Raw genomic sequence first — 56,161 nt, 5'->3', positions numbered from 1 at the left:
ACGGGGATGGTGGGGACGAGGATGACCAGGCCCAGCGTCCAGTCCTGGAGCAGCATGATGACCACGCCGACGAGGATGGTGACCCCGTTGACCAGGAGGAAGGTCAGCGGAAAGGCGAGGAACATGCGGAGCAGCATCAGGTCGGTGGTGGCGCGGGAGAGCAGCTGACCGGAGGCCCAGCGGTCGTGGAAGGCGACCGGCAGACGCTGCAGATGGCCGTAGAGGTCCGCCCGCATGCCCGCCTCGACGCGCGAGAGAGGTCTGGCCACCAGCCAGCGCCGCAGCCCGAAGAGCAGCGCTTCGGCGATCCCGAGCAGCAGGAGGTACAGCGCGCCGAGCCAGACCCCGCCGGGGTCCCGGTCGGCCACCGGGCCGTCCACCATCCACTTGAGGACGAGCGGGATGACGAGTCCCGTACAGGAGGCGATCACGGCCACGAAGGCGGCGACGGACAGTCGCGCCCGTACCGGCCGTACGTACGGCCACAGGCGCAGCAGGGTACGGACGGCGGACCGGTCCTTGGTGGTTGCACGTGTCGGAGGCATCAGGATCGAGCCTACGGATCGGCACTGACAACGCCTACCGAGTTTTGGCCGGACCGGAATCCGCCGCTGGTCCTACGACCTGGGGGTCCCCGGTTCGAGCCAGGCCGGGAGCCGGGGGAGCGTTGGAGGATTCGAGGGTCGTACGACCGGATCCGCCGCATCAGCCGATCGGTTGATGCCGCTTCCAGCGGAGCGGGCGATGTGGCGGACCGGGCCCGGACGGGACCCTCGGAGCATGCCATCCGTCATCGAAGTGACAGACCTGCGCAAGTCGTACGGCGGCCGGGCCGTCGTGGACGGGGTGAGTCTCGCCGTCGAGGAAGGGGAGATCTTCGGGATCCTCGGTCCGAACGGCGCCGGCAAGACCACCACCGTGGAGTGTGTGGAGGGACTGCGGGTGCCCGACGGCGGGCGCGTCCGGGTCACCGGGCTCGATCCCGTCGCCGAGCACGAGAAGGTCGCCCGCGTCCTCGGCGCCCAGCTCCAGCAGAGCGAACTGCAGCCCAAGCTCACCGTCCGCGAGGCCCTCGAGCTGTACGCCTCCTTCTATCCGGCCCCGCTCGACTGGGCCCCGCTCGCCGAGCGGCTCGCGCTCACCGACAAGCTCACCACCCGGTTCGGCAAGCTCTCCGGCGGGCAGCGGCAACGCCTGTTCATCGCGCTGGCGTTGATCGGGAACCCCCGGGTCGTGGTCCTCGACGAGCTGACCACCGGGCTCGATCCGCGGGCCCGGCGGGACACCTGGGAGCTGATCGAGGACGTGCGGGACCGTGGCGTCACCGTCCTCCTCGTCACACATTTCATGGAGGAGGCACAGCGGCTGTGCGACCGGATCGCGGTGATCGACAAGGGGCGGGTGGCCGCCCTGGACACCCCGGCCGGGCTGATCCGCCGTTCCGCCGGGGCCACCGTCATCAGCTTCACCCCGTCCGCTCCGCTGGACGACCACGACCTGGCCGCGCTCCCGGACCTCGCCTCGATCGCCCACAAGGACGGCCGGGTCACCCTCTCCGGCACCGACGAGACCGTGAACGCGGTCATCAGCCTGCTCGCCCGGCACCGCGTCACCGCCCACCAGCTCCGGGTCGTGGACGCGACCCTCGACGACGCGTTCCTGGACCTGACGAAGGAGGAAGCGGTATGAACACCGCCGTCCTGCGCACCGAGTTCCGGTTGTTCCGCCGCGAACCCGGCGCCGTCTTCTGGATCTTCCTGTTCCCGACACTGCTCCTGGTGATCCTCGGCTCGATCCCCTCGTTCCGGGACGCCGACAACTCCCTGGGCGGGCTGCGGCCGGTCGACGCCTATGTACCCGTCGCCGTACTGATCGCCCTGATCATGTCCGGGGTGCAGTCGCTGCCCCAGGTCCTGACCGGCCACCGGGAGCGGGGCATCCTGCGCCGGATGCGGCTCACCCCCGTACAGCCCTCCGCGCTGCTGTCCGCGCAGATGGTCGTGCAGGGCGCCGTCGCGCTGGGCTCGGCACTGCTCGCGCTCGTCGTCGGCCGGCTCGCCTTCGACGTACGGCTGCCGAAGCAGCCGGGCGGGTACCTGCTGGCGCTGCTGCTCACGACCGTGGCCGCCCTCGCCCTCGGCTCCGTCGTCTCCGCGCTGTCCCGCACCACGAAGATCGCGGGCGCGATCGGCTCGGCGGTGTTCTTCCCGATGATGTTCTGCGCGGGCGTGTGGCTCCCGGTGCGGGAGATGCCGCACGCACTGGCCCGGGTGGTCCAGCTGACCCCGTTCGGTGCGGCGGCCCGCGCCCTGGACCAGGCCGCCGCCGGACACTGGCCGGGCTGGGACCACCTGGGCGTGCTCGCCGTCTGGGCGGTGCTGCTGACGGCCGCGGCGGCGCGCTGGTTCCGCTGGGAGTAGGTGGCCGGCCGTGCAGACTGGGGAGATGACCGCGGAGGACAGCCAGATCGACCGGCGCTGGGAGCAACTGCACACCTGGGGGCCCTACGGACTGCTCGGCATCAGTGTCGTCCTAGGCGTCGCCTCCGCCGACCCGCACACCGGCGCGGCCAGGTGGTGGTCCGCCTGGTCCCTGATCGGCGCCGCGGTCGCGCTCCAGCTGTGCCGGCACGGCACCCGGTTCCGCCGCGCCGACCGGGGCCGTACGCCGTCCCCGGCCGGCAGCGCGTACTACGTCGTCCGCTGGGCTCTCGCCTTCGCGCTGACCTGGCTCAGCCCGTTCTTCGCGTTCTACGCCGCCGCCGGCTACATGGACGCCGACGAACTGCTGCCGCGCCGGTGGCGGCGGCTCGGACTGCTGGCGAGCGCGGTCACCGTGGCGGGTGCGCAGGCGGGCGGGATGCCGTTCGAGAGCGTGCTCCAGTGGGTTCTCTTCGCCGTGCTGGTGCCCGTCAACTCCGGCCTCCAGATGGCGATCGCCCACCTCACCGAGCAGGAGGCGGAGCGGTCCCGCGAGCGCACCGAGACCATCGCCGCCCTGCGCCAGGCCCTGGACGAGAACGCGGCGCTGCACGCCCAGCTCCTCGTCCAGGCACGCGAGGCCGGGGTCGCCGACGAGCGGCGCCGGCTCGCCGCCGAGATCCACGACACCATCGCCCAGGGCCTGACCGGGATCATCGCCCAGCTCCAGGTCGTCACCAACACCCCCGATCCGAAGACGGCCGAGGAGCACGTGAACCGCGCCCTGGCGCTGGCCCGGCACAGCCTGGGCGAGGCCCGCCGCTCCGTGCACAACCTGGCCCCGGTGGCCCTGGAGAACGACGGACTGCCCGAGGCGCTGAAGAAGACGGTCGTCGAATGGGGGGAACGGACGTCCATACGAGCCGAGTTCACCCTCACCGGCACCGCCGAGCAGCTTCACGAAGAGGTCGCGGCCACCCTGCTGCGCATCGTCCAGGAGGCTCTGTCCAACGCCGCCCGGCACGCGCACGCCTCCCGGGTCGGCGTCACCCTCTCCTACCTGGGCGAGGAGGTCATCCTCGACATCCGCGACGACGGCACCGGCTTCGACCTGCTCGCCGTGCCCGCCCGTAGCCGGGCCGGCGGCTTCGGCCTCGACGGCATGCGCGCCCGCGCCGAACGCATCGCCGGCTCCCTGACCGTGGAGTCCGAACCGGGGCTCGGCACCGCGCTGTCGGCGCGCGTACCGTTGGTCCGCCATGACAACTGAGCCCCCGATCTCGCTCCTCGTCGTCGACGACCACCCCGTCGTCCGCGACGGCCTGCGCGGCATGTTCGAGTCCGCCCCCGGCTTCACTGTGCTCGGCGAGGCCGGGAACGCAGCGGAGGCGGTCGACCGGGCGGCCGCCCTGGACCCGGACGTGATCCTCATGGACCTGCGGATGCCCGGCGGCTCCGGCGTGGACGCCATCCGCGAACTGACCCGGCGGGGCGCCCGCGCCAGGGTCCTGGTCCTCACCACCTACGACACCGACTCCGACACCCTCCCCGCGATCGAGGCGGGCGCCACCGGCTATCTGCTGAAGGACGCCCCGCGCGAGGAGCTCTTCACCGCCGTCCGCGCCGCCGCCCAGGGCCGTACCGTGCTCTCCCCGGCCGTCGCCTCCCGCCTGGTCTCCGCCGTACGCACCCCAGGCGCCCCCGGCAACGAACCGCTCTCCGCCCGCGAACGCGAGGTCCTGGCCCTGGTCGCCAGGGGCACCTCGAACCGTGAGATAGCCCGCGAACTCTTCATTAGCGAGGCCACGGTGAAGACCCATCTCACCCACCTCTACGCCAAGCTGGGCGTCAACGACCGCGCGGCGGCGGTCGCGACGGCCTACCAGCGGGGGATCCTCGGCTAGCCAGGCCCCGGACGTGCCGCACCCGGACCCGTCGCCCGCCCGCGTCAGCCGACCACCCTCAGCAGCAGCACCGTCCGCGCGGGCACCGTGATGACCGTGCCGGCCTCGTGCACCACGCCCGGTGCCGCACTCTGCTCCTCCCGCGAGGTGTCGACGAGCACCTCGTAGCGTTCCGCCCACGGCGGGCCCGGCAGCAGGAACTCCGCCGGTCGGTCGCCGGCGTGCAGGACGGTCAGGAAACTGTCGTCCAGGACCGGCGCCCCGCGTTCGTCGCGGCCGGGGATGTCCCGCCCGGAGAGATACATGCCGAGGGTGGCGGCGGGCGCGTACCAGTCGCCCTCGGTCATCTCCTCGCCGTGCGCCGTGAACCACGCCAGGTCGCGCAGCCCGTCCGCGGAGTGGGCGCGGCCCGAGAAGAAGGAGCGGCGGCGCAGCACCGGGTGGCGGTGGCGCAGCCGGATCAGCCGGGAGGTGAGGTCGAACAGCGGCCGCCAGGCCGGGTCGTCCAGCAACCCCCAGTCCAGCCAGCTGATTTCGTTGTCCTGGCAGTAGGCGTTGTTGTTGCCGCGCTGGGTGCGGCCCAGTTCGTCGCCGGCGACCAGCATCGGAACCCCCGTCGACAGCAGCAGCGTCGTCAGCAGGTTCCGCAACTGCCGCCTGCGCAGCGCCCGTACGCCCTCGTCGGCCGTCTCGCCCTCCGCCCCGCAGTTCCAGGAGCGGTTGTCGCCGGTGCCGTCGCGGTTGTTCTCGCCGTTGGCCTCGTTGTGCTTCGACTGGTACGACACCAGGTCGCGCAGGGTGTACCCGTCGTGCGCGGTGATGAAGTTGACCGAGGCGTAGGGGCGCCGGCCGCCCCAGGCGTAGAGGTCGCTGGAGCCGGAGAGGCGGTAGCCGAGGTCGCGGACGTCCGGGAGGGCACCGCGCCAGAAGTCCCGGACGGCGTCCCGGTAGCGGTCGTTCCACTCCGTCCACAGCGGCGGGAAGGCGCCCACCTGGTAGCCGCCGGAGCCCACGTCCCAGGGTTCGGCGATCAGCTTCACCCGGCGCAGCACCGGATCCTGGGCGATCACCGCGAGAAAGGGGGAGAGCATGTCGACGTCGTGCATCGAGCGGGCCAGCGCGGCGGCGAGGTCGAAACGGAAGCCGTCCACCCCCATCTCGGTCACCCAGTACCGCAGCGAGTCCGTGATCAGCCGCAGCACGTGCGGCCGGACCACGTGCAGGGTGTTGCCGCAGCCGGTGTAGTCGGCGAAGTGCCGGGCGTCGTCCTGGAGCCGGTAGTAGCCCCGGTTGTCGATGCCCTTCAGGGACAGCGTCGGGCCCAGCTCCCCGGCCTCGGCCGTGTGGTTGTAGACGACGTCGAGGATGACCTCGATCCCGGCCGCGTGCAGCGCGCGCACCATCCGCTTGAACTCGCCGACCTGCTGTCCCGTCCTGCCGGAGGCGGCATAGGCGGCGTGCGGGGCGAAGTAGCCGATGGAGTTGTAGCCCCAGTAGTTCCTGAGGCCCCGCTTCAACAGGTGGTCCTCGTGTGCGAACTGGTGCACGGGGAGCAGCTCCACGGCCGTCACACCGAGGTTCACGAGGTGCTCGACGGCGGCCGGGTGGGCCAGCCCCGCGTAGGTGCCGCGGAGTTCCTCGGGTATCCCGGGGTGCAGTCTGGTGAAGCCGCGCACATGCAGCTCGTAGATGACGGAGTCCGCCCACGGGGTCTTCGGGCGGTGGTCGTCGGACCAGTCGTCGTCATCGTGGACGACCACGCCCTTAGGGACGTACGGCGCCGAGTCCCGGTCGTCCCGGACGGTGTCGGCGACCTGTTGGTCGGGCCAGTCCCGGACATGCCCGTACACCTCGGGCGGCAGGCCGAACTCGCCGTCCACCGCACGCGCGTACGGGTCGAGCAGCAGCTTCGCCGGGTTCCAGCGGGCGCCGGTCCACGGGTCCCAGCGGCCGTCGACCCGGTAGCCGTACCGCTGCCCCGGCAGCACGCCCGGCACGAACCCGTGCCAGATCTCGTGCGTCAGTTCGGTCAGCGGGATCCTCGTCTCCCGGCCCTGCTCGTCGAAGAGGCAGAGCCGGACCGCCTCGGCCCCGGCCGCCCACAGGGCGAAGTTGGTGCCGGCCACCCCGTCCGGGCCGACCCGGAACCGGGCGCCCAGCGGAGTCGACGACCCCGGCCAGGCGGCCGGGACGGGCAGGGCCGTCCCGTTCACCACGGGGGCCTCCGCCTTCGGGGCCCGCGCCCGTGCCCCCTGCTGCTCGGCTGCGCTCGTCACCTGTCGGCCCCTTTGTCGTCCCGCGGCTCGCCGACCCCCGGGGCGCACCCCACCCGCGTCCGGGCAGCCGACCGCGCCCGGACTCCCGGTCCCGGGCACGGTCGGCGGCTCGCTACGGACACGCCCGCGGCGGCTCTCCCGCGGGCGCGGCGGCTCCCCAGCTCGTCGTCCTTCCCTCTGTTCTGCCCAGTGCCGGCGTCGCACTCACGTTTCCCCGGGGCGGGCCCGGTCGTTGAGTCCCACGTGAGGCATCCACAACGGCGCGCACGGCGCGCGGGGGCCGCGTTGGCCGCGGCACTGACATGGGCGGGGCTGCTGGCGGGAGCCGCCGGCTGCTCCTCGGACGACACGGAGGGGCTCGGCATCGACCACGTCCTCGGCGGCGCACCCGCGGCCCCCGAGGACGTCATCCGCATCTCCCCGGACGACGGCACCAAGGCCGTACGCCCCGGCGAACGGCTGACGGTACGGGTGCCCGGCGGCCGCCTGGAATCCGTCAGCGTCGTCAAGTCCCAGGACGCCCAGGACTCCCCGGTCCCCGGGCACATCGCCGCGGACGGCACGACCTGGCGGCCCGACGACCCGAAACTCGCGCTCGCCGCCAAGTACACGGTCGACGCGGTCGCCCTGGACGGCCACGGCCGCCGCTCGGCCCGCCACACCACCTTCACCACGCTGGTCCCCGACGAACGCTTCATCGGATACGTCACCCCCGAGAACCGTGCCACCGTCGGCACCGGCATGATCGTCTCTCTCGCCTTCAGCCGCGACATCGAGAACCGGGCCGCAGTCGAGCGCGCCGTCCGGGTCAGCGCCAGGCCCGCGGTCGAGATCCGCCCGCACTGGTTCGGCAAGAACCGTCTCGACTTCCGTCCCGCGCACTACTGGCAGCCCGGCACGGTCGTCACCGTCGGCCTCGAACTCCGCGACGTCGAAGGGGCCCGTGGGGTCTACGGCCTCCAGTACAAGACGTTCACCTTCACGGTCGGCCGCAGCCAGGTCTCCCTCGTCGACGCGGCCAAGCACACGATGGAGGTCCGCCGCGACGGCGACCTGCTGGCCACCGTCCCGATCACCGCGGGCGCACCCGACCACACCACCTACAACGGGAAGATGGTGGTGATGGAGATGCACGAGGTGACCCGCATGAACAGCCGCACGGTCGGCTTCGGCGGCGAGTACGACATCCCCGACGTCCCGCACGCCCTCAAACTCACCGACTCCGGCACCTTCCTGCACGGCAACTACTGGGCGCCGGACGCCCCCGGACACGTCAACGTCAGCCACGGCTGCGTGGGCCTGCGCGACGTGAAGGGCGGCAGCTCGGACACGCCCGCCGGCTGGTTCTACGACCGCACCCTGATCGGGGACGTGGTCGAAGTGGTCCACAGCAACGACAAAATGGTCACTCCCGACAATGGCCTCGGAGGGTGGAACATGGGCTGGAAGGAGTGGAAGGCGGGCGGCGCGGTCAAGTAACCGGGTGGGGGGAGCGGTTCGGTGCGGGCGGAGGCCGCCGTGCGAGGCGACAGAAGTTGCGACGCAACGGTGACATTCGCCCAACACCAAGCTCAAAACCGTCCGGTTAATATGCGCCAATGCGCGGGCGGAACGCGCTGGGGTGGGCCTGACCAGGCCCTGGGAGGGGAGAACGACTTTGAACGTACGGCCGATATCGGGGGCGGCGGTCCAGGCCCGGAAGAAGGGTCTGGCCGTCGCGGCCGGTGTTCTGCTCATGGCAGTCACCGCGTGCGGGGGCGGCGGCTCCGCCGACCAGGGCAGCGGGGACGGCAAGGCGAAGGACTCCACGACGCAGGCGAGCAAGCAGTCCGTCGCCACCGTCAGCATCAGCCCCAAGTCCGGGGCGACCGACGTGGACACCAGCGGGCAGCTCAAGGTCAGCGCGGCCAAGGGCAAGCTGACCGACGTGGAGGTCAAGGACTCCAGGGGCAACAAGGTCGACGGCACGATCGCGGCGGGCGGCGCCAGCTGGACCCCGGCCGGCCACCTCGCCAACTCCACCAAGTACACGGTGCACGCGGTCGCGAAGGACACCGAGGGGCGTGAGTCGGCCGAGGACTCCACGTTCACCACGCTCACCCCGAAGAACACGTTCACCGGCTACTTCACGCCGGAGGACGGCTCGACGGTCGGCGTCGGGATGCCGTTCTCCATACGGTTCACCCGGGGCATCACCGACCCGGCCGCCGTCGAGAAGGCGATCACCGTCAAGACCGAGCCGGCGGTCGACGTCCAGGGCCACTGGTTCGGCAACGACCGCCTCGACTTCCGTCCCGAGAACTACTGGAAGTCCGGCACGAAGGTCTCCGTCACCCTCGACCTCAACGGCGTCGAGGGCCGCGACGGGGTCTACGGGCAGCAGGCCAAGACCGTGAAGTTCACGATAGGCCGCAACCAGGTGTCCGTCGTCGACGCCAAGAAGCACACGATGAAGGTCATGCAGGACGGCAAGGTCGTGAAGACCCTCGCCGTCACGACCGGCAAGCCCGGCTACGACACGTGGAACGGCCAGATGGTCATCAGCGAGAAGCTGCGGGTGACCCGGATGAACGGCGAGACGGTCGGCTACGGCGGCGAGTACGACATCAAGGACGTGCCGGACGCGATGCGGCTGACCACGTCCGGCACGTTCATCCACGGCAACTACTGGGGCGGGGACGCCTTCGGCAACTACAACGCCAGCCACGGGTGCGTGGGGCTGCGCGACATCCGGGGCGGGGGTGACCGGGGGGTGCCGGCCGCCTGGTTCTTCGACCACTCGATCATCGGCGACGTGGTGACGGTGAAGAACTCGCACGACGAGACCGTGTCTCCCGACAACGGCCTCAACGGCTGGAACATGTCCTGGAAGCAGTGGACCGCGTAGTTCGTCGGCCGCGGGGCGGTGAGGGCTGGTCGAGCCCACGCGGCGGAGCCGCGTATCGATCCGGCCCCGCGCCCCTGGACCAGGGACAGTGAACGCCCGCTAACCTGCGGGACATGACTGTAACCCTCGAAGTCGCCGCAGGTGTCGGCACTCTGCGTCTGGACCGGCCCCCGATGAACGCCCTGGACGTCGCCACCCAGGACCGGCTCAAGGAACTGGCGGCAGAGGCCACCCGCCGCGAGGACGTTCGTGCCGTGGTGATCTACGGCGGTGAGAAGGTCTTCGCGGCCGGGGCCGACATCAAGGAAATGCAGAACATGGACCACGCGGCCATGATTCTGCGCTCCCGGGATCTTCAGGACTCCTTCACCGCCGTCGCCCGGATTCCCAAGCCGGTCGTCGCCGCCGTCACCGGGTACGCCCTCGGCGGCGGTTGCGAGCTCGCCCTCTGCGCCGACTACCGGATCGCCGCCGACAACGCCAAGCTCGGGCAGCCGGAGATTCTGCTCGGGCTGATCCCGGGGGCCGGCGGCACCCAGCGGCTGCCCCGTCTGGTGGGGCCCTCCAAGGCCAAGGACCTGATCTTCACGGGCCGCATGGTCAAGGCGGACGAGGCCCTCGCCATCGGCCTGGTCGACCGGGTCGTACCCGCCGCCGACGTCTACACCGAGGCGCATGCCTGGGCGGCCCGGCTCGCCCAGGGGCCCGCGATCGCGCTCCGGGCGGCCAAGGAGGCGATCGACACCGGCGTCGAGACCGACCTGGAGACGGGCCTCGCCGTCGAACGGAACTGGTTCGCAGGCCTGTTCGCGACCGAGGACCGGGAGCGCGGTATGCGCAGCTTCGTGGAGGAGGGGCCGGGCAAGGCGAAGTTCCTGTGATCTTCGCCCGGTGGTAAAAGCCCCGAACTGCTTGCAATTGACGTGATGTCTGATTCCGGGGTCCCTCGATGGGGCGGTTTATGGGAGCCTTAACGCACCCTTAATTCTGCCTTGTCGAGGGAGTCTGTCGATTGCCCGGAGATGAGCCGTCGCCGCAGGTCGGGCAGGCTGCCAGAGGCTCCGAAATGCCGATGGCATATGCCGCTCGACCGGTGTCGGGCGGGAGCTTCGCGGGGGCGTATTCCTCCGGAACGGCCCCGGAGGGCGCGCCGGGCGGCCATGATGGGGGCATGGCGGGGCTGGAGGGCATCGAACAGCCGCGGGGACACAGCCGTGCGGCCGCGGCGCGGTGGTCGCCTGCGGTCGAGGACGAGCGGGCACTCAAGGCGATCGAAATCTTCGGCAATCCGACGGAAGCCGAGGTTCCGCTCCCGTCCCGCCCCGAGTCCGCGGCGACCGCCCGCCGGCTCGCCCAGGTCGTCGTCCTGCGTCAGTGGCGGCTCAGTCCGAAGATGACGGAGGACGCGGTCTTACTCGTCTCCGAACTCGTGGGCAACGCCGTACGGCACACCGGGGCCCGCGTGTTCGGCCTGCGGATGCGCCGCCGCCCGGGATGGATCCGGGTCGAGGTGCGGGATCCCTCGCGGGGTCTGCCGTGCCTGATGCCGGTTCAGGACATGGACATCAGCGGGCGGGGCCTGTTCCTGGTGGACAAGCTGTCGGACCGGTGGGGCGTCGATCTGCTGCCGCGAGGAAAGACGACGTGGTTCGAGATGCGGGTGGCCGATCGGTGAGGGCTCGCCTGACTAGCCCCCTATCAGGTCAATCACCCATTTTCTTACCCAGCCCCCCTTAAATGGGGCGGGTGACCACCTCCAACCGACGCGACGTCCTCCGTGCGGGCGCCGGCCTCATCGCCGGAGGCACCCTCGCCACCGGTTGCGGCGACACCGCTACAGACGCACCACCCCCGCACCTTGCCGCCAACCTCGCCTCGGCCACCCCCACCTCGGCCGCACCCGCCGCCCCCGCCCCCCGCGCCTTCCCCGGACAGCCGCTCCAGATCACCCACGGCCCCCGCGCGAGCACCTCCGTCGCGCTCACCTTCCACGGCCAGGGCGACCATGCCCTCGCCACCCGGCTCCTGACCACCGCCGAGCAACACGGCGCCCGCCTCACGGTCCTGGCCGTGGGCAGCTGGCTCGACGCGTATCCCGCCATGGCCCGTCGCATCCTCGACGGCGGCCACGACCTCGGCAACCACACCCAGCGGCACATCTCCGTCAACGCCATGGCCGAGTCCGGCGCCCGCGCGGAGATCACCGACTGCGCGGACCGCCTCCGACGGCTCACCGGGTCGATCGGCAGCTGGTTCCGCCCCTCCAGGGCGCCCACCGCCTCGCCGCTCGTCGCCCGGCTCGCCACCGAGGCCGGCTACCCGCACGTGCTGTCGTACGACGTCGACTCGCTCGACTACACCCGGCCGGGCGCGGCCGCCGTCACCCGCAAGGTGCTCGCGGAGGTCACGGGCGGCTCGGTGGTGAGCATGCACTTCGGTTATCCGGACACGGTCGCCGCCCTCCCCGCCGTACTCCAAGAACTCGACCGCCGCGGACTGCACGCGGTCACCACCACGGAGCTGCTGAGCTGATGCGAACCACGAAAGCCGCCCGGCTGCCCGCCGCCCTCGCCGCCCTCGCCGCCCTCGCGCTGCTGTCCGCGTGCGGCGGCGGATCCGACGCCGATACACCGGCCGCCCGCACCAGCGCTCCCGCGCAGCCGCAGGCGAAGAAGGCGGAACCGGCCGTCGACGTGCTGCCGGGCATGCCCCCGGTCCTCGACCCGAACGACGTGTACGCCGCCGACCGCCCCGGCAACCTCTCGCCCGTCGTCAGGGACTTCCCGTCCCGGATCTACGTCCCCAACACCAACTCCGACACGGTCTCGGTCATCGACCCGAAGACCTACAGGGTGACCGAGACCATCCGGGTGGGGCGCCAGCCCCAGCACGTCGTGCCGTCCTGGGACCTGAAGACCCTGTGGGTCAACAACGACCTGGGCAACAGCCTCACCCCCATCGACCCGAGGACCGGCCGGGCCGGGCAGCCGGTCGCCGTGCACGACCCGTACAACCTGTACTTCACGCCCAACGGCAGGTACGCGATCGTGATGGCCTCCGCGGACCGGCAGCTGGTGTTCCGGGACGCGCACACCATGAAGACCGTCAAGACCGTCCCGGTCAGCTGCTACGGCGTCAACCACGCCGACTTCTCCCTGGACGGCCGCTACTTCATCGTCTCCTGCGAGTTCAGCGGCGAGGTGCTCAAGGTGGACACCGAGCGGATGGAGGTGCTCCGCCAGGAGAAACTCCCCTTCCACGGCGCCATGCCGCAGGACGTCAAGATCTCGCCCGACGGCAAGCTGTTCTACATCGCCGACATGATGGCCGACGGGCTGTGGATCCTGGACGGCGACCGCTTCACCAGGCCCACCTTCCTGGCCACCGGCAAGGGCGCCCACGGGCTCTACGTCAGCCGGGACTCCCGCGAGATGTACGTCTCCAACCGGGGCGAGGGCACCATCTCCGTCTTCGACTTCACCCAGAACCGGCTGACGAAGAAGTGGCGGCTGCCGGGCGGCGGCAGCCCGGACATGGGCGGCGTGTCGGCGGACGGCAAGATCCTGTGGCTGTCCGGCCGTTACAACTCCGAGGTGTACGCCATCGACACCCGCACCGGCACCGAGCTGGCCCGCATCCACGTCGGCAGCGGCCCGCACGGCCTCGCCGTCTATCCGCAGCCGGGCCGCTACTCCCTCGGCCACACCGGCATCTTCCGCTGACCGCCCCGGGCCGGCGGGGGCTCACGCCCTGAGCAGCAGTGCCTCGGCGCCGACCGGCAGATAGCCGGCCGCCTGGAACGCCCGTACGCTGCGGGCGTTCCCCGGGGCGACCTGCGCCCACAGGGGCTCCCCGGCCAGCTGCCGGGCCGCGGTCACCAGGGCCCGGCCCAGCCCCCGCCGCCGTACCCCCTCGTCCACCTCCACCGAGACCTCGAGGCGTCCGGCGACTCCCCGGCCCAGGACGACCACCCCGCCCTCCGTCGCCCAGGCGCGGACCTCTTCGCGGCGGGCGCGGGCGTAGGCGACCCGGGAGTGGCCGGGGCCGGTGAGTTCGGTCAGCGGAAGGTCCGGTCGGCCCGGCAGCGGGGCGGCGACCAGCAGCGCGTCGACGGTCTCCTGCTCGCGGCCCGTGCGGTCCATCAGGGCGGTGAGGAAGCGCGCGTTCATGGTCGCGCACAGCGGGTCGCTCGGGATCGCGCGCAGGGTGTCGTACACCCACTGCGGGTCCTCGTCGGTGAAGACGACCGAGTGCGCGGTGAAGGAGAACACCCCCGCGTCCCGGTCGGACGGCTGCGGGACGACGGTCGTACGGCCGTCGGGCGGCGGGAAGACACCACGGGCCGCCGCGTCGAGAATGTCCCGCAAGGTCTCCATGGCCGTGCCCGCTCCTTGAGTCTCCACCCACTGGAAGGCCCACACTCGCAGACGTGATCGACAACGGCACCGGACTTTTCACCATCGGCGAGCTGGCGCGTGCCACCGGGCTGACCGTCCGCACCATCCGCTACTGGTCGGACGAGGGTGTGCTCACCCCGGTGGGCCGCTCGTCCGGCGGCTACCGGCTCTACGACACCGGGTCCTTCGCCCGGCTGGAGCTGATCCGCACCCTGCGCGAACTGGGCCTCGGCCTGGCGCATGTGCGTGCGGTGCTCTCCGGCGAGCAGACCGTGGCGGAGGTCGCGGCGGCGCACGTGGCGGCGCTGGACGCGCAGATCCGGTCGCTGAAGGTGACCCGGGCGGTGCTGTCGACGGTGGCGCGACGCGGTTCGAGTGCGGAGGAGACGACCCTGATGAACAAACTGGCACGGCTGTCGGCGGTCGAACGGCGGCGGATCCTGGAGGAGTTCGTCGAGGAGACGCTGCACGGGCTGGACACCGTCGATCCGGAGATCCGCAAGCGGATGCTCGCCACCGTGGCGGAGCTGCCGGAGGACCCGACGCCGGAGCAGGTCGACGCGTGGGTGGAACTGGCCGAGATGGTCCAGGACCCGGCCTTTCGGGCCCAGATGCGCAGGGCGACCGAGTTCAACGCGGCCGACCGGGGGCCCGGTGTGGCCGCCGGGACCTCCCTGTGGTTCATGAAACGGCTCATCGACCTGGTGGGTGAGGCGCGTCGGCGGGGCATCGCGCCCGAGGCGCCGGAGGCCGACGAGGTGCTGCGCGGGCTGCTGGGCGACGCCGACCCGGCCGCCGTGCTGAAACGGCTGGACACCGCCTTCGACGACCGGCTCGCCCGCTACCGCGAACTGCTCTGTGTGCTGAAGGGACAGCCCCTCACCGTCTACGCGGAGGAGTTCGCCTGGACGGCCGCGGCGCTGCGGGCTCGCCTGGACCGTTAATCTGACCTGCGACAGTAAGCCGACACGGCACAAGCAATACGAACAAAAGGGGCGGATCGGTGGCGGACATCGAAGAGGCGCGCATTCACTTCCAGCGGATCGATGCGGACGGTGACGGTTTCATCACCGCCGTCGAGTTCAAGTCCGCCCTCGCGCAGGGGGGCGACTGGAACGTCACCGAGACGGTCGCCCAGGCGATCATCAACAGCCGCGACCTGAACGGCGACAAGGTTCTGTCGTTCGACGAGTTCTGGGCCCACCTGAGCAAGTAGGCGCCGGGAGCGAAGAGCGCAGGGGGGCCCGGAACCCGGGCCCCCTTTCTCATGCCCGGGGCCGTTCCTCACGCTGAGGGCTCGACGCGGACGGCCCGGCGGCCGCCGGCCCCTGACGCCGCGGTCGGGGCTGACGGATCCGTTCGAGGGCTAGCCGGTGGGCCGCGTGGAGTCGGCAGAGGCGGTGGATCCGTTCGCGGGTTGGCCGGCGGACCTGCGGTACTGGCCCGGTGCCACGCCGTACTCCCGCTTGAAGGCCTTGGCGAAGGCGAACTCCGAGGTGTAGCCGGTGCGTTCGGCCACCTGCCGGAGCGGGAGAGTGTCCTCGCGCAGCAGGCGGCCCGCCGTGGTCATCCGCCACCAGGTCAGATAGGCCGACGGCGGTTCACCTACCAGAGAGGTGAAGCGGCGCGCGAAGGCCGCGCGGGAGAGGCCGCCCCGTGCGCCCAGCTCCGCGACCGTCCAGGGGCGCGCCGGCTCGCTGTGGATGGCGCGCAGCGCCGCCGAGACCGCGGGGTCGGCCAGCGCGGCTGACCAGCCCCGGTCCTGGCCGGCGCCCCGCTCCCGCAGCCACCAGGCCCGCAGGATGTAGAGCAGCAGGGTGTCGAGCAGCGAGGTGACGATCGCGTCAGCGCCCGGCTGCCGGTCCTCCAGTTCCATACCGAGCAGTTCCACCGCGGCCCGCAGCGAGCGGTGGGTGCCCACCTGGGCGGGCAGGTGGACCACCTCCGGCAGCTCTGACAGCAGCCGGTGGGAGCGGGAGCGGTCCAGCCGGTAGGCACCGCACAGCAGGACCGTGTCCGGTTCCGACTCCCGGGCCGGTCGCGGTGGTTCGGGCCAGCGGCCGTCCGGGCCGGGCCGCACGTCCTCCAGCGGGGCGTCCGGTCCGCTGGCCAGCGCGTGTCCGTGGCCGTGGGCCAGGAACACCACGTCCCCAGGTCCCATCGCCACCGGCCGGCCCGTCGCCGGGAGGAGCCAGGCCGACCCGCGCAGCACCACATGGAACCCGGCGCCCTCCGAGGCCGCGAACCGCATCCCCCAGGGCGCGTGCTTGTCCCGGCGGGAGGAGTGCGGCCGTCCGGTGCGCATCGCGGCGACCGCGTCGCTCAGTACGTCCATGTCCGAACGGTAGCCGTACGGGCACCGGACGAGACGGACAGACAGGAAAGCGAGTCGGCAGGACATGGCTCGTCTCGTGGGTGCCGCCTAGCGTCGATCACATGGCAAACACCGCACGTACCGTGCTCTTCCACGAACTCGGCGGACCCGACGTCCTGACCGTCGAGGACGTACCCGTCCCGGACCCCGGCCCCGGCCAGGTCGCCGTACGCGTCGAAGCGTTGGGCCTCAACCGCGCCGAAGCCCTGTTCCGGGCGGGGACTTACTACTATCAGCCGTCCCTGCCCGCCTCCCGGCTCGGTTACGAGGCCGCCGGGGTCGTCGAAGCGGTCGGCGAGGGCGTCACCGAACTCGCCGCCGGCGACCCGGTGACGACCGGTCCCGGCATCGAGATGAGCACGCAGGGCGTCTACGCGGAACGGGTGGTGCTGCCCGCGGCCTCGGTCGTACCGCGCCCCGCCACCGTGGACCCGGTCACCGGCGCCGCGGCCTGGCTGACGTACACGACGGCGTACGGCGGACTGCTGGAGACCGGGGGGCTGCGGCCCGGCGACCACGTACTGATCACCGGGGCGTCCAGCGGGGTCGGCACCGCCGCGATCCAGGTCGCCCGGCGCATCGGCGCGACTCCGATCGCCACCACCCGCACCGAGGCCAAGCGGAAGCGGCTGCTGGAACTGGGTGCGGCGGAGGTGATCGTCACGGCGGAGTCGACGGCGGAGGCCGTCGCCGACGAGGTCAGGCGGCTCACCGGCGGCAGGGGAGCGGAGGTGATGTTCGACGCGATCGGCGGGCCCGGCTTCCGTCCGCTGGCGGAGGGACTGGCGCCGGGCGGCTCCATGGTGGTCTACGGCTGGCTGGACCGGCGGCCCGCCGAGATCCCCTGGAACTGGCCCTTCACGATCCACACGTACGCCAACCAGGCCCTCACCTCCACCCCGGAGGGCCGTCGACGCTCCACCGCCTTCCTCAACGCGGGCTTGGCCGACGGCGGCTTCCGCCCGGTCGTCGGTGAGGTGCTGGAGGGCCTGGACCGCATCCGGGACGCGCACCGCCTGATGGAGTCCAACGCCCACCTGGGCAAGATCGTCGTACGGCTCTGAGGGCCGGAGCCGGCGCCTCACCCGGTCGGCGCAGCTGTGGAATAGGTCACGCGTGACCGAGGTTGTCGCCCGACGGCAGTGCATGCATGCGTGTGCATCGAATCTCGAAAGGCGTGTCATGAAGATCGGCATCATCGGCGCGGGCAACATCGGCGGCAACCTCACCCGCCGGCTCACCGCCCTCGGCCACGACGTGTCCGTGGCGAACTCGCGCGGTCCCGAGACACTCCGCGAACTCGCCGAGGAGACGGGAGCGACCGCCGTACCGGCCGAGGAGGCCGCGCGCGGCGCCGAGGTCGTGGTCGTCACGGTCCCGGTGAAGGCGGTCCCGAACCTCCCGGCGGGCCTGCTGGACGGCGCGGCGTCGAACGTCGCCGTGATCGACACCGGCAACTACTACCCGCGGGAGCGGGACGGCCGAATCGACGAGATCGAGGACCGGGGCCTCACGGAGAGCCGCTGGACCGAGCGGCAGATCGGGCACCCCGTGATCAAGGCCTTCAACGGCACCTTCGCCCAGGACATCCTGGACCGCCACCGCCCCGCCGGCGACCCCGACCGCCAGGCCGTCCCGGTCTCCGGCGACGACGAGGCGGCCAAGCGGGTCGTCCGCGCCCTGATCGACGAACTCGGCTTCGACACGGTCGACAACGGCGGCATCGACGAGTCGTGGCGCCAGCAGCCGGGCACCCCGGTGTACGGCCTCCGGGACGGCGTCGAGGGCGTACGGAAGGCCCTGGCGGAGGCGTCCCCGGAGCGGCCGGAGGGCTTCCGGGGCTAGGTCGGCGAAGTGGGGCCCGGGGTTTCCCGCACCCGGGCCGGGAGCGGCGCGCTGTGCGCCATATGGCGTAGACGTGGGCGCCGGCACGTTCTATCCAGGACACGGCAGGCCGCGCCCGGCGGCCGGGGCGCGGTCACCGGCGGCCCGGTGCCACCCGTACTCCCCGTGGGCTCGGGGGAACCGTCACGTGCGAGAGCGAGACCGGGGGACGCCTCCGGCACGGGCGGGGCCACGGGGACGGCCGGCGGCGGGACCGATCCGGGGAGCCCGGTCCCGTCGCCCGCGCCGCGTCGGGCGACGGTCGGGACCAGTCCTCGGGTCGCGCTCAATCGCCCTTCTTCGCCCAGGAGGTGAGGGCCGCCTTGCTGGCGAAGTCCGCCACGTTCTTGTCGTGCGGGTCGCTGGTGTACTGGTGGAAACGCCACTTGGCCTCGATGCGCGGGTGGCCGGCGCTGACGTAGTCGGCGATCCAGAGGCCGTCGCCGGCGAACGAGGTGGTGTCGACGTTCAGCCAGAAGTTGCGGTTGGTGTAGAGCACCACCCGGTGGCTCGGCCGCAGTTCCTGCACTGATCGGATGAAACGATCCTTCTCGGAGTTGCTCGCGTGGGTGCCGTCGCCGGTGGTCTCCCAGTCGACGGCGAGGATCTCGCCCGCCTTCTCGGGGGCGTGCTTGACGAAGTACTCGGCCTGGGCGGTGATGTTGCCCGGCCAGAGGAAGTGGTAGTAGCCGACGACCAGTCCGGCGTCGCGGCCCGTCTTGGTCTGGGCGGCGAGCTTGGGATTGACGTACGAACGCCCCTCCGTCGCCTTGATGAAGACGAAGGAGAGGCCGTCCGTGTCGTAGGCGGAGGACTGGTACGCGCTCACGTCGATTCCGTGCAGCATGTGGGGGGACTCCCTGGGTGCCGATGGGGGAGAGGGGAGAGCGGGGAGAGCGGGGAGAGGCAGGAGTGGGGGGCAGGAAATGCAAGTGTGCATTCCGTATTCCCAGTATCGGCACCGGCGATCCGCGTGGGCGCGTGATTTGTCAGCTCCGGGTGGCCACCTGGCCGAGCACGGCCGCCGACTTCGTCGACCAGTCCGAGGTGATGATGCCGGCGTGGTCGGCCGCGAGCAGCGCGAGCCGTGCGGCGACCTCCGCGTCGGTCGGGCTGGTCGAGGAGATCGCCGGTGAGACGTTGTAGGCGTCCGTCATGATCAGGATGTAGTGGTTCGTGGAGTAGAACGACGTGTCGTAGCCGTTGTTGACGTAGGTCGCGGCGTCGCCGTCGAAGAACACGAACCAGGGCCGGATGCCGGCGTCGTACCGGCTGGTGCGCGGGTCCCCGTTCGCGGCGCCCAGCACGGCCGGGAAGGCCTGGGCCGCGGAGATCTGCCCGGCGGCGTACAGGTCCCGGAGATGGTCGCCGTACTCCTCGTCCGTCCAGTAGTGGTCGAACGGGTTTGCCTGCTCCACCGTGCCCGGGATCAGCTCGAAGACGAACTTGCCCTTGAGCGCGTCCCGGGTGGGCCACGCGTCGGCCTTGGCGGCGGCGTCGAGCGTGGGGTAGGAGGAGCCGAGCAGGTCGGCGGGCTTGTACACGCTGCTGCCGAGCTTCTGGGAGACGAGCGTGTCGAACTCGTCGGGCCCGAGGCCCACGTTGTTGTTGAACCCGACCTTCAGCTCGACCTTGACCACGATGGGCGCGTGGTCCGGGTGCAGTTGCTCCCAGGCGGCCATGTTGTCGAGGCAGCTGCCCAGGTCCTGGTTCCGGCTCTGGCTGTACAACTCGCCGGGCGTGTCGGCGTGTTCGCAGTTGTTGTCGTTGCCGAACGGGTTGCTGTGGCTGACCCGCCACCGCTTGGTGATGCTGTCCGCGTACACGTCCAGCTCCAGCAGCGAGGCCCCGGAGTCCAGCGCCTGCGCCCAGTAGGTGTACTTGTCCTTCTCGTACGCGTTGTGCGTGCCGATGGCGGTGGTTCCGGAGAACTTCGTCGAACCCGTGTCCGCGTGCGCGGTGCCGGGCACCACCAGGAACAGTGCCCCGGCGGCGGCGACCGTCGCCAGCCGTCTGAGAACCCGCATGACCCAACTCCCTCGGTTTGATGGTGAGTTGGCGGCAGCGTAGAAGCAGGCGGTTACTGCGCGGTAGCCCCAGGGGGAACGTGGATGGGCCGGTGCCCCCCACGTGCTGCTCGCTGGGCTACTCGGTGATACCGTATAGTGGTACTCGGTACTACGTAGTACCGGGGGGATCGCAGAGGGGCCCCGTGGTGGACGACCTGACGGAGATGTTGAAGGGCACGCTCGAGGGCTGCGTGCTGGAGATCGTCGGCAGGGAGGAGACCTACGGGTACGCCATCACGCGCCGGCTCAATGAACTCGGCTTCGCCGACGTCATCGAGGGCACGGTCTACACCATCCTGCTGCGACTGGAGAAGAACGGGCTCGTGCAGGTGACGAAGCGGCCGTCCGGGTTGGGCCCGCCGCGCAAGTTCTATGCGCTCAACGACGCGGGGCGCGCGGAACTCGCGAGGTTCTGGGTGAAATGGGAGTACCTCTCCGCACGGATCGACAAGCTCAAGGAGGGCGGGCGATGAACTTCTGGGAGACCGTTACCGGCAGCGACCTCACCCGGGAATGGAAGGCGTTCGAAGCCCGGGCCGGGGCATTGCCGGCCGACCACCGGGCGGCGTGGGACCAGATCAAGGCCCACCTCTTCCCCTACGGGGACTTCACGGGCCGCAACCTGATGCCGATCCTCGACGGTGCCCTGGGGCTGCTCGAGGAGACGGCGGCGGACGGACAGAGCGTTCACGAGGTGCTGGGCGACGACGTCGCGGGCTTCTGCGCGGCGCTGGCCGGCGGAGAAGGGGCTCGGAGCTATCGCGACCGGTGGCGCGAGCAGTTGAACAGGAACGTCGCCAGGAAACTGGGCCGGCTGGGAGGCTGACGTGGGCATCCAGGACATCATCGAAGGCAAGAAGCAGTGGCGAGCGCACATGGCGCGGGTCAAGGCACTCCCGGCGGACTATCAGATCGTCTACAGGGAGATGCAGAAGTACCTCTTCAAGGTTGGACCGGTCGACCTGTCCGACGGAACCCTGCTCCCCGGGATTGTCGATTTCTTCGAAGAGGGCATCGCGTCCGGCCAGGGCGTCCTGGAACTCATCGGCGACGACGTCGCTGCCTTCTGCGACGACCTGATCAAGGACTCGCGCACCTACGCGGACGTCTACCAGGAGTCCATCAGCGGGAAATCCGGCACGGCCGAGAAGTAGGACCGACCGGCAAAGAGGATCTCTCTCACGAGGTCTGGGGCGCGTCCCCCGCCCAGACCTCGCCCCGGACCAGCAACTCGCCCGCCACGGCGCGCCGCACGGCGAGGTAGACCTCGTCGGCCGGCGCGCCCAGCAGGCCGCTCAGCTCGTCGCGCAGCAGCCGCAGCAGGCGCCCCACGGTCTCCCGCGGATACGTCTCCTTGCAGGTGACGAAGCCGATGGGGGCGTACGGCCCCGACGGGCGCTGCCACTCCGGGCGGTGCACCGCGTCGGGGTCGAGCCGCTGCCAGGTCACCCAGCAGTGCTCCGGCTGAATGCCGAGCAATCCGGTGACCGCCTTGGCGATCCCGGCGAGAGCGGGGTTGCCGGGGCTCGGGTCGGGTGACATCAGGGTGATGACGGGCATGGGGCGGCGCCTCTCTGGAAGGGGCTCTCGACGACGGGAAGCGAGGGGACGGTCAGCTCGGGAGCAGTGCCAGCAGTCCGGTGCGGTCGACCTTGCCGTTCGCGGTGACCGGCAGCCGGTCCACGCGGTGGACGACGTCCGGGACGGCGTGGGCGGGCAGCAGCAGGCCGAGGGAGCCGCGCAGCGCCGAGGGGTTGTCCGCGGTGTCGTCGGCGGACGTGTAGAACAGCGCGAGCCGGTCGAAGTTGCCCAGCTGGCCGGGGACGGGCACGGCCGCACAGTGGGTGATCCCGGGCAGCCGGGCCGCGTGTGCCTCGATCTCCTCGGGCTCGATGCGGTAACCGCGGATCTTGACCTGGCGGTCGGTGCGTCCGGTGAAGTGGAGGACGCCGTCGGCATCGCGCAGGCCCCGGTCGCCGGTCCGGTAGTGGCGCAGGGGCCCGCCCCCGACGTCGCCTGCGCGGAAGCGTGCGGCGGTCAGGTCCGGGTCGCCGAGGTAGCCGTGTGCGAGGCCGGCGCCGCTGACGCACAGCTCGCCCACGGCGCCGGGCGGGCACACCGCGCCGTCGTCGTCCAGGACGTGCACCTCGGTGCCGGGGACCTCGCGGCCGATGGGGACGCCGTTCGGCGCGTCGCAGTCCCGCGCCTCGATGGGATGGACGGTGGCGAACACACAACTCTCCACCGGGCCGTACCCGTTGTACAGCCGGACCCCGGCGTGCTGCGCGAGGAAGTCGCGGACGTGGGCGGTCGACAGCTTCTCGCCGCCGATGTAGAGCAGGTCCAGGCCCTTGAAGCAGTCCGGGTCGATCTCGGTGAAGAGGTTGAAGAGGGAGGCCGTCAGCCAGGCGGTGTTGACTCCGCGGTTGTCGATCGCCGCGCGCAGGGTGTCCGGGAGGAGGTAGTCCTCCCGGGCCGTGACGCAGGCGCCGCCGGTGGTGAGCGTTCCCCACAGTTCGAGGGAGAAGGCGTCCCAGGCTGCGGGCGCCGCCTGCAGCATGACGGTGCCTGGCCCGAAGCCGAGCGGTCCGTCCGGGGTGAACAGCCGGGTGGTGGCCGCGTGCGGTGACACGACTCCCTTGGGGGTGCCGCTGGTGCCGGAGGTGAAGAAGACCGCCGCGGGAGCGTCGACCGGACCGTCGTACGGCACGAACGACACTTCGTCCGGGTCGGGTTGAACCGTCAGGTCCGTCGGGGGCCGCCACACCGCATGCCCTGCGGCACCCGCCTCCGAGTCCGTCACCAGCACGGGGGCGCCCAACTGCCGCAGCACGCCGTCGATCCGTTCCTGTGGCCACCGGGGGCTCAGGGCCGCGTAGCCGGCGCCGCACTTGAGCACCGCGAGCAGTGCGACGTACAGCCGGGCGGAGCGCGGCAGGAGTACGGGAACAAGCGTGCCCGGTCCGGCGCCGGACGAGGCCAGCTGCCGTGCCCAGGCGTCTGCCGCCGTGTCCAGCGCCGCGTAGTCGAGGCACAGGTCGCCGTCCACCACGGCGAGGGCGCGGGGCGTCGTCCGGGCCCGGTGTGCGACGGCCCGGTGTATGAGCTCGACTCCCATGGAGGACCCTCCGTTTCTGTCGGCGGAACGACGACCGCGTCGCCGGAATCGCGGCAGCCCTCAGCAGGTATAGGGGCCGCTCATACCCGGTGTCACGTACCCGATTCCGGGGACGGTGGCCGCTGTTGACGTCGCGGCGGGCCGGTCGTGAATCTTATGGGACCGCGGCCGTCATTTCTCGAAGGGGTTTGTCGATGAAGGCCTTCCTGCCGGAAGCACGAATTCTTCCCCGCCCACTTCTGGCCGGCAGCGGTGTCGAACTGCTGGACTACGACGCCGTCCCCGGCCTGCCGGGGGGCGGCGGAGCGCCCGGGAGCATGCTCCTGCTGCACGGATTCGGCGGCGACAAGCGGCAGTTGCGGCCGGTCGGCGACGCGCTGTGCCCCAAGGGCTCCGCGGCCGTCTACCCCTCCCTGCGCGCCCACGGCGACAGCCACCAGCCCGCCTGGGGCTACTCGGTGCTGGACTTCGCGGCCGACCTGCACCGCTTCGGCGACGTCCTGCCGGACGGCCTGCACCTGGTCGGCTACTCGTACGGAGGGTTGGTGGCGGCCGTGTCCGCGGTCACCTGGGGCGCCTCCCGGGTGCGCAGTGTGGTGGTCGTCGACCAGTCCTTCGACGCCCACCCGGACCTGCACGTCGCGGACGAGTGGGCCGAGGGAAGTCTGCTGCGCTGGACCTACGACTTCGGGCACCTTCCGGGCCTGCTGGAGCGGCTGGGAATTCCCCTTCTGGTGCTGGCCGCGGCCGACAGCCGCAACATTCCGGCCGACGAGCAAGAACGCCTTTCGCGGCGCGACAGCGCTTTGTTCCGGATGGAATTCATCAAGGGCTCCCATGCCGACTGCTATCGCAACACGGACGAGATCACCTCGGCCATGCGCGCTTTCTACCGGGACCATTTCCCAGCCGTCCGCAAGGAGGACGAAACCTCATGAAAGTCTCCTTTGTCGAGGAGGGGCCCGCGCGCACCCTGGTGCTGGGACAGCTCGTCAACGCCGTCGGAAACGGTGTCTTCCTGACGTGCTCCGCGCTCTACTTCGTGCGGATCGTCGGTTTCTCACCGGCCCAGCTGGGCCTCGGTCTCAGCATCGCCGGGATCGCGGGCCTGTTCGCCGGAGTTCCCTTCGGCCACCTTGCGGACCGCAGGGGCCCGCGCGGCACTTCGGCGGCGCTGCTGGCGCTGGCCGGCCTCGCCACTGCCGCCTACCTCACGACCGACTCGTATCCCCTGTTCGTCGTGATCGCCTTCCTCTACGCGCTGTTCGAGCGGGGCGCGTACGCGGCGCGTCAGGCGCTGATCCCGGCGGTACTGACCGGTGAGAGCCTCGTCCGGGTCCGGGCCAAGATCCGTGTGGTCACCAACGTGGGTGTGTCGGCGGGAGCGGCGCTGGGCGGTCTCGCCCTGCTGTGGGACACCAAGGCGGCCTATCAGATCGTCTTCGCCGGGAACGCGGTGAGCTTCGTCGTGTGCGGGCTGCTGTTCCTGCGGCTGCCCGCCGCGCCGCCCGCGTCGGAGCGGAAGCCGGGCGAGCCGCGGCTCGCGGTGCTGCGCGACACCCCGTATGCGGTCCTCGCCCTGATCAACATGGTGATGCTGCTGCACATCCCGATCCTGGAGGTGATCCTCCCGCTCTGGATCGCGCTGCGCACCGACGCCCCGCACTCGCTCACCGCAGTCCTGCTGCTGTGCAACACCCTCGCCGTGGTGGCCCTCCAGGTGCCCCTCACCAAGCGGATCGACGCCCTGGAGCCGGCCGTGCGCGCCTTCCGGGTGGCGGGCGTGGTGCTGCTCGGCTGCTGCGCGGCCTTCGCCCTGTCGGCCGGCCGTGGCGCGGTGGTGGCGACGGGGGTACTGGTGGTGGCCGCGGGGCTGCACGTCTACGGCGAGATGGTGCAGTCGGCGGGCTCCTGGCTGATCGGCTACGAACTCGCCCCCGCCGACAAACAGGGCCAGTACCAGGGCCTCTTCAACACCGGGATCGCCGCCGTCCAGATGTTCGGCCCGGTCTCGCTGACCCTGCTCCTCATCGACTGGGGCACCCCCGGCTGGCTGCTGCTCGGCGCGGTGTTCCTGGTCGGCGGGCTGTCGATGGCACCGGCCGTGCGTTGGGCGCAGAGCCGACAGGCCGGTACCCCGGCGGCCGATCCGGCTGCGCTCACCGCCGGTTGAGCGGTTCGGGCGTCCCGTACAACACCACCCGATGGGGGAAATCGATGGTCAACCCCGAACCCACCGTGCCGTCGAGCGGCGTCGGCCGCGACGGTGTGGAACTCCAACTATGCGACGTGTGGCGCAAGTTGCTGAAACGTGACGACGTCGGCATCCACGACGACTTCTTCTCGCTGGGCGGCCACTCGCTGCTCGCCATCAAGCTCACCGTGGAGGTGCGCCGGCTCTTCCAGGTCGATCTCACCGCCGCCGACCTGCTGTCCGCGGCCACGGTCGCACAGCTCGCGGAGATCGTCCGGCGCGGAACGGCGGACCGTCAGGGCCAGTTGGTGAGGATCCAGGCCGGTTCGGGCGGCAGCCCCGTCTACGCCCTGCCGCCGGTGTCCGGGACCGTGCTGCTGTACCCGCCGATCGCTCGGGCCATGGGCCTGGACCAGCCATTCTGGGCCGTGCAGTCGATCGGCCTGCTGCCCGGCGAGGAGCCCCTCGGCTCACTGGAGGAGATCTCCGAAGCCTTCATCGACCAGATGGCCGCCGTCCATCCGGAGGACGCCGAGTGGAATCTGATCGGCTACTCCATGGGCGGCCTGCTCGCCTACGAGACCGCCCGTCGGCTCAAGGAGCGCGGCGAGCGCGTCGGCCTGGTCGGGCTGCTCGACACCCGTATCACCGTCGAGCCCAGCGGTGACCCGGACTTCGCCCTGCGCGCCCTGCTGTGGCGTGGGCTCAAGCTGGAACTGGACATCGACTGGCTGCGTGGCCTCGCCCCTGAGACCCGGGCGCGGGAACTGGTGGAACGCGCCGTCGCCGCGGGCACCATGCCCGCCGACTTCGACGCCGACCGGCTACGCCGCATGATCGATATGTACCAGTTCAACCTCGACGCCCTGGCCGCGTACCGGGTGGGGTCCTACGACGGTACGGTCACCGTCTTCCGCGTCGAGGACCGGTCCATGGAGGGCGGCACCCTCCCCGACGACCTGGGCTGGGGCGAGTTCGCCGCCCGCGCGGTGGTCTGCGACGTACCCGGCGACCACTTCACGATGGTCGAGCCCGGCCAGGTCGAGGTCCTGGGCCGTCGCCTGCGCGAGCAGCTCGGCCTGGTCGGCAGCGCGGCCTCATGAGCACGGCCGGCAGGGCCACACCCACGTACGGCTTCCGGCCGGTCGGCGTCGTCCGCTCGCCACGCACCGCGCCCCAGCACGACCACTGGGGCCAGGTCACCTCGCGGATCGAGCTGGACCCCGGCCTGTTCCAGCCCGAGGCCGTGACCGGTCTGGAGGAGTTCTCGCACCTCGAAGTGGTCTTCCACTTCCACCTCGTCGCCGAGTCCGACGCGGTCACCGGAGCGGTCCACCCCAGGGGCCGCACCGATCTGCCGCGCCTCGGCATCCTCGCCCAGCGGCTCAAGGAGCGCCCCAACCGGCTCGGCGTCTCGCGCTGCGAACTGGTCCGCGTCGACGGCCTCACCCTGCACGTCCGCGCCCTCGACGCCCTGGAAGGCACCCCGGTCCTCGACATCAAGCCGTACCAGCGGCTCTTCCACCCGGACCCGGAGACCATCCGCGAACCGGCGTGGCTCCACGAGGCGATGTCCGCCTACTACCTCTGACGCTTCTCGACCTCCGCCCCGCCATCCGGCCACAAGCCGGCGTGGGGCTCCGTCCACAGCCAAGGAGACCCACCATGTCCGTCCTCACCAACGGTACTGGCGCCGCCCCGGTTGACCTCGAGCTCAACCTCGGCCGCCTTCTCGACCGCAACCCCCAGCTGCAGATCCCCCGCGACGAGTACAACATCAACGTCACCTCGAACGAGGGCGAGCGGCTCGACAGCGACGAACTCGCCGCCGAGTACGGCAGGTTCCCGGGAGCGGGCCTCCCGGCACACCTGTACTTCCACCTCCCGCTGTGCAACTACATCTGTCACTTCTGCAACTACGTGAAACGGCTGGTGCCGCGCGGCAAGGAGGACGGCGCGCTGCGCCTGTGGTCCGACCTGCTGATCGACGAGTCCCGCCGCTACCTGGACCGCTTCGACTGGATACCCCGGGCCCGCATCGAGTCCTTCTACATAGGCGGCGGCACCGCGGCCCTGCTGCTCAACAGCCCCGAGTACATCGAGCCGTTGGTGCGGCACGTGCGGGAGAACTACGAGCTCTCGGACGACATCGAGTTCAACATCGAGGGCAACCCGGAGAACTTCCAGCACCATCACCTGGAGTCCGCACGGGAGTTGGGCTTCAACCGGTTCAGCCTCGGTGTGCAGTCGCTGCAGGACGAGGTCAACGACCTCACCAAGCGCCGTCACTCCTCCGCTCAGTCCATCGAGGCGATCGAGAACCTCCTCGCCACGGGCTGCCCGTTCAACGTCGACATGATGTTCGGCCTGCCGTACCAGACCCCGGAATCGGTCCGCCGTGACATGCGGATCCTCACCGACCTCGGCGTGCCGACCATCACCATCTACCGGTTGCGCAACGCCGACCGAGAGGAGATGGGCATCGGCAACCGGGCCGTGTGGAACAACCCGGCCGTGCGCGAACGCCTCATCGCCGAGGGCCGCTTCCCCGACCTGGACTCGACGTACGCGATGCGGCAGGAGGCTGTCGAGGTCCTGCTGGAGCAGGGGTACTACCCGAGCCCATGCGGCTGGTGGAGCCGCCCGGGTACGTACGAGGGCGGCAACATCCCGCAGACGTCGAAGAACAAATGGGAGCACTACAACACCATGATCGCGTACGGTCCCGGCGCCTACGGCTGGCTGACCGGCGACGAGGAGGAGTTCCTCCAGACCCACAACATCACCGACATCAGCAAGTACGTCTCCTTCATGCAGCGCGACGAGGGCCTGCCGCTCAACTTCGGCCGGCGCCTGTCCGGGCACAAGGCCATCGGCACCGCGCTCGGCTTCAACTTCAAGGCCAACCAGCCGATCGTCCTCGACCGCTACAAGCAGCGGTTCGGCGCCGACCTGCTCACCATGGAGCCCTTCGGCTCCGCCTTCGCCGAACTGCTGGAGCGGGGGCTGGTCGAGATGGTGAACGACGACAGCGCGATCAAGCCGACCCTGGACGGCGAGGCGCTGCACGAGGAGATCATCTTCCACTACTTCCACCAGCGCATCGGCCTGTCCGACGCGCCCGTGTGCCGGCGGTGACCGTGCGAGCGACGACATCGACGACCGCCCCCGCCTCCCCGGCCCACGGTTCGGGCCGCCGGGTCGAGGCCGCCTTCGCCGCCCTGCACGGCGCCGACAACGCGCTGCTCGTGCCCGGTGTCGTGGCCGCCACCACGGCCACGCTGCTCGCGCTGACCAACCCGGGCGGCCACATCATCGCCTCCGACCAGACCGGGGACCCGCTGCGCTCCGTCCTGACCCGGGAACTCGCCGGCCTCGGCCGCACGGTGACCTTCGTCGACTGCACGGACGCCGACGCGGTCGTCGCCGCTGTCGAGCCCGCCACGCAGGTCGTCTACGTACCGTCCCTCAGCGACCCGCTGATGAAGCCGGCCCCGCTCAACGAGATCGCCATCCACGCCCAGATGAACGACCTGCTGCTGGCCGTGGACAACACCGGGCTCTCGCCCGCCGAGCTGCGGCCGCTGGAGACCGGCGCCGTGGTCGTCATCGAGGACACGGCGCCCTACCTCGACGGCTGGTCGGAGGTGGGTGCCGCTCTGGTCACCGGCCTGGACCGCTATCTGCCGAGGATCGCCGAGCAGTGCGCCCGGCTCGGCGGCGAGGTGGACGCCTGGGCCGCCCATCTGCTGGAACGCTCCCTGTCCACGCTCCACCTCCGCCTGACCGCGCAGCGGGACGGCGCCGAGCGGGTCGCCGGGGCGCTGCGCGCGCATCCCGCCGTACGGCAGGTGCACCGGCCGTCGTTCGAGGAGTCGCCGTGGGCCCTGGAGACTCATCGGGGCTTCGGCGGACTGCTGTCCTTCGAGGTCGTACCGGAGATCAGCGACCTGTCCGGGGTCCTGGCCGTGTGCGGCGAGGAAGGCGACGGGACGCCGCTGGCCACCGCGGCGCGGCTCCCGGCCCGCACCACCCATGCCCACCTGAGCGAGCGGGTCCGCCAGGAGGCGGGCATCTCACGCCGGCTGGTCCGGCTGTCGGTGGGCGTCGACGACACCGACGGGCTCATACGACGGCTGCGGCGGGCCCTGGACGCGGCCCTGCAGCAGAACGAGGGAGGCCAGTGATGCTGAACGGCGTCGACCTGCGCGCCCGGCAGGCCCTGGCCGAGCAGATCCGCGAGGACTCCTGGGAGGCGCAGCTGAGCATGGGCGTGGCCGCGCAGCGGGCGACGGCCGACCGCTGCCGGGTGCGCACCGATCCGATGCGGCTCGGCTCCACCCGGGTCGCCCGCGCCTTCGGTATGGACCAGTGCCGCGGACCCGGCGCGGGCGACTCCCTCGACCCGGTCGGCTCGCTGCTGGTGGCGTTGGGCGCGTCCGTCGCGGACAGTCTGGTCACCGAGCTGACCGCCGAGGGGTGCAGCCCGGCGCTGCTGGAGGTGCTGCCGTGCGCGCAGTTCGCGGCGGACGGTGCCGCACGGCTGTCGTACGAGATACGGCTCGACGGCGAGGTGACGCCCGAGCAGGCGCGGCGAGCGCTCGCCGCGGCCCGCGAGCGGGGCAGCGCCCACCGCACCCTTGAGGAGCCCAACGACATCAAGGCGGTGGTGCAGACCGCCCGGGACGTGCACCTCACCAGCCGTCCCATGCCGTCCGGCACCGGGCCCTTCGTGCCCGGACGGCGGCGCTCGGCACGGGTGATGTGGGAGGTGGGCACCCACGTCCTGGCCGAAGTGGACGGCGTGCGGGCCGAGTCCGACCAGCCCAAGCAGCTGTTCGGCGCCGATCTCGCGCCGAGTGCACAGGAGTACTTCCTGGCCGCGCTGGCGGCGGAGGCGCTCGGCTTCGCCGACCCGGGCGAGGCCGCCACGACTCCGGACGCCTCGACCGCCTCGGTCCACGCCTCCGGCCGTATCGACCTGCGCGGCCCTTACTCCACCCAGGACGTCCCGGCCGGGCTGCGCAACATCCTCGTCCAGCTGCTGCCCGCCGACCCCACCGAGGAGGACCGCGCGGCGGCCGACGCCGTGCGTCGCTGGCTCGCCGAGGGCGACGCCCTGCGGCTGGTCCGGGACGCGCACACCATCGATGTCTCCCTGGTGCTCGACGGCACGCCGGTCACCCTCACGACCTGAACCGCATGAACCGTACGAAACCGAACGAAGGAGCCCCGCCGTGCCCCGTGAATGGGACGCCAAGACGTACGACTCGCTTCCCCTGCCGCACCAGCAGTGGGGCAAGCGCACTCTCGGCCGGCTGAACCTCAAGGGCGGTGAGACCGTCCTCGACGCCGGCTGCGGCACGGGGCGCGACACGGCCGCACTGCTCGACCTGGTACCGGACGGCCGGGTGATCGGTATCGACGGGTCCAGCCGGATGCTGGATCAGCTCCGGGTGAAGCTGGCCGACCGCCTCGACCGGGTCGAGGCGATCAACGCCGACCTCACCAAGCCCCTGCCGATCACGGGCCAGGTCGACGCGATCACCAGCGTGGCCACGTTCCACTGGATCACCGATCACGCCGCCCTCTTCCACAACCTGGCGCGATATCTGCGTCCGGGCGGCCAGTTCGTCGCCGAGTGCGGCGGCCAGGGCAACGTCGCGCTGATCAACGCGGCCGTCGAGGAGGTGCTCGGCGCCACCGAGGAGAAGCAGAAGGTCTGGTACTTCGCCGGCGTCGAGGAGACCACCGAGCGGCTGGAGAACGCCGGGTTCACCGACATCGAGGTCAACCTGCTGCCCGACCCGGCGCGCCTGGAGCCCGGCGAGCAGCTGTGGAGCTATCTCGCCACCGTCGTCCTCGGCTCCCACCTGGACCGCCTCCCCGAGGCCGACCACGAGGACTTCGTCCGCTCGGTCGCCGCCCGCCTGCCCGAGCCGGCCGTCGACTACGTCCGCCTGAACATCACCGCCCGCCGGACCTGACGGCCGTGACCGCCCTCCCCACCCTCCTGGTCGTCCACGATCAGGGCTCCGCCGGTCCCCTGCGCATCCTGTCCTCGGCCAGGGGTCTGTGCCGGGTCGTCTTCCTCTGCGAGGCCGAGCAGCCTTCGGTGGCCGCCGAGTTGCGGCAGGTCGTGGGGCACGCCGAGGTCGTCGACATCGGCGGGCTCGGCGAGGCGGAGGTCTGCCGGCTCGCCGCGGGGCTGTCTCCCGACGGCGTCGTGACCTTCAGCGAGTACCGGCTGCGTCTCACCGCCGCCGTGGCCGCCCACTGCGGGCTGCGGTTCCACTCGCCCGAGGTGGCGGCCGGCCTCACCGACAAGTTCCGCCAGCGTCAGGCCCTGGCCGGCGTCCAGGACACCGCGTGCGTCCTGGTGCGGTACCCCGGCGACTGTGCCGGCGCCCTCACCCGGGTGGGCACGCCCGCTGTGCTCAAGCCGCGCCACGGCGCGGGCAGCGTGGACACCTGCCTGGTCGGCTCGCCCGCCGAGTGCCGGGCAAGGCTGGCGGAGTTCACCCGGTGGGCGCCGCGGGACTTCGTCCTGGAGGAGTACCTGCGGGGCGACCCGGCGCTCGCGGACTCGGAGTGGGGCGACTACGTCTCCGTCGAGTCCCTGGTCGTCGACGGCGAGCCCCGTACCGTCGCCGTCACCGGGAAGCCGCCGCTGGTCGCGCCGTTCCGGGAGACGGGTCACATCCTGCCCGCGCCGGTCCCGGCGGCCCTGGCGGCGGACGTGGTGGAGCTCGAACAGCGGGCGCTGCGGGGGCTGGGCATCCGGCACGGCGTCACCCACACCGAGGTCAAGCTGACCGCCGACGGGCCGCGGATCATCGAGGTCAACGGGCGGCTCGGCGGATTCGTCGCCGAGATCGTGCACCGGCGGACGGGCCACGACATGGTGGCGTCGGCGCTGCGCCTGGCCCTGGGCCTGCCCGTCACGGCGCCGGAGCCGCTGCTGCCGGGGCGGGCAGCGGTCCCGGTGGCCTTCCAGTACCTGCTGATCCCGCCCGCGGACCCGGTGTCCCCGGGCTCCCTCTCGCTCCTCGACGCGCTGGAGGACCTGCCCGGCGTCGACCTGGTCGACGTCTCCCCGCTCGACGGTCACCACGCGGACTGGCGCAGGGGCACGCTCGGCGCGCTCGGCGTGGTCTACGGAACCGTCGGTGACCACCTCCAACTCGCGGCACTCCTAAAGGAGTTGGGGACACGCGTGGAGATCTTCTGGTACGGCTTCGCGACCGCCCCTGCAGTACGCTCGGGCGCCGAGTGACACAAGAACTCCGATGAAAGGCACGGCAGATGTCTGAGAAGAGCTCCTCCACCGAGGTGGTCTCGATTCCGGTGGGCCGAGTGGTCGGCGGCCGGGAGGAGGTCAAGGACGACGACTGGGGCACGGTCGAGGCCGTCATCCGCCTGGACGCAGAGCAGTTCGGCGCGGACGCGCTGGCCGGCCTGGACGCCTTCTCCCACCTGGAGATCGTCTACCACTTCGACCGCGTCCCCGTCACGAAGATCGAGACCGGTGCCCGCCACCCGCGCGGCAATACCGACTGGCCGCTGATCGGCATCTTCGCCCAGCGCGGCAAGAACCGCCCCAACCGCATCGGGGTCTCCCGCTGTCGTCTGCTGCGCACCGACGGACTCGACCTGTACGTCCAGGGCCTGGACGCCGTCGACGGCACCCCCGTCCTCGACATCAAGCCCTACATGAGCGAGTTCGGCCCCCAGGGCGGCACCACCACCCAGCCCGACTGGGCCACCGAGATCATGCGCCGCTACTACTGACGCGCCACGACCAGTGAGGTGCCTCGACTCCTGAGGCGCCCTACCCCTGAGGAGACCTGTGTCCCGCCGCCTGTTGACTCCGGAGCCAGTGAGCGAGAACCCGCGCCGGGTCCTGCTGCTGTGTCCGGACACCCGGGTACGGGAGGCTGCGGCGGACGTGGGGCTCGACATCTGGTCGGTCGAGGGTCCGGCGGGCACCGGGCGCTCTGCCGCGCGCAGGGTGCCCGTGGACCTCGACGACGCGGACGCCCTGTACTCGGCCCTGGTAGGCACCGCCCGTGCGCACGAGATCGGGCACATCGTGTATCTGGGCGACGCGGAGGCGCTCCACCGGGCCGTCGAGCGGGCCCTCGCCGACGTGGCGCCCCCGCGCGCTCAGGCGCTGCGCCGACTGCGGGATCCGGCGCTCATGCGACGGATCCTCAACCAGAGCCGGGTGTCGGTGGTCAGGGCCGTGCCGGCCTCGACCCCCCGGGCCGTCCGCGCGCTGGTCGAGGACTTCCCGCTGCCGGTGGCCGTCAAGTCGGGCCCGGTCCCGCGGACCGCCGTCATCCGTGGCGGGGACGACCTCGAACGCTGGCTGGCCGGCGCCCCCGCCGGACCCCATCTCGTCGAGGAGCTCCTGACCGGACCGCAGGTCAGCGTGGACACGCTCACCCGCGAGGGTATGCACGAGGTGACCGCCTTGACCGCCCGGCAACGCGCCGGTGGCCTACTGCTGCATCCGGCCGCCCTGTCAGAGGCCGACCAGGTCGAGATCCGTGCCATGGTGCGGGCCCTGCTGGATCTGGCGGGGCTCCAGTCCGGGCCCGCCCACACCGAGGTGGTCGTCACCGCGAACGGCCCGCGGATCGCCGCCTCCAGCGGCCGGCTGGGCGCGTGGCCCGTCCGGCGCCTGGTGCGGGCGTCGACCGGCCGCGCCCCGGAGGAGGACGTTCTGGCGGCCCTGGCCGGGTCGCCGTTCCGCCGTCCGGCGCCCGGCCGACCGGCGGCTCTCGTCCGCCTGGCACCGCGCCGCCCCGGTGCCGACCTGGGGGCGGCGCTGAGCGACCTGGCCGGGATGCGGCAGGTCGACGGCGTCCGGATGGTGGAGGCCGACGCGGACACTCCCGAGCACGTCGAGGTCGTCGTGCACGGCGTTTCGCACCAGGAGGTGGTCGAGCGGCTCGCCGCCGTACGCCGGCGCTGGGAGAGCGGGTACCGCACGGGCGCTGACACCGGATCCGGGAGGCGGTAACGAGACGGGACCGGTACGGGAAGGGCCGCGCCCAGCATGGCGACCACACCACAGACGGCACCGGTCACCAAGGAGACTCATGCGCACCATGCTGGCCACCCTCATCGGCGTTCTCTGTTCGACGGCCCTGGCCCTCGGCCTGGGCGCGGCGGTCGACGGCTCGTCCGCCGACGCCGTGCCCAGTGCCCACCACGTCCTCGCGGACAACCAGGGGCCGACGGTGCTCACGCCCTGAGGCGGTCGTCGACCAGCGGCACGGGGCAGCCCATGGATTCGAGGAGCACCGCGGCCGCCGCCCGGTGCTCCTGGGCCAGGGCGGTGTCGCCGAGCACCTCGGCCACGTCGGCCATTCCGCCCAGCGCCCGCGCCTGCTCCGCGCGGTACCCGATGGCGGTGGCGAGTTCATGGGCGTGGGCGTGCAGGGACAGGGCCTTGTCGTGCTCGACGCGACGCAGGCAGAACTCGCCGATGAGGTTCTCGACCTTCGCCTGCCGCGTCGGACTGCCGCTCACGTGCGCGAGCTGCAGCGCCCGACGGGCGAAGCCGGCCGCCTGGGCCGGCCGGCCCAGGCGCTCGCCGACCCAGGCGGACAGGGCGAGGGCCAGCGCGACGTCCCCCGGCGGGCTGGAGGAGTCGCACAAGGCGCGCGCCTGCTCCAGGCACTGGTGGGCGTCCTCGTGCCGGCCGAGCCCGATGTGGGCGAAGGCCAGGTCGGTCAGCGCCATCACATGGTTGTCGCGGTAGTCGAAGCCCCGGTGCAGCTCCAGGGCCTGACGCGCAGCGGTCGCGGCCTCCTCGCACCTGCCCCACTGGACGTACAGGGTGGAGAGGTTGGTGAGCGTCTCGGCCTCGGCCCGCGGGATGTCCAGCTCCCGCTCCAGGGCGATCGCGCGCTCCAGATGCCGCAGCGCCTCCGGGTGCCGCCCGAGCACGGTCAGCAGCAGGCCGATGGTGGACTCGCCGTGGGCCTCGGTGTGCTGGTCATGCAGGCGTACGGCGACGTCCCGTGCCTCCGTGGCCACCGTGAGGCCCTCGTCGAAGTGCCCCAGCTTCCAGCAGGCGACCCCGAGGTTGGACAGGCTGACCCCCAGCAGCGCCAGGTCCTCCAGCCGCCGCGCGGCCTCGACGGCGGTCCGGCCGACGTCCCTGAACTCCTTGAACTGGCCCCGGGCGTTGAGCCGGAAGACGATGTTGCGGGTCAGGCACACCGTGTGGCGGTCGAGGCCGCCCCGGTACGCGAGGGAGATGGCGGCGACCAGGTTGCCGTGCTCCCGGTCGAACCAGCCGGCGGCGTGATCCGCGTCCGCGAACCGCGGCTGGTCGCCGCAGTAGTCGGGTATCCCCGTGGAGCGCCGCCGGCGTCCGCTGAAGAGCAGTTCGCAGGCCGCCTCGGTGGTCGTGACGTAGTAGTCCATCAGGCGCCGTACGGCCGAGAGGTCGTCCTGCGCGTTGTCCGGGCCGCACTGGCTCTGCGCGAAGTTGTGCACCAGGTCGTGGAACCGGTACAGGCCGATGGCGGGCTGCTGCAGCAGGTGCACGTCCAGCAGCCGTTCCAGGATCAGCTCCGCGTCGCGTCTGTCCGTGCCGAGGAGGGCGGCGGCCGCGTACACGTCGATGTCGGCACCCGGGTGCAGGCCCAGGATGCGGAAGGCGACGCGGTGTTCCTCGTCCATGATCTGGTACGACAGCCGCAGGGACGCCGCGACGCTGCGCTCCCCGGCGCTGAGCTCCTCCAGCCGGCGGGTCTCGTCCCGCAACCGGTCGACCAGGTACTCCACGGTCCACCGGGGCCGGTTGCGCAGCCGGGCGGCGACGATGCGCAGGGCCAGCGGGAGACGGCCGCACAGCCGGACCAGTTCGGCCGTCGCGGCCGGCTCCGCCGCCACCCGCGTGGCGCCGAGGACCTCCTCGATCAGCAGCATGCTGTCCTCGTGGGACATCGGGCCGATCGAGAACCACTCGGCTCCGTCGAGGTCGACCAGCCGCGCCCGGCTGGTGACCAGGACCAGGCAGCCGTGCGCGGCGGGCAGCAGGGGCAGGACCTGGCCGACGTCCAGGGCGTTGTCGACGAACAGCAGCAGCCGGCGGTGGGCCAGCGTGGAGCGCCACAGCGCGGTACGGCCCGCCAGGTCGTCGGGTATCCGGTCGCCCGGCGTGCCCACAGCCCTGAGCAGGACGTCCAGGGCGGTGGCCGGGGCGACCGGGGACTCGCCGGGGGTGAAGCCGCGCAGGTCGAGATGGAGTTGGCCGTCGGGGAAGTCGGTGGCCACCTGGTGGGCCGCGCGGACGGCGAGCGTGGTCTTCCCGCTGCCGCCCATTCCGTCGATCGCGACGATACGGCTGTGCCGTCGGCCCTGCTGCCCACCACCCCTGATGCCCTCGACCAGGGTGTCCAGCTCCTGCTTGCGGCCGGTGAAGTCGGAGAGGTCGTAGGGGAGGGTGCAGGGAGCATCGGACCGGCCGGGCGCGGGCATCGCGGGAGCGGGCAGGGGCGACGGCTCGGGGGGTGGCGGCAGCCGGAGTCCGGGGGCGGCCAGTTCGGGCGCCTCGCGCAGGATCGCGGCGTACAACTCGCCCAGCCGCGGCCCGGGGTCGATACCGAGCTCCTCCAGGAGCAGCTCACGTACCCTCTGGTACTCCTCCAGGGCCTCCGCCTGGCGGCCGGTGCGGTACAGCGCCAGCATCAGCTGGCCGCGCAGGGTCTCGCGCAGGGGGTTCTGGGCGATGAGGTCACGCAGGTCGCCGATCAGTCCGGCGGCATCGCCGAGCCCGAGGCGCAGGTCGAAGAGCTGCTCGGCGGCGGCCAGCCGGCGCTCGTCGAGCGTGGTGCCGGCGGCCTGGATGACGGCACTTCCGGTGTCCGCCATGACGGACCCGCGCCACAGCCCGAGCGCCTGGCCCAGGGCCCGGGCCGCCTCGCGCGGGCTGCCGGCGGAGACGGCCCGTCCCGCGTCGCGCAGGTGGTTGCCGAACTCGGTCAGGTCCAGTTCTCCGTCGGCCAACACCGCCCGGTAGCCAGGCCCGTCGGTGACGATCACCCGGCCGCCGTGCGGCACGCGCCGGCGCAGGTCGGCGACGGCTTTGCGGATCTGGTGTGCGGCGGTGGCCGGGGGATCGCCGTCCCACGCGGCCTGGACCAGGCGCGCCACCGGCACCACCCGGCCCGGTTCGAGCAGTAGGGTCGTCAGAACGCGTTCCTGGATCGCTCCGCCCAGGCGCAGCCGCGTGGCTCCGGACCAGCCTTCGAGCGGTCCCAGGATGTTGAACCGTAGATTTCCGTCTCCCTGTTCGGACATGGATACTCTGCCCCCGTTGTCCAGAAGGCCCAGCTAGGGGCCTTCTCAGCAGGCCCTGGTGGGGCCTCGACTGGGGATCATAAGAGTTTTGCCGAGCGGTGGATACGGTCAAATTCACAGTTCCCAGCCGGGGGTAAACGTTTGTTCAAAGTGGCGTCAAGCCGATGGCGATCCGGGTGAGTTCGGCCTTGTTCCCCACGCTGAACTTCGACCGCACCCGCTTGACGTAGGTGTCGACGGTGTGGGAGCTGATCCCGATGCGCCGCGCCACCTGCCCGTGCGTCATCCCAAGTGCGATGAACCGCAGCACCTCCCGCTCCCGCGGGGACAGCGTGGCGACGGCCGAACGCTCCGCCCCGGACGCCGTCGCGAGCCGCGCCGTCGCCTCGGACACCGACCGCAGCACCTCTTCAGCCGTCGCGTCCGCCCGTACCACCACAGTGCCGGGTGACTCGGGCGCTCCGTCCGCCAGGCCCTCCCCGACGACCAGGAGGTCGATCCGCTCCCCGGCCGCGGGAAGCCCGTCGGTCGAGGTGAAGACCACCTCGGAGGACGACTGGGTGCTCAGCAGGTGCGCCAGGCCCATGAGCACCAGCGGTCGCCGATCGCATATCGCTGTTCGCATGGGGCAACCGTCCGCCCACGCCTTCCCGAATCGATACCGATGCGCTCCCGGACCCGTCATGTCCCCGGAAACGGTGTCCCCAGATCCTGCGGCATGCCCCGGCGGAAGGCAGCAACAACGATGGAGGGCATGGTCGTTGATGTTCGCGAGGCCTCCCGGCTGTACCTGCGCCGTACCGGTCTCGATCAGGAGTGGACCGGCGCTCCCTTCCGGGCGTCCGGCGTCCCTGAACGCCTGGTACGGAAGATAGCGCGGCGTTTCCACGAGCAACCCAGCCGCCCCAGCGATCCCGACGCCCGCGGCCAGTACCTGCGGATGGCCCACGAGGCCCGGGACCAACTCGCCTGCATGACCGACATGGGCCTGAAGGTGCGCTTTCACCGCGGTCCCGGACAGCCCTACGACGCGTCCCGCGAGCTCTGCCGAGCCCTGGACACGGGCGAGGACCTCTACGTGTTCCCCACGGAGAACGGACACGGCCCGGAGGGCTACGAGGACCCGGACAACCCGCTCCTCGCCCCGGCCGGCGTCGAGATCGACGGTGCGCCGGCCCTCCACAACGACGTCCTGCGGGCCACGCACGACTACTTCGGGCACTACCTGATGCGCGCCCCCTTCAACCTGCGCGGTGAACTCTCCGTCGCCTATGCCCATTTGAGGATGTTCTCCCCCGGCATCCACCGGGCGGTGCTGAACGAGTTCGTCGGACAGATCTCCTGGTTCTACTACGGCCCGCACATCACCCGGCCCGACGGCTCGGTACCACGCCGGGGCGACGCCGACTGGGTCACCCCCGAACAGCGCCCCTTCGCCGACCAGAAGATCAATCTGATGCCCGCCGTGTGGGTCGAGGAGTTCCTCGCGTGGGGCAGCGGAGAAATCACCTCGGACAACGAAGAAAGTGAAGAAGGCGCAGAAAGAGGAGAAAGCGAAGAAAAGGCGAAGAAACCCCGGGAGACGGTATGAGCCCGCTCCCCAGGATTCTCGACGGCGGCACGGCCACCGGTCTGCAGGCGGCCGGCATCCCCATGCTCGAACCATGGCTCACCAGTGCGCCGCTGCGGGACACGGCCGGGACGGACGCGCTGGTGAAGGTGCACGCGGAGTTCCTGGACAGCGGCAGCGACGTCGTCACCGCCAACACCTTCCGCACGGGCACCCGGGCCCTGTCCCGCATGGGCGTGCCCGAGGCGGAACAGGGCGCCTACGTGCACCGGGCGGTGACCTGTGCGCTGCGCGCCCGTACGGCCGCCGCGGCCCCGCACGCCCTGGTGGCCGCCTCGGTCGCCCCCGTCGAGGACTGCTACACCCCGGCGCTGACCCCGGACGACGCCTCCCTGCGCCGCGAACACGCGTGGCTGGCCGGTGTCCTCGCGGACACGGAGACCGACCTCGTCCTGGTGGAGACGCAGTGCACGCGCCGCGAGGCCGTGATCGCGGTCGAGGCCGCCGTACGGCACGGACTGAGGGCCTGGGTGAGTTTCGTGGTCACCGGCGAGGCCACGCTCCCCGACGGTGACGCGCTCCGCGAGGCGGCGCGGGCCTGCGTCGACGCCGGGGCGAGTGCCGTGGCCGCCAACTGCCTGCCCCTGGCGGCCGTCCCCCGCGCTCTGGAGCGACTGGCCGGTCTCGGCGTCCCCGTCGGCGTCTACCCCAACCTGGAGGACCGCGCGGCGCTCGCCGTGTGGGAGCACAGCGCCCACACCCTGCCCGCGGCCCTGTCGCCGTCGGCCTTCGCCGACCTGGCGCACGGCTGGGCCGTCCGGTTCGCACCGGCCTTCGTCGGCGGCTGCTGCGGCACGACTCCCGCGCACATCGGCGCACTGTCGGACAAGTGGAAGGAGCAGAAGGCAGCGTGACGAACCTTCGAGTACGAGCCACTTTCGGTTCCGGGTCCCGTTCCGGATCCGGTCTGCTGCAGATCGCCGGCCCCGGCACCGACCCCGCCCTGCGGGCGCGCCGCCGGCAGGTACGGGCGGAACTGGACCGCGCCGGGTTCGAGGCCGCGGAGACGGTGCGCGCCTTCGGGGTGCTGGCGGTGCTCGCGCCGGTGATCACCGACGAGGACAACGACGTCGCCTATCCCGGCGATCCCATGGCCCTCTACTCGGCGCTGAGTTTCCCCATGTCCCGGGCGACGGCCTCGTTCTCCGACCCGTTCGGGCCCACCGACGTGTACAACGACCTGTGCCCGATGTGGCCCGCCCTGCCCGGCAAGAAGGAGCGGCCCGACGTGTGCCGCCGCCTCGGCACCGAGGTGCGGACCACCGACGACACCGTCTTCGACCCCCGGACCTGGACCCCGCGCACCCGCGCCGACCTCGTCGGCCTGCTGCGCCGGCGGACCCCCTCCGTCGTCCTGATCAGCGCCGTCTCCCCGGCCCACCGCTACGCCCTGGAGATCGCCGCCCTGGTCAAGGAGGAGTGCCCCAAGGCCCTGGTGGTGCTGGGCGGACGGCATGCGGACGAGACGGTCCGCCGCGAGGAGTCGGCCGAGGTGTCCCTCGCGCCCAGTTCCACCGCCACCGCCGGTCCCCGCCCCGTCGACATCCTGGTGAGCGGCGACGGCGGTCCCCTGCTCGACCTGACCCTGCGAGCCGTCGCCCGAGCGATGGACCTGGTCACGCGCACGACCACCGCCGCCGCGGTCGCCGCCGAGCTGGAGCGGATGGCGGGCGAGGGCGGACAGGAGTACGGACGCGGCAGCATCCTCGTCCGGGGCGCCGCCGGGTGGACTGCGTTCGCGGTGGACGGTCCGCCGGTCCCGGCCGAGCGGAACCCGTCCCCGTACTCCCCGTTCCTGATCCGTTCCCGCTTCCCGATCTTCACCCGGGACGACGGCACGGTGGCCCGGTGCGCCCATGTGCTGGTCTCCGGCACCTGCCCGATGCGCTGCACTTTCTGCTCGGAGTCCGCCCTGCTCGGTCAGGTGCGGCGCCCGGCGCCCGGCGACACCGAGATGATGGTGGAGCGGCTGCGCGAGTACGTCGAGTACGGCGCCGAGGCCGCGTTCTTCGACGACTCGATCTTCTGGTCCGGCTCCTGGCCCCGCATCCGGCAGTTCTGCACCGAGCTGGCCGAGGCGCGGCAGATCGACCGCGGTCTCGCCTTCCTGCAGTGGGGCGCCCAGCTCACCGTCGACGTGCTCACCGGCCCGAAGCCCGAGATCGTGCGCGCGGGCCTGGCCGCGATGCGACAGGCGGGCTGCACCTATGTCTACGTCGGCATAGAGAGCATGTCCGAGCAGGTCATGCAGCACGTCCACAAGAACGTCCGGCGCGCCACCCCGTGGAAGGAGCGCGTGCGCCGGGCCCTGGGGCTGCTCGGCGACGCCGGGATACGGGTGGGCAGTTCGGTGCTCTTCGGGCTCGACGGCGAGGACGAGCACACCATAGGCGAGACCATCGAGGAGGTGGGCCGGCTCATCGACGACGGCTACCTGATGCTCGCCAGCCCCAACATCCTGACCTACCACCCGGGCACGGAGATCACCCGCCGGCACGGCATGGAGGACCAACTCGACTATGGTTCCCAAGGAGTTGAGGTACCACCGCCGTACTCCTTCTTCGAGGAGGCATATCCCGGTGTCGTCTCCCGGCTGCTGACGGAGGACCACATCTGGCGCATCCACCGGGAGTCGAGGGAGCGCTGGGGGCAGGTGCGCAATGGAGTGGAAGCGGTGACGATGTGACGGTCACGGAGTACGCCACGGCCGACGGCCTGCCCGGCCGGTACTGGTACGCCGACCCGCCGGACCCCAGGTCCTCGCCCGCTTGGCTCGGCGCCAACCGCTGGCCCGAGGACGGCGTTCGCTTCCTGGAGATACCCGGGGCCGGCGCCGCCTGCGCGGTGCGCACCCAGGACGACCACACAGGCTTCCCCCGGATGAACAGCACCGTCGTGGCCGCCGGCACGGGCCGCGATGTGACGCAGCCCGAGCAGGACATCCAGGCGGCCCGGACCGAGGGGCTGCGCCAGCTGAACGTCTGCGCCCTCGGATACGGCCAGTCCGTCTTCCCGGCGGCCGGCGCCGAGTTCGACGCGGACGTGCTGGTGACCGCCCTGGAGGAGTACGCGCATGCGCAGGGCCGGCTGCTGAGCTTCCTGCACCTCGACGAGGACGACCCCGTCCTGCCGTGTCTGCGCGGGCGCGGCTGGAGCGTGGGCGTCACCGACCGCTACTACCGCATCCCGGACGTCGGGCAGGACGAGACCGCCTTTCTCGCGGGCTTCTCGGCGCACCGTCGGCGCAGGCTGCGGCGGGAGCTCGCGTCCCTGGAGGAGGCCGGCGCGCGTGCCGAACTCCACCGGGGCGACGGGGTGACCGCCGAGATCCAGCTGGAGGTCGCGCGGCTGGAGGCGTACTCGGACGAGAGGCACGGCATCCCCGGCGACCCGGCCCGGCTGCTGCGTATGAACGAGCGACTCAGGCACGCCTTCGGCTCCCGCTACTGCGTGGGGCTCGTACGGGACCGGCACGGGACGGCCGTGGCCAGCTCCACCGCGGTCCTCGGCACCCGCGACGTGCTGCCGCGCATGGTCGGCCTCGGCCCCGGCAGCAAGGAGATCGGTGCCTACTTCCACGTCGCCTACCACCTGATGACACGTCTTGCACGCGCGAGCGGAGCCCGCGGCGTCCTGCTCAGCACGGGCACCGCGATGGCCAAGCTGCACCGGGGCGCCGTCGCCCGGCCGCTGCTGAGCGCGCTGCCGCCCGGCGCCCCGGCCCACACCGCACTGCTGCGCCGCACGGACGCGGCCTTCGCCGCCCGAGACGCCGACTGAACCACCTCTGCCCGCTGAACCCCCTCCGAAGGAGCCCAGTGCCGTGAACGCACGCCCCACCGTCCTGATCATCGGCATCGGCCCCCTGCGCGAGCGCTTCTTCGCGGCGGCGGAGCGCCGGGGAGCCGACACGATCCTCGTGGACGAGACCGCCTACTCCCGTTACGACCGGCTGGCCACCGAGAACCACGCCTGGCGCCTGACGGACCATCAAGACCCGGGGCCCGACCTGGACCGCCTGAAGTCGTTCGAGGGCAAGGTGGACGGCATCCTCGCCTTCAACGACTGGGGCACCCGCATCGCGGCCCGCCTCGCCAAGGAGTGGGGACTGCCCGGCGCCGGAGCGGCCGTGGCCGGCGAGCTCACCCACAAGGCCGACGTACGGCGTCGGCTCGCCGGCACCGTTGCCGAACTGCCCTACGCGCTCACCGCGGACCCCGCCGAGGCCGAGGAACTGCTGCGTTCGGCGCCGTCCGGCGAGGTGATCGTCAAGCCCGTCGACGGCGCGGCGAGCCTCGGCATCCGGCGCGTGGCCGACCCCGCCGAACTGCCCGCCGCTCTCTCGGCGGTGATGTCCACCACCGGCCAGCCGCGGGCGCTCGTCGAGCACTTCGTGCCCGGCCCGGAGCTCTCCTTGGAGGCCGTGGTCTCGGCCGGGCGCACCGTGTTCGTCGGGGTCACCGAGAAGACCTGCACCGCGCCGCCGTCCTTCGTCGAGACCCGGCATGTGATCGACCCCGCAGTGCAGCGCGAACTGGCCCCGTCGGCAACCCGCTTCGTCGACAGCGTGGTGAAGGCCCTGGACATCGACAGCGCCGTGCTCCACCTGGAGGCCAAGCGCGCCGGCGACCGCTGGCACCTGATCGAGATCGCCTTCCGCCCCGCCGGGGGCCTCATCAGCGACGTACTGCTGCGCGCCACCGGAGTCGACCTGTACGACGCCGCCCTGTCGCTCGCACTCGGCGAGGAGGACATCGTGCGCACCCGGCCCGGTGCCACCCCGCAGGTCGCGGCCGTGGAGTTCGTGGCGGCCACCGGCACCGTCGCGGACGCCCCCACGATGGCCGCCGTCCGCGAGGGGCTGCCGCTCGTCACACACGCCGAGCGCCTGCTGCCGCCCGGGTCGGCCCTCGCGAGCGTGGACGCCAACTGGTGGCGGGCCGGCTACGTCCTCGGCGCCGGCCCCGACCGCGCCGAGACCCTGGCCCAGCTGGCCGAGGCGAACTCCCGGCTGCTGGACCTCCTGGGGCTGACCCGGGTGCCCGACGCATGAGCCGGCCGGACGGGCCGCTGCCCCGGCTGTTCGTGTCCGCGATGATCGTCGACGCGATCGGCTCGGGGATGTTCATGCCCTTCGCGCTGCTGTACTTCGTGCGGGTGCAGAACCTCGGCGTCGGGTCCGTCGGCACCGCACTCACCGTGGTGAACCTGGCGCTTGTCGTGGCGAGCGCGGCCCTGGGGCGCCTCGTGCAGTCGGTGGGTCACCTGTGCTCGCTCATCTTGGTCAACGCCGTGCGCGCCCCGTTGTTCGTCCTGTACGCGGTGACCCTGCCCGCCCCCGTGGCCGTGGGCGCGCTGGTCCTGTCCGCCGTGCTCGACAAGGTGGCATGGGTGTCCCTCGGCGCCACGATCGCCCGCCTCACCCGGGGGTCCGCGGCACGCCGCGCGTTCAGCACCGTGGGCTGGGCCCGCAACGTGGGACTGTGCCTGGGGTCCCTGGTCGGCGGTGTGCTGGCCTCGGCCCACAGCTCCACCGGTCTCAGGGTGATCGCGCTGGTCAACGCGGCGAGCTTCGCCGTCACCACCGTCGTACTGCTGCGCCTCAGAAGCCGGGCGGCCCCCGCTGCCGCCACCCCCGGGGACCGACCCGGTGCCGCCGCGGCCGGAACCCTCCAGGTGTTGCGCCTGCCGGGCTTTGCGCTGCTGACCGGCGCCAAGACCTGCTTCACCGTGTGCGCCACCGTGGTCTCGACGTTCACCGGCCTCTACCTGGTGGACGACGCCCGACTGGGCGCCTGGGCGGCCGGCGGCGCACTGGCCCTGAACGGCGCGCTCGTCGTGCTGTTCCAGCAGTCGCTGGTCAAACGCACGGCGGAGCGCGCCGCCCCCCGGATGATGGCCCTGGGCGGCGCGCTGTACACGGCCGCCGGGCTGGGCTTCGCCCTGGTCTCCCCGCTCCGGGACACGGCCTTCCCGGCGCTCGCCGTCGCCCTGGCGTTCGCCGCGATGGCCGTGTACACGCTCGGCGAGATCGTGATCGCCCCGACCAGCGACGGCTACGCGGCGGAACTCGCCGAGCCCGGAATGGAAGCCCCCTGCCTGGCGGTCTACCAGGCGTCCTGGTCCGTCGCCTCGGTGGCGGTCCCGGCCGTCGGAGCCTGGCTGCTGCTCGCCTCCGCCTCCGCCCTCTGGACCGTGTTCACCGGGGTGGCGCTCCTGGGCGGGATGCTCAGCGCGGCACTCGCCCGTGCCGCCGGCGCCGGGGCGCGGGCCGCCCAGAACGCGGGGGCCGCCTGATCACACAGGCGGGTCCGCACACGGACAGGCCCGGCCGGGCACGCTGGCCGCCGTCGGCGAGGAGTCCTCCAGGAACTGCGTGCACCGGCACATCCTGGGGACTTTTCGGGGACTGCCGCCGGGTGAGCAGGCAAGGCCCCGACAGCGATGAAAGTCAACACACAGGACAGGGCCGTCCCCTCAGCACTCGATGATGTTCACCGCCAGCCCGCCCCGGGCCGTCTCCTTGTACTTGACGCTCATGTCGGCGCCCGTGTCCTTCATGGTCTTGATGACCTTGTCCAGGGACACCTTGTGGGAGCCGTCGCCGCGCATGGCCATGCGGGCCGCGGTGACCGCCTTGACCGCGGCCATGCCGTTGCGCTCGATGCAGGGGATCTGGACCAGGCCACCGACCGGGTCGCAGGTGAGGCCGAGGTTGTGCTCCATGCCGATCTCGGCCGCGTTCTCGACCTGCTCGGGGGATCCGCCCAGCACCTCGGCGAGGGCGCCCGCCGCCATCGAGCAGGCGGAGCCGACCTCGCCCTGGCAGCCGACCTCTGCGCCGGAGATGGAGGCGTTCTCCTTGAAGAGCATGCCGATCGCGCCGGCGGCGAGAAGGAAGCGGACCACGCCGTCCTCGTCGGCGCCCGGGACGAAGTTGATGTAGTAGTGCAGGACGGCCGGGATGATGCCCGCCGCACCGTTCGTGGGGGCGGTGACCACCCGGCCGCCCGCCGCGTTCTCCTCATTCACGGCCATCGCGTAGAGCGTGATCCACTCCATCGCGTGCGCCAACGGGTCGCCCTCGGCCCGCAGTTGCCGCGCGGTGACGGCGGCACGGCGGCGGACCCGCAGACCGCCCGGCAGGATCCCCTCCCGCGACATGCCGCGCGCGACGCACGCCTGCATCACCCGCCAGATGTCCAGCAGACCCTCGCGGATCTCCTCCTCGGTCCGCCAGGCCCGCTCGTTCTCCAGCATCAGCGCGGAGATCGACAGACCCGTCTCCTTCGTCAGGCGCAGCAGCTCGTCGCCCGTGCGGAAGGGGTACTTCAGGACCGTGTCGTCCAGCTTGATGCGGTCCGCGCCCACCGCCTCCTCGTCGACGACGAACCCGCCGCCGACCGAGTAGTACGTCTTGGACAGCAGCTCCGCCCCGGACGCGTCGTACGCCCAGAGGGTCATGCCGTTCGCGTGGTACGGGAGGGTCTTCCGGCGGTGCAGCTTCAGGTCGGCGTCGAAGGAGAACGCGATCTCGTGCTCGCCGAGGAGCGACAGGCGCTTCGTGGCCTTGATCGCCTCGACCCGGTCGTCCGCGCCCTCCACGTCGACCGTGCGCGGCGAGGCGCCCTCCAGACCCAGCAGCACCGCCTTCGGGGTGCCGTGGCCGTGGCCGGTCGCACCGAGCGAGCCGTACAGCTCGGCGCGTATCGATGCGACGGAGTCCAGCAGCTCTTCGTTGCGCAGGCGTCGTGCGAAGATGCGGGCCGCGCGCATCGGGCCGACGGTGTGGGAGCTCGACGGGCCGATGCCGATCGAGAACAGGTCGAAGACCGAGATGGCCACGGGAACTCCTCCGAAACGGGTGGGGGCACACGCCATCGGGTGCCCCCACCAGGGAACTACTTGTCGAGACCGGGGTACAGCGGGTGCTTGTCGGTCAGGGCCTGGACCCGGGCCTTCAGGGCCGCCGCGTCGTAGGACGGCTTCAGCGTCTCGGCGATCACGTCCGCGACCTCGGCGAAGTCCTCGGCCGTGAAGCCCCGGGTGGCCAGGGCCGGCGTGCCGATCCGCAGACCCGAGGTCACCATCGGCGGCCGCGGGTCGTTCGGGACGGCGTTGCGGTTGACCGTGATGCCGACCTCGTGGAGACGGTCCTCGGCCTGCTGCCCGTCCAGCTCGGACGCGCGCAGGTCGACGAGGATCAGGTGGACGTCCGTACCTCCGGACAGGACGTTCACGCCGGCCTCGCGGGCGTCCGCCGCCGTCAGCCGCTCGGCGAGGATGCGCGCACCCTCCACCGTACGACGCTGGCGCTCCTTGAAGTCCTCCGAGGCGGCGACCTTGAAGGAGACCGCCTTCGCCGCGATCACGTGCTCCAGGGGACCGCCCTGGAAGCCCGGGAAGACGGACGAGTTCAGCTTCTTCGCGAAGGCCTGGCGGGCGAGGATGATCCCGCCGCGGGGACCGCCGAGGGTCTTGTGGGTGGTGGAGGTGACCACGTCGGCGTACGGCACCGGGTTCTCGTGCAGGCCCGCCGCGACCAGGCCGGCGAAGTGGGCCATGTCGACCCACAGGTAGGCCTCGACCTCGTCGGCGATCCGCCGGAACTCGGCGAAGTCCAGCTGGCGCGGGTACGCCGACCAGCCGGCGATGATCACCTTCGGCCGGTGCTCCTTGGCGAGCCGCTCCACCTCGGCCATGTCGACGAGACCGGCGTCGTCGACGTGGTAGGCGACGACATCGAACTGCTTGCCGGAGAAGTTCAGCCGCATGCCGTGGGTCAGGTGGCCGCCGTGCGCCAGGTCCAGACCCAGGATGGTGTCGCCGGGCTGGGCCAGCGCGAACAGGGCCGCCTGGTTGGCGGAGGCACCGGAGTGCGGCTGCACGTTGGCGTACTCGGCGCCGAACAGCTCCTTCACCCGGTCGATGGCGATCTGCTCGGTGACGTCGACGTGCTCGCAGCCGCCGTAGTAGCGGCGGCCCGGGTAGCCCTCGGCGTACTTGTTGGTGAGTACCGAGCCCTGCGCCTCCATGACCGCGACCGGAGCGAAGTTCTCCGAGGCGATCATCTCCAGGGTGGACTGCTGGCGCGCCAGCTCGGCGTCGACCGCCGCCGCGACCTCGGGGTCGAGCTCGTGCAGGGGCGTGTTCAGAACGGACATCTGTTTCTACGACTCCTCAGCCGGCGGTGAAGGCGGTGTACTCGTCGGCGGAGAGCAGGTCGGCCGGCTCGTCCGCGAAGCGCACCTTGAACAGCCAGCCGCCCTCGAAGGGGGCCGAGTTCACCAGGGACGGGTCGTCCACGACGTCCTCGTTGATCTCGGTGATCTCACCGCTGACCGGCGAGTAGAGGTCGGAGACCGACTTGGTCGACTCCAGCTCGCCGCAGGACTCGCCCGCGGTCACGGTGTCGCCGACGGCCGGGAGCTGGACGAAGACGACGTCACCGAGCGCGTTGGCCGCGTGCTCCGTGATGCCGACCGTCGCCACGCCGTCCGCGGCGGCCGACAGCCACTCGTGCTCCTTGCTGTAACGCAGCTGCTGGGGGTTGCTCATGGCCTGAATTCTCCTGTACGCGGGGGAGTGGTGGTGAAAGAGGACTGCTGGAAACACGCGTGAGCAGCGGAAATGTGCGCAGGGTCACGCGCCGCCCGGCTCAGTGTCTCCTTCTGGGTCTGCTTCGGGGTCTACTTCTGGCGCTTGTAGAACGGCAGGGCCACGACCTCGTACGGTTCGTGGCTGCCCCGGATGTCCACGCCGACACCCGCGGTGCCCGGCGCCGCGTGCGCGGCGTCGACGTACGCCATGGCGATCGGCCTGCCCAGCGTGGGGGAGGGGGCACCGGAGGTGACCTCGCCGATCACCGTGCCGTCCGCGACCACCGGGTACCCGGCGCGCGGCACCCGGCGGCCCTCGGCGACCAGGCCGACCAGCACCCGCGGCGGCTCGGCCGCGGCACGGTCGGCCGCCTCCCGGAGCGCCTCGCGTCCCACGAAGTCGCCGTCCTTCTCGAACTTCACCACCCGGCCGAGGCCGGCGTCGAAGGGGGTCAGCGAGGTGGTCAGCTCGTGTCCGTAGAGCGGCATGCCCGCCTCCAGGCGCAGGGTGTCCCGGCAGGACAGCCCGCAGGGCACCAGGCCCACCGGGGAGCCCGCCTCGGTGAGCGCCTGCCACACCTCCACCGCGTGCTCGGGCTTCACGAACAGCTCGAAGCCGTCCTCGCCGGTGTAGCCGGTGCGGGCGATCAGTGCCGGAACCCCGGCGACGGTGCCGGGCAGCCCGGCGTAGTACTTCAGGCCGTCCAGGTCGGCGTCGGTCAGCGACTTCAGGATCCCTGGCGACTCCGGTCCCTGGACGGCGATCAGCGCGTACGCGTCCCGGTCGTCCCGTACCTCGGCGTCGAACCCGGCGGCACGCTCCGTCAGTGCGTCGAGGACCACCTGGGCGTTCGAGGCGTTGGCCACGACGAGGTACTCGGTCTCGGCCAGCCGGTAGACGATCAGGTCGTCGAGGATGCCGCCGTCGGCCCGGCAGATCATGGTGTAGCGGGCGCGCCCGACGCCGACGGAGGCGATGTTGCCGACCAGGGCGTGGTTCAGCAGGGCGGCCGCCTGGGGGCCGGTCACGGCGATCTCGCCCATGTGGGAGAGGTCGAAGAGCCCGGCCCTGGTCCGCACGGCGACATGCTCGTCGCGCTCGGATCCGTAGCGCAGCGGCATGTCCCAGCCGGCGAAGTCGGTCATGGTGGCGCCGAGCGAGCGATGCAGTGCATCGAGCGCGGTACGGCGGAGTCCAGCGGAATCGGAACTGCTCATCGGTCGGTCGTCTCCCAAAGATCCCAGGGCATGACAGGCGAGGTCTGTCCTCCCCATCTGTCATCGGAACCTGAGAGGTTCGCCCTGACCACATCGGTGGTCACGGCTTGCACCTTGGGTGGGGCCACCGACTCGGCGGCCCGCTTTTCAGATGTGCCTCGCCCGCGCGGTAACGGGGCCTGAGAGATTCAAGGGAGGGACTTGCTCCTTCGGCGCCCCAGCGAAGGCTGCTGGGGACTCTCCCGCGCGGATTCAAACGGCCGGTATGCAGTTGGCGGGCACATCATTGCATGCCGGGCGGAGCTTTGTAACAGGCCTGTGGCCGGAAGCGGACGGAACCGCGAGACACCGTGCATTACCTTCTCTTTACGTTAAGTGGGGAGAACCTTTCCTGAACCCCCAGGGAGGACGATCACGGTGACAAGGACCACGGCATACGCGACGACGACGGGTATCGCCCTGCCCGGGCAGCCGGCGGCCCCGGCCCGCGAGCGGTGCGGGGAGCTCGCCCACGCTCGGCGGCGCTCGCGCGGGGGGACCCCCATGGCACCGGTCGTCCGCGATCTGCGCGAGCGCGCCGGCCGCAGCCCGCACGGCCTGCTCTTCGGCCCCCGTGACCTGGTCGTGGTCACCGGGCTGCCGGGGAGCGGCAAGTCCACCCTGATGCACCGCACCGTCCAGGGCATCCGGATCGACTCCCAGGACACCCGCGACCGCTGGGACGGCCGCCTGGCCCGCCTCCTGCCGTACGCCCTCTACCGCCCGCTGGTCCGCCTCGCGCACTACGCCGGACTGCGCCGCGCGCTGCGCTCCGGCGAGGGCGTGGTGGTGCACGACTGCGGCACCCAGGCCTGGGTGCGCGACTGGCTGGCCCGCGCGGCCCGCCGCCGCGGCGGCACCCTGCACCTGCTGCTCCTGGACGTCACCCCCGGCACGGCACTGGACGGGCAGCGCGAGCGCGGCCGGGGCGTCTCCCGATACGCGTTCCTGCGTCACCGTCACGCCGCCGCCCGCCTGGTGCGCGCGGTGGAGAAGGGCGGGCTGCCCCAGGGCGTCGGCTCGGCGGTGCTCCTGGACCGGGACGCGGCGGACGTGCTGTGCCGGATCGCCTTCCGGGAGGCGGAGTAGGTCGCCGGGTGAGGCCTTCCGGGAAGCTGGGCGGGTCACGGGGTGAGGCATTGTCACAGCCACCCGCTAGCCTTTTCAGACTCAGCAGCAGCGGTTTCCAGCAGGCGGTAGGCAGATGGACTATCCGGCGGACGTTCCCGCGGACTTCCCGGCACAGGCGCACCCCCACCCGCACGGCGGTTGGCCCGGCAACGAGCTGGAGGAGGTCCTGTCGGCCTCCCTCGGCGTCCCCGCGGCGGCGGGCCGGCTCATCGAGGTACTCGGCCGCAGTTTCCTGTGGATCCCGCTGCCGGAGGGCGGCGGCCCGCACAGCGGCCCGCTGGACCTGCCCACCACGGAGATCGAGGGCCGGGTGTACGTCCCGGTCTTCAGCTCCGAGGAGCAGTTCCGCCAGGTGGTCGGCTCCCATCTGTCGTACACGATCGCCCCCGCCGTCGAGTTCGCCCGCGGTCTGCCCCCGCAGGTCGGCATCGCCGTGAACCCCGGGGGAGTGGTGGGTGTGCCGCTGCCGCCGGAGGCGGTCGCCGAGCTGTGCCGGTCCGGCCGCAGCGAACTGGACGGCCCCGCCTCGGGCGGCCGGGTCCGGCTCTTCGAACCGGACTGGCAGGACGACCCGATGGACTTCCTGGCCGTGGCCTCCGCCGAGTTCGCGGGGACCGGCGTGGTCGCCACGGCCCGCCGCTGCCTGGCCGCGGTCGAGACCGCGGACCCCGTGATGTTCGTGGGCGTCGAACTCTCCCAGTGGGAGGGGGACATCAGGGCGCTGCCCCTGGAGGCGCTGGGCAAGGCCCTCGGCAGGGTCCCGGTGAAGTGGCCGGTGAACCTGGTCCTGCTGGACGTGGCGGACGACCCCGTGGGCCACTGGATGCGGGAGAACGTCCGCCCCTTCTATCAGTACGGCCACTAGGAACGCGCTGAGGGCGGCCGACCAGGGGCGCGGGGCGGTGCCGAGCTGCGGCTCCGCCGCGCGGCGCGCCCGGCCACCAGCCGGGCGCGGCCGCCGACGGACCATCGGCCCCCACCCCCTCGGCGCATAAGCTGTCTCCAAACGCGGGGCGACCTCCAACGCGGGGCAACTCAATGAAGGGGCGGTAACACGTGAGCGCCAGCGGCACCGCGGCGACCGGACAGGTCGAGCACATGCTGCGCCAGGTAACCCCCGGGCGCTACGACGCCTACGAGGCACTCCTCCGCGCCCTCGCCACGCCCTCCTCCGGCCAGATCTGGATGCTGCTCTGGCACGGCCAGGGCGGCTCCCCCGACGCCCAGTACGGGAACATGGAGGTCGACGGCCACGGCTACGCCCCCTGCGTGACCTCGGCCCAGGAACTGTCGGCGAGCGGCTGGAACCGCTCGTACGAGGTGGTCGACGGCCTCGACGTGGCCCGCACGCTCTATCCCGACCACTTCGGCCTGTGGCTCAACCCGCACGCCCCGGGCGGCGGAGTCGGCATCCCCTGGCTGGATCTGCGCCGGATCGCCACCGGCCTGGACCGCCAGCCCGCGGGACCGCTGCGCCTCGCCGAACCGGCCATCGAGATCCCGCAGTTCTATGCGCTGCTGTCGCAGAACGCCCACCGCACGCCCGCGGTCCGCTCGCTGCGGCGCGCCTGGGTGCAACCGGCGCTCGGGGCGCCGTATCTCGCGATCGGGCTCGACGTGTACGACACGTCGCCGCCGGCCGTGGACTCGGTGCGGGCGATGATGCAGCAGTCCATCGGGGCGGTGCCGGACGGGCTGCCGGTGTCGACGGTCGCCATGACCGACGAGTACGACCCGGTGGTGATGTGGATGCGGGCGACCGCCCAGCCGTTCTACAACCGCGAGGCCCACGCGGCCCTGCCCCCGGCACCGGCCGCGGGGTACGGCTATCCGCCGGCCCCCGGCGGCTACTGAGCACCGGTCCTGGGAAACTTCCGCAGGCGGCGGCCGTGTCGATTGCCTCTGTTGTCTTTTTTGGGACGGGAGCAGGCCCGCCGCATCCTGTGATCTGGGTCACGCGACACTCGGCGATCCCGGGCGCGGAAGTACGCTCGCGGCCAGGTCTCCGCGTGTAGACCGGGGGCTTTGACCCGACGATATGACGTCTTGTCAGGCTTGCCCCTGTCCGACAGGTGTTACCCGTCGTTCGGATAACGAAACTTTATGCTCGTATCACGGTTGCGCATCCATTCACCGCCAACTCTGGTAACCGGTCGCCGCAGCATTGAAGACTCGCGCTCCAAGGGGTGTTCACCCCTGCTCAGGTGAGAGTGATCATGCCGCTACCAGCGGCAAGTGCAAGCCGGCTACAGCCGGTTGAGAGGGGTCCCTGCCAGATGACGGCACCATTGCACGAGCCGACCGCGGAAGCGGCCCCGAGCGCGGCCGAGGAAGCGGCGGCGGCGACCGCCGGCGAGAAGGCCGTTCAGGGGCGTTCCCTGGGCCGGATCGCCTGGGAGCGCCTGAAGCGGGACAAGCTCGCCCTCACGGGCGGCATCGTCGTGCTCGTCCTCATCGTGGTCGCCCTCCTCGCACCAGTGATCACCCACCTGCTCGGTCAGGACCCGGACGCCTACAACGAGAGCCTGATCGACCCGCTGTTCGGTACCCCCAAGGGGTCGCTGGGCGGCATCAGCGGCGACCACCTGCTGGGCGTCGAGCCGGTCAACGGCCGCGACATCCTCGCCCGCATCCTCTACGGCGCCCGTGTCTCCCTCCTGGTGGGCTTCCTCTCCGCCGTCGTCGCGGTGGTCCTCGGCACCGTCCTCGGCATCCTGGCGGGCTTCTTCGGCGGCTGGGTGGACTCGCTCATCAGCCGCGTGATGGACGGCCTGCTGGCCTTCCCGCAGCTGCTGTTCACGATCGCCCTGGTCTCCGTCATGCCGAACGACATGCTGGGCCTGTCCGGGTCCAACGTGCGCGTGTTCGTGATGATCCTGGTCATCGGCTTCTTCGGCTGGCCCTACATCGGACGCGTGGTGCGCGGCCAGACGCTGTCGATGCGTGAGCGCGAGTACGTCGAGGCCGCCCGGTCCCTGGGCGCGGGCCGGTTCTACATCCTGTTCAAGGAACTGCTGCCCAACCTCGTCGCGCCGATCATCGTCTACACGACGATGATGATCCCCACCAACATCCTCACCGAGGCGGCACTCAGCTTCCTGGGCGTCGGCGTCAAGCCGCCGACCTCGTCCTGGGGACAGATGCTGTCGAGCGCCATCGACTACTACGAGTCCGACCCCATGTACATGGTGGTCCCGGGTGTGGCGATCTTCATCACCGTCCTCGCCTTCAACCTTTTCGGAGACGGCGTGCGGGACGCGCTGGATCCGAAGGCGTCCCGCTGAACAAGCCGTACCCAAAAGCGTCCCGTGGCACCAACACGGGGTCTCTCATCTAATCCGGAGGATCCGAGATCGTGACTACCCAACGCACCTCAGGGCGGCGTAAGCAGGCGTTTGCCGCCGCTGCTGCGGTCGCCGCACTGCTGACCACGGCAGCGTGCGGCGGCGGAGGCAGCGACGACAACAACGGTTCGAAGACCGGCGCCGCCGGCTTCGACGCCGCCAACAACAAGGTCGCCCAGGCCTCCCTGGTCAAGAAGGGCGGCACGCTGCGGTTCGGTGGTGCCCAGGACGCCGACTCGTGGGACACCACGCGCGGCTACTACGGCTTCATGTGGGACTTCGCGCGCTACTACAGCCGCCAGCTGGTCACGGGCAAGGCGGAGCCGGGCAAGGCCGGCGCCGAGCTCACCCCGGACCTCGCCACCGGTCTCGCCAAGGTCACCGACGGCGGCAAGACCTACACGTACACCCTGCGTGACGGCATCACGTGGGAGGACGGCAAGGCGATCACGTCCAAGGACGTGAAGTACGGCATCGAGCGTGTGTGGGCGCAGGACGTGCTGTCCGGCGGTCCGACGTACCTGAAGGACTTCCTGGACCCCAAGGGCGAGTACAAGGGTCCCTACAAGGACACGTCCAAGGACAAGCTGGGCCTGAAGTCGATCACCACGCCGGACGACAAGACGATCGTCTTCCACCTCCCCAAGGCCAACTCGGACTTCCAGGAGGTGCTGGGTCTGGTCTCGGCCTCCCCGGTCCGCCAGGACATGGACACCAAGTCCAAGTACGGCCTGAAGCCGTTCTCCTCCGGCCCGTACAAGTTCGAGTCGTACAGCCCCGGCAAGAGCCTGACGCTGGTGCGCAACACGAACTGGAAGCAGTCTTCGGACCCGGTCCGCAAGGCGTACCCGGACAAGATCACCGTCCAGTTCTTCTCGGACGCCAACCAGCTGGACCAGCGCCTGCTCAACGGTGACCTGGACCTGGACATCAACCAGACCGGCATGTCCCCGCAGGGCCGCACCACCGCCCTGAAGGAGCACAAGGCCAACCTGGACAACCCGGTCTCGGGTTACATCCGCTACGCGACCTTCCCGCAGAGCGTGAAGCCGTTCGACAACGTCGAGTGCCGCAAGGCCGTGATCCTCGGCGCGGACCACGTCTCGCTGCAGACCGCGCGCGGTGGCCCGATCGCCGGTGGTGACATCGGCACCAACATGCTCCCGCCGTCCGTCCCGGGCGCCGAGGGCCAGAAGTACGACCCGTACAAGATCTCCGGCGCGAACAAGAACGGCAACGTCGCCGAGGCCAAGGCGGCCCTGAAGGCGTGCGGCAAGCCGAACGGCTTCTCCACCACCATCGCGGTGCGCAACAACAAGCCGGTCGAGGTGGCCACGGCCCAGTCGCTGCAGG

54 protein-coding genes and 2 riboswitches (2 of these 56 cut by a window edge) are annotated in these 56,161 nt (G+C 71.4%); of the genes, 40 read left to right on the top strand and 14 right to left on the bottom strand.

The features are described from left to right. Positions 1-545, bottom strand: the 5' portion of a protein-coding gene (locus ACZ4N4_RS36710; RefSeq protein ID WP_467597014.1) for an ABC transporter ATP-binding protein. Its footprint begins 1,372 nt before the window's first position; 545 of the gene's 1,917 nt are visible here — the first part of the coding sequence; the start codon lies at positions 543-545; its stop codon lies off the left edge, out of view. A gap of 235 nt (positions 546-780) precedes the next feature. Here ACZ4N4_RS36710 and ACZ4N4_RS36705 point away from each other — a divergent pair, with 235 nt between their 5' ends. Genes ACZ4N4_RS36705 through ACZ4N4_RS36690 form a run of 4 tightly spaced genes read left to right on the top strand, consistent with a single transcriptional unit; the run spans position 781 to position 4,324 of the window. Beyond that, complete coding sequence (locus ACZ4N4_RS36705) at positions 781-1,689, top strand: ABC transporter ATP-binding protein (RefSeq protein WP_467597011.1); 909 nt, start codon at positions 781-783, stop codon at positions 1,687-1,689. Then, complete coding sequence (locus tag ACZ4N4_RS36700) at positions 1,686-2,420, top strand: ABC transporter permease (protein WP_467597008.1); 735 nt, start codon at positions 1,686-1,688, stop codon at positions 2,418-2,420. The genes ACZ4N4_RS36705 and ACZ4N4_RS36700 overlap by 4 nt, the downstream gene beginning before the upstream one ends. A 25-nt stretch (positions 2,421-2,445) precedes the next feature. After that, a complete protein-coding gene (locus tag ACZ4N4_RS36695; protein ID WP_467597005.1) occupies positions 2,446-3,690 on the top strand; it encodes a sensor histidine kinase in 1,245 nt (414 codons plus the stop codon). Further along, positions 3,680-4,324, top strand: a complete 645-nt coding sequence (locus ACZ4N4_RS36690; RefSeq protein WP_453573231.1) for a response regulator — start codon at positions 3,680-3,682, stop codon at positions 4,322-4,324. Before ACZ4N4_RS36695 ends, ACZ4N4_RS36690 begins: the two co-directional genes overlap by 11 nt. Before the next feature lie 44 nt (positions 4,325-4,368). Here ACZ4N4_RS36690 and glgX read toward each other — a convergent pair whose 3' ends face one another. Then, the gene (gene glgX, locus ACZ4N4_RS36685) at positions 4,369-6,600 is read right to left on the bottom strand and encodes a glycogen debranching protein GlgX (RefSeq protein ID WP_467597002.1); all 2,232 of its coding nucleotides are present in this window, start codon (positions 6,598-6,600) and stop codon (positions 4,369-4,371) included. Positions 6,601-6,843: 243 nt separating this feature from the next. Here glgX and ACZ4N4_RS36680 point away from each other — a divergent pair, with 243 nt between their 5' ends. The 6 genes from ACZ4N4_RS36680 to ACZ4N4_RS36655 all read left to right on the top strand — a co-directional run bounded on the left by ACZ4N4_RS36680 (position 6,844) and on the right by ACZ4N4_RS36655 (position 13,209). Beyond that, complete coding sequence (locus tag ACZ4N4_RS36680; protein WP_453573237.1) at positions 6,844-8,079, top strand: L,D-transpeptidase; 1,236 nt, start codon at positions 6,844-6,846, stop codon at positions 8,077-8,079. 178 nt (positions 8,080-8,257) lie between these two features. Next, positions 8,258-9,487 carry a L,D-transpeptidase gene (locus ACZ4N4_RS36675; RefSeq protein WP_467596999.1) on the top strand — a complete coding sequence of 410 codons (1,230 nt, stop codon included), beginning with the start codon at positions 8,258-8,260 and terminating at the stop codon, positions 9,485-9,487. Between the two features lie 113 nt (positions 9,488-9,600). Continuing rightward, a complete protein-coding gene (locus ACZ4N4_RS36670) occupies positions 9,601-10,368 on the top strand; it encodes an enoyl-CoA hydratase/isomerase family protein (protein ID WP_467596996.1) in 768 nt (255 codons plus the stop codon). 290 nt (positions 10,369-10,658) lie between these two features. Further along, positions 10,659-11,162, top strand: a complete 504-nt coding sequence (locus ACZ4N4_RS36665) for an ATP-binding protein (protein ID WP_453573246.1) — start codon at positions 10,659-10,661, stop codon at positions 11,160-11,162. Positions 11,163-11,224: 62 nt separating this feature from the next. Continuing rightward, a complete protein-coding gene (locus tag ACZ4N4_RS36660; RefSeq protein WP_467596994.1) occupies positions 11,225-12,019 on the top strand; it encodes a polysaccharide deacetylase family protein in 795 nt (264 codons plus the stop codon). After that, a complete protein-coding gene (locus tag ACZ4N4_RS36655) occupies positions 12,019-13,209 on the top strand; it encodes a YncE family protein (protein ID WP_467596992.1) in 1,191 nt (396 codons plus the stop codon). Before ACZ4N4_RS36660 ends, ACZ4N4_RS36655 begins: the two co-directional genes overlap by 1 nt. Positions 13,210-13,230: 21 nt before the next feature. Here the strand turns inward: ACZ4N4_RS36655 and ACZ4N4_RS36650 are convergent, their stop codons facing one another. Then, positions 13,231-13,863, bottom strand: coding sequence for a GNAT family N-acetyltransferase (locus tag ACZ4N4_RS36650; protein WP_467596990.1), 633 nt, complete (start codon positions 13,861-13,863; stop codon positions 13,231-13,233). A gap of 53 nt (positions 13,864-13,916) precedes the next feature. Here ACZ4N4_RS36650 and ACZ4N4_RS36645 point away from each other — a divergent pair, with 53 nt between their 5' ends. Together ACZ4N4_RS36645 and ACZ4N4_RS36640 are read left to right on the top strand one after the other, a co-directional pair. Continuing rightward, entirely contained in the window at positions 13,917-14,828 is a 912-nt protein-coding gene (locus ACZ4N4_RS36645) for a helix-turn-helix domain-containing protein (protein WP_467596987.1), read from the top strand. A 59-nt stretch (positions 14,829-14,887) separates the two neighbouring features. Continuing rightward, entirely contained in the window at positions 14,888-15,100 is a 213-nt protein-coding gene (locus ACZ4N4_RS36640) for an EF-hand domain-containing protein (RefSeq protein WP_351713106.1), read from the top strand. Positions 15,101-15,250: 150 nt separating this feature from the next. Here the strand turns inward: ACZ4N4_RS36640 and ACZ4N4_RS36635 are convergent, their stop codons facing one another. Continuing rightward, positions 15,251-16,219 carry an AraC family transcriptional regulator gene (locus ACZ4N4_RS36635; RefSeq protein WP_467596984.1) on the bottom strand — a complete coding sequence of 323 codons (969 nt, stop codon included), beginning with the start codon at positions 16,217-16,219 and terminating at the stop codon, positions 15,251-15,253. Between the two features lie 101 nt (positions 16,220-16,320). Between ACZ4N4_RS36635 and ACZ4N4_RS36630 the strand changes: the two genes are divergently transcribed. After that, positions 16,321-17,322: a zinc-dependent alcohol dehydrogenase family protein gene (locus tag ACZ4N4_RS36630; RefSeq protein WP_467596981.1), complete on the top strand. Its 1,002-nt coding sequence runs from the start codon at positions 16,321-16,323 to the stop codon at positions 17,320-17,322. An 82-nt stretch (positions 17,323-17,404) separates the two neighbouring features. Next, positions 17,405-18,103: an NADPH-dependent F420 reductase gene (locus ACZ4N4_RS36625; RefSeq protein WP_453573654.1), complete on the top strand. Its 699-nt coding sequence runs from the start codon at positions 17,405-17,407 to the stop codon at positions 18,101-18,103. A gap of 325 nt (positions 18,104-18,428) precedes the next feature. Here ACZ4N4_RS36625 and ACZ4N4_RS36620 read toward each other — a convergent pair whose 3' ends face one another. Beyond that, entirely contained in the window at positions 18,429-18,989 is a 561-nt protein-coding gene (locus ACZ4N4_RS36620; protein ID WP_467596979.1) for a glycoside hydrolase family 25 protein, read from the bottom strand. Positions 18,990-19,131: 142 nt separating this feature from the next. Then, positions 19,132-20,169: a phosphatidylinositol-specific phospholipase C domain-containing protein gene (locus ACZ4N4_RS36615; RefSeq protein WP_467596976.1), complete on the bottom strand. Its 1,038-nt coding sequence runs from the start codon at positions 20,167-20,169 to the stop codon at positions 19,132-19,134. Between the two features lie 188 nt (positions 20,170-20,357). Between ACZ4N4_RS36615 and ACZ4N4_RS36610 the strand changes: the two genes are divergently transcribed. From ACZ4N4_RS36610 to ACZ4N4_RS36600, 3 genes are read left to right on the top strand one after another with little or no spacing between them, the layout of a single operon-like run. Beyond that, positions 20,358-20,684, top strand: a complete 327-nt coding sequence (locus tag ACZ4N4_RS36610) for a PadR family transcriptional regulator (RefSeq protein ID WP_453573271.1) — start codon at positions 20,358-20,360, stop codon at positions 20,682-20,684. Then, positions 20,681-21,037, top strand: coding sequence for a DUF1048 domain-containing protein (locus tag ACZ4N4_RS36605; RefSeq protein WP_467596973.1), 357 nt, complete (start codon positions 20,681-20,683; stop codon positions 21,035-21,037). Before ACZ4N4_RS36610 ends, ACZ4N4_RS36605 begins: the two co-directional genes overlap by 4 nt. Position 21,038: 1 nt before the next feature. Continuing rightward, positions 21,039-21,365 carry a DUF1048 domain-containing protein gene (locus tag ACZ4N4_RS36600; RefSeq protein WP_467596970.1) on the top strand — a complete coding sequence of 109 codons (327 nt, stop codon included), beginning with the start codon at positions 21,039-21,041 and terminating at the stop codon, positions 21,363-21,365. Positions 21,366-21,390: 25 nt separating this feature from the next. Here the strand turns inward: ACZ4N4_RS36600 and ACZ4N4_RS36595 are convergent, their stop codons facing one another. Beyond that, complete coding sequence (locus ACZ4N4_RS36595; protein ID WP_467596967.1) at positions 21,391-21,771, bottom strand: hypothetical protein; 381 nt, start codon at positions 21,769-21,771, stop codon at positions 21,391-21,393. Positions 21,772-21,823: 52 nt separating this feature from the next. After that, positions 21,824-23,329, bottom strand: a complete 1,506-nt coding sequence (locus ACZ4N4_RS36590; protein ID WP_467596965.1) for an amino acid adenylation domain-containing protein — start codon at positions 23,327-23,329, stop codon at positions 21,824-21,826. A 194-nt stretch (positions 23,330-23,523) separates the two neighbouring features. Here ACZ4N4_RS36590 and ACZ4N4_RS36585 point away from each other — a divergent pair, with 194 nt between their 5' ends. The 12 genes from ACZ4N4_RS36585 to ACZ4N4_RS36530 all read left to right on the top strand — a co-directional run bounded on the left by ACZ4N4_RS36585 (position 23,524) and on the right by ACZ4N4_RS36530 (position 34,786). After that, the gene (locus ACZ4N4_RS36585; protein WP_467596962.1) at positions 23,524-24,267 is read left to right on the top strand and encodes an alpha/beta fold hydrolase; all 744 of its coding nucleotides are present in this window, start codon (positions 23,524-23,526) and stop codon (positions 24,265-24,267) included. Then, complete coding sequence (locus ACZ4N4_RS36580) at positions 24,264-25,502, top strand: MFS transporter (protein ID WP_467596959.1); 1,239 nt, start codon at positions 24,264-24,266, stop codon at positions 25,500-25,502. Before ACZ4N4_RS36585 ends, ACZ4N4_RS36580 begins: the two co-directional genes overlap by 4 nt. A gap of 44 nt (positions 25,503-25,546) precedes the next feature. Beyond that, on the top strand, positions 25,547-26,626 hold the full coding sequence (locus ACZ4N4_RS36575) for a thioesterase domain-containing protein (protein WP_467596956.1): 1,080 nt from the start codon (positions 25,547-25,549) through the stop codon (positions 26,624-26,626). After that, a complete protein-coding gene (gene tsaA / locus ACZ4N4_RS36570) occupies positions 26,623-27,114 on the top strand; it encodes a tRNA (N6-threonylcarbamoyladenosine(37)-N6)-methyltransferase TrmO (RefSeq protein ID WP_467596953.1) in 492 nt (163 codons plus the stop codon). Before ACZ4N4_RS36575 ends, tsaA begins: the two co-directional genes overlap by 4 nt. A 74-nt stretch (positions 27,115-27,188) precedes the next feature. Continuing rightward, positions 27,189-28,661, top strand: coding sequence for a radical SAM protein (locus ACZ4N4_RS36565; RefSeq protein WP_467596950.1), 1,473 nt, complete (start codon positions 27,189-27,191; stop codon positions 28,659-28,661). A gap of 2 nt (positions 28,662-28,663) precedes the next feature. Further along, positions 28,664-29,710 carry a PLP-dependent transferase gene (locus tag ACZ4N4_RS36560; RefSeq protein ID WP_467596947.1) on the top strand — a complete coding sequence of 349 codons (1,047 nt, stop codon included), beginning with the start codon at positions 28,664-28,666 and terminating at the stop codon, positions 29,708-29,710. Next, positions 29,710-30,720, top strand: a complete 1,011-nt coding sequence (locus tag ACZ4N4_RS36555) for a hypothetical protein (protein ID WP_467596944.1) — start codon at positions 29,710-29,712, stop codon at positions 30,718-30,720. The genes ACZ4N4_RS36560 and ACZ4N4_RS36555 overlap by 1 nt, the downstream gene beginning before the upstream one ends. Before the next feature lie 40 nt (positions 30,721-30,760). Beyond that, entirely contained in the window at positions 30,761-31,510 is a 750-nt protein-coding gene (locus ACZ4N4_RS36550) for a class I SAM-dependent methyltransferase (RefSeq protein WP_467596941.1), read from the top strand. A gap of 5 nt (positions 31,511-31,515) precedes the next feature. Continuing rightward, positions 31,516-32,799: an ATP-grasp domain-containing protein gene (locus ACZ4N4_RS36545; protein ID WP_467596939.1), complete on the top strand. Its 1,284-nt coding sequence runs from the start codon at positions 31,516-31,518 to the stop codon at positions 32,797-32,799. A gap of 29 nt (positions 32,800-32,828) precedes the next feature. Next, positions 32,829-33,314 (top strand): SAM-dependent methyltransferase, encoded by a 486-nt coding sequence (locus ACZ4N4_RS36540; RefSeq protein WP_467596936.1) that lies wholly within the window; start codon positions 32,829-32,831, stop codon positions 33,312-33,314. An 88-nt stretch (positions 33,315-33,402) separates the two neighbouring features. Next, entirely contained in the window at positions 33,403-34,551 is a 1,149-nt protein-coding gene (locus tag ACZ4N4_RS36535; RefSeq protein ID WP_467596933.1) for an ATP-grasp domain-containing protein, read from the top strand. A gap of 79 nt (positions 34,552-34,630) precedes the next feature. Further along, positions 34,631-34,786 (top strand): hypothetical protein, encoded by a 156-nt coding sequence (locus tag ACZ4N4_RS36530; RefSeq protein WP_467596930.1) that lies wholly within the window; start codon positions 34,631-34,633, stop codon positions 34,784-34,786. On the opposite strand, the gene ACZ4N4_RS36525 is transcribed toward ACZ4N4_RS36530, so the two are convergent. Beyond that, a complete protein-coding gene (locus ACZ4N4_RS36525) occupies positions 34,776-37,847 on the bottom strand; it encodes an AfsR/SARP family transcriptional regulator (protein ID WP_467596927.1) in 3,072 nt (1,023 codons plus the stop codon). The two genes, ACZ4N4_RS36530 and ACZ4N4_RS36525, sit on opposite strands and share 11 nt — an antisense overlap. 145 nt (positions 37,848-37,992) lie before the next feature. Next, positions 37,993-38,472 carry a response regulator transcription factor gene (locus ACZ4N4_RS36520; protein WP_453386084.1) on the bottom strand — a complete coding sequence of 160 codons (480 nt, stop codon included), beginning with the start codon at positions 38,470-38,472 and terminating at the stop codon, positions 37,993-37,995. Positions 38,473-38,601: 129 nt separating this feature from the next. Between ACZ4N4_RS36520 and ACZ4N4_RS36515 the strand changes: the two genes are divergently transcribed. From ACZ4N4_RS36515 to ACZ4N4_RS36490, 6 genes are read left to right on the top strand one after another with little or no spacing between them, the layout of a single operon-like run. After that, a complete protein-coding gene (locus tag ACZ4N4_RS36515; RefSeq protein ID WP_467596924.1) occupies positions 38,602-39,438 on the top strand; it encodes a hypothetical protein in 837 nt (278 codons plus the stop codon). Continuing rightward, on the top strand, positions 39,435-40,331 hold the full coding sequence (locus ACZ4N4_RS36510) for a homocysteine S-methyltransferase family protein (RefSeq protein ID WP_467596921.1): 897 nt from the start codon (positions 39,435-39,437) through the stop codon (positions 40,329-40,331). Before ACZ4N4_RS36515 ends, ACZ4N4_RS36510 begins: the two co-directional genes overlap by 4 nt. Continuing rightward, positions 40,328-42,163 (top strand): B12-binding domain-containing radical SAM protein, encoded by a 1,836-nt coding sequence (locus ACZ4N4_RS36505; protein WP_467596918.1) that lies wholly within the window; start codon positions 40,328-40,330, stop codon positions 42,161-42,163. The genes ACZ4N4_RS36510 and ACZ4N4_RS36505 overlap by 4 nt, the downstream gene beginning before the upstream one ends. Continuing rightward, positions 42,160-43,257: a hypothetical protein gene (locus ACZ4N4_RS36500; protein WP_467596915.1), complete on the top strand. Its 1,098-nt coding sequence runs from the start codon at positions 42,160-42,162 to the stop codon at positions 43,255-43,257. The genes ACZ4N4_RS36505 and ACZ4N4_RS36500 overlap by 4 nt, the downstream gene beginning before the upstream one ends. A gap of 43 nt (positions 43,258-43,300) precedes the next feature. Next, a complete protein-coding gene (locus tag ACZ4N4_RS36495; protein ID WP_467596912.1) occupies positions 43,301-44,530 on the top strand; it encodes an ATP-grasp domain-containing protein in 1,230 nt (409 codons plus the stop codon). Next, positions 44,527-45,774 (top strand): MFS transporter, encoded by a 1,248-nt coding sequence (locus tag ACZ4N4_RS36490; RefSeq protein WP_467596910.1) that lies wholly within the window; start codon positions 44,527-44,529, stop codon positions 45,772-45,774. Before ACZ4N4_RS36495 ends, ACZ4N4_RS36490 begins: the two co-directional genes overlap by 4 nt. Positions 45,775-45,954: 180 nt before the next feature. Here the strand turns inward: ACZ4N4_RS36490 and ACZ4N4_RS36485 are convergent, their stop codons facing one another. The 4 genes from ACZ4N4_RS36485 to gcvT all read right to left on the bottom strand — a co-directional run bounded on the left by ACZ4N4_RS36485 (position 45,955) and on the right by gcvT (position 50,294). Then, positions 45,955-47,322 carry an L-serine ammonia-lyase gene (locus ACZ4N4_RS36485; protein ID WP_453573285.1) on the bottom strand — a complete coding sequence of 456 codons (1,368 nt, stop codon included), beginning with the start codon at positions 47,320-47,322 and terminating at the stop codon, positions 45,955-45,957. A gap of 56 nt (positions 47,323-47,378) precedes the next feature. Next, on the bottom strand, positions 47,379-48,641 hold the full coding sequence (gene glyA, locus ACZ4N4_RS36480) for a serine hydroxymethyltransferase (RefSeq protein ID WP_360484503.1): 1,263 nt from the start codon (positions 48,639-48,641) through the stop codon (positions 47,379-47,381). 16 nt (positions 48,642-48,657) lie between these two features. Next, a complete protein-coding gene (gene gcvH, locus ACZ4N4_RS36475; RefSeq protein ID WP_360484506.1) occupies positions 48,658-49,035 on the bottom strand; it encodes a glycine cleavage system protein GcvH in 378 nt (125 codons plus the stop codon). A gap of 131 nt (positions 49,036-49,166) precedes the next feature. Continuing rightward, the gene (gcvT, locus tag ACZ4N4_RS36470; protein ID WP_467596906.1) at positions 49,167-50,294 is read right to left on the bottom strand and encodes a glycine cleavage system aminomethyltransferase GcvT; all 1,128 of its coding nucleotides are present in this window, start codon (positions 50,292-50,294) and stop codon (positions 49,167-49,169) included. Positions 50,295-50,341: 47 nt separating this feature from the next. Further along, a riboswitch (glycine riboswitch) is annotated at positions 50,342-50,451 on the bottom strand. Further along, a riboswitch (glycine riboswitch) is annotated at positions 50,452-50,549 on the bottom strand. 156 nt (positions 50,550-50,705) lie between these two features. On the opposite strand from gcvT, the gene ACZ4N4_RS36465 reads away from it, so the two are divergent. The 5 genes from ACZ4N4_RS36465 to ACZ4N4_RS36445 form a co-directional block, all read left to right on the top strand. Next, on the top strand, positions 50,706-51,422 hold the full coding sequence (locus ACZ4N4_RS36465; protein WP_467597066.1) for an AAA family ATPase: 717 nt from the start codon (positions 50,706-50,708) through the stop codon (positions 51,420-51,422). Positions 51,423-51,537: 115 nt separating this feature from the next. Continuing rightward, positions 51,538-52,329: an enhanced serine sensitivity protein SseB gene (locus tag ACZ4N4_RS36460; protein ID WP_453573292.1), complete on the top strand. Its 792-nt coding sequence runs from the start codon at positions 51,538-51,540 to the stop codon at positions 52,327-52,329. A gap of 191 nt (positions 52,330-52,520) precedes the next feature. After that, complete coding sequence (locus ACZ4N4_RS36455) at positions 52,521-53,318, top strand: enhanced serine sensitivity protein SseB C-terminal domain-containing protein (protein ID WP_453573295.1); 798 nt, start codon at positions 52,521-52,523, stop codon at positions 53,316-53,318. A gap of 422 nt (positions 53,319-53,740) precedes the next feature. Beyond that, entirely contained in the window at positions 53,741-54,748 is a 1,008-nt protein-coding gene (locus tag ACZ4N4_RS36450) for an ABC transporter permease (RefSeq protein ID WP_453573297.1), read from the top strand. Positions 54,749-54,819: 71 nt separating this feature from the next. Further along, a protein-coding gene (locus ACZ4N4_RS36445; RefSeq protein ID WP_453573300.1) for an ABC transporter substrate-binding protein crosses the window boundary here: on the top strand, positions 54,820-56,161 show its 5' portion. Its footprint extends 458 nt past the window's final position; 1,342 of the gene's 1,800 nt are visible here — the first part of the coding sequence; its start codon is at positions 54,820-54,822; the stop codon falls past the right edge of the window.

The sequence above is a fragment of the Streptomyces sp. NPDC026538 genome (assembly GCF_055567535.1).
Note: the sequence above shows the minus strand (reverse complement) of the source record. Positions and strands in the feature narration are given on the sequence as shown.

Bases quoted from the DNA above. Each gene is read 5' to 3' on its own strand.
- ACZ4N4_RS36705 (WP_467597011.1), top strand. From the start codon at position 781: ATGCCATCCGTCATCGAAGTGACAGACCTGCGCAAGTCGTACGGCGGC.
- ACZ4N4_RS36700 (WP_467597008.1), top strand. From the start codon at position 1,686: ATGAACACCGCCGTCCTGCGCACCGAGTTCCGGTTGTTCCGCCGCGAA.
- ACZ4N4_RS36695 (WP_467597005.1), top strand. From the start codon at position 2,446: ATGACCGCGGAGGACAGCCAGATCGACCGGCGCTGGGAGCAACTGCAC.
- ACZ4N4_RS36690 (WP_453573231.1), top strand. From the start codon at position 3,680: ATGACAACTGAGCCCCCGATCTCGCTCCTCGTCGTCGACGACCACCCC.
- ACZ4N4_RS36670 (WP_467596996.1), top strand. From the start codon at position 9,601: ATGACTGTAACCCTCGAAGTCGCCGCAGGTGTCGGCACTCTGCGTCTG.
- ACZ4N4_RS36665 (WP_453573246.1), top strand. From the start codon at position 10,659: ATGGCGGGGCTGGAGGGCATCGAACAGCCGCGGGGACACAGCCGTGCG.
- ACZ4N4_RS36660 (WP_467596994.1), top strand. From the start codon at position 11,225: ATGGGGCGGGTGACCACCTCCAACCGACGCGACGTCCTCCGTGCGGGC.
- ACZ4N4_RS36655 (WP_467596992.1), top strand. From the start codon at position 12,019: ATGCGAACCACGAAAGCCGCCCGGCTGCCCGCCGCCCTCGCCGCCCTC.
- ACZ4N4_RS36650 (WP_467596990.1), bottom strand. From the start codon at position 13,863: ATGGAGACCTTGCGGGACATTCTCGACGCGGCGGCCCGTGGTGTCTTC.
- ACZ4N4_RS36635 (WP_467596984.1), bottom strand. From the start codon at position 16,219: ATGGACGTACTGAGCGACGCGGTCGCCGCGATGCGCACCGGACGGCCG.
- ACZ4N4_RS36630 (WP_467596981.1), top strand. From the start codon at position 16,321: ATGGCAAACACCGCACGTACCGTGCTCTTCCACGAACTCGGCGGACCC.
- ACZ4N4_RS36625 (WP_453573654.1), top strand. From the start codon at position 17,405: ATGCATGCGTGTGCATCGAATCTCGAAAGGCGTGTCATGAAGATCGGC.
- ACZ4N4_RS36620 (WP_467596979.1), bottom strand. From the start codon at position 18,989: ATGCTGCACGGAATCGACGTGAGCGCGTACCAGTCCTCCGCCTACGAC.
- ACZ4N4_RS36615 (WP_467596976.1), bottom strand. From the start codon at position 20,169: ATGCGGGTTCTCAGACGGCTGGCGACGGTCGCCGCCGCCGGGGCACTG.
- ACZ4N4_RS36605 (WP_467596973.1), top strand. From the start codon at position 20,681: ATGAACTTCTGGGAGACCGTTACCGGCAGCGACCTCACCCGGGAATGG.
- ACZ4N4_RS36595 (WP_467596967.1), bottom strand. From the start codon at position 21,771: ATGCCCGTCATCACCCTGATGTCACCCGACCCGAGCCCCGGCAACCCC.
- ACZ4N4_RS36590 (WP_467596965.1), bottom strand. From the start codon at position 23,329: ATGGGAGTCGAGCTCATACACCGGGCCGTCGCACACCGGGCCCGGACG.
- ACZ4N4_RS36585 (WP_467596962.1), top strand. From the start codon at position 23,524: ATGAAGGCCTTCCTGCCGGAAGCACGAATTCTTCCCCGCCCACTTCTG.
- ACZ4N4_RS36580 (WP_467596959.1), top strand. From the start codon at position 24,264: ATGAAAGTCTCCTTTGTCGAGGAGGGGCCCGCGCGCACCCTGGTGCTG.
- ACZ4N4_RS36575 (WP_467596956.1), top strand. From the start codon at position 25,547: ATGGTCAACCCCGAACCCACCGTGCCGTCGAGCGGCGTCGGCCGCGAC.
- tsaA (WP_467596953.1), top strand. From the start codon at position 26,623: ATGAGCACGGCCGGCAGGGCCACACCCACGTACGGCTTCCGGCCGGTC.
- ACZ4N4_RS36565 (WP_467596950.1), top strand. From the start codon at position 27,189: ATGTCCGTCCTCACCAACGGTACTGGCGCCGCCCCGGTTGACCTCGAG.
- ACZ4N4_RS36555 (WP_467596944.1), top strand. From the start codon at position 29,710: ATGCTGAACGGCGTCGACCTGCGCGCCCGGCAGGCCCTGGCCGAGCAG.
- ACZ4N4_RS36540 (WP_467596936.1), top strand. From the start codon at position 32,829: ATGTCTGAGAAGAGCTCCTCCACCGAGGTGGTCTCGATTCCGGTGGGC.
- ACZ4N4_RS36530 (WP_467596930.1), top strand. From the start codon at position 34,631: ATGCGCACCATGCTGGCCACCCTCATCGGCGTTCTCTGTTCGACGGCC.
- ACZ4N4_RS36525 (WP_467596927.1), bottom strand. From the start codon at position 37,847: ATGTCCGAACAGGGAGACGGAAATCTACGGTTCAACATCCTGGGACCG.
- ACZ4N4_RS36520 (WP_453386084.1), bottom strand. From the start codon at position 38,472: ATGCGAACAGCGATATGCGATCGGCGACCGCTGGTGCTCATGGGCCTG.
- ACZ4N4_RS36515 (WP_467596924.1), top strand. From the start codon at position 38,602: ATGGTCGTTGATGTTCGCGAGGCCTCCCGGCTGTACCTGCGCCGTACC.
- ACZ4N4_RS36510 (WP_467596921.1), top strand. From the start codon at position 39,435: ATGAGCCCGCTCCCCAGGATTCTCGACGGCGGCACGGCCACCGGTCTG.
- ACZ4N4_RS36490 (WP_467596910.1), top strand. From the start codon at position 44,527: ATGAGCCGGCCGGACGGGCCGCTGCCCCGGCTGTTCGTGTCCGCGATG.
- glyA (WP_360484503.1), bottom strand. From the start codon at position 48,641: ATGTCCGTTCTGAACACGCCCCTGCACGAGCTCGACCCCGAGGTCGCG.
- gcvH (WP_360484506.1), bottom strand. From the start codon at position 49,035: ATGAGCAACCCCCAGCAGCTGCGTTACAGCAAGGAGCACGAGTGGCTG.
- gcvT (WP_467596906.1), bottom strand. From the start codon at position 50,294: ATGAGCAGTTCCGATTCCGCTGGACTCCGCCGTACCGCGCTCGATGCA.
- ACZ4N4_RS36460 (WP_453573292.1), top strand. From the start codon at position 51,538: ATGGACTATCCGGCGGACGTTCCCGCGGACTTCCCGGCACAGGCGCAC.
- ACZ4N4_RS36450 (WP_453573297.1), top strand. From the start codon at position 53,741: ATGACGGCACCATTGCACGAGCCGACCGCGGAAGCGGCCCCGAGCGCG.